The sequence below is a fragment of the Stenotrophomonas sp. YJH_SMC_8 genome (assembly GCF_059371315.1).
Map to the genome: position 1 here is coordinate 112,401 of NZ_JCAFUL010000011.1, position 43,655 is coordinate 156,055.

33 protein-coding genes (1 of these 33 only partly in view) are annotated in these 43,655 nt (G+C 68.1%); 27 read left to right on the forward strand and 6 right to left on the reverse strand.

All coding sequences use genetic code 11. The features are described 5' to 3' along the window. Positions 1-3,881 carry the 3' portion of an ATP-dependent RNA helicase HrpA gene (gene hrpA, locus AC5P88_RS15045; protein ID WP_495225414.1) on the forward strand. The gene continues 202 nt to the left of window position 1, outside the view, so the window shows 3,881 of its 4,083 coding nt (coding positions 203-4,083); its start codon lies off the left edge, out of view; its stop codon occupies positions 3,879-3,881. Positions 3,882-3,991: 110 nt separating this feature from the next. Here the strand turns inward: hrpA and AC5P88_RS15050 are convergent, their stop codons facing one another. Then, entirely contained in the window at positions 3,992-4,528 is a 537-nt protein-coding gene (locus tag AC5P88_RS15050) for a hypothetical protein (RefSeq protein WP_495225415.1), read from the reverse strand. Positions 4,529-4,658: 130 nt separating this feature from the next. On the opposite strand from AC5P88_RS15050, the gene AC5P88_RS15055 reads away from it, so the two are divergent. The 8 genes from AC5P88_RS15055 (at position 4,659) to tsaB (ending at position 16,885) form a co-directional block, all read left to right on the forward strand. Then, on the forward strand, positions 4,659-6,815 hold the full coding sequence (locus AC5P88_RS15055; RefSeq protein ID WP_495225416.1) for a bifunctional (p)ppGpp synthetase/guanosine-3',5'-bis(diphosphate) 3'-pyrophosphohydrolase: 2,157 nt from the start codon (positions 4,659-4,661) through the stop codon (positions 6,813-6,815). A 30-nt stretch (positions 6,816-6,845) separates the two neighbouring features. After that, positions 6,846-8,417 (forward strand): tetratricopeptide repeat protein, encoded by a 1,572-nt coding sequence (locus tag AC5P88_RS15060; protein ID WP_495225417.1) that lies wholly within the window; start codon positions 6,846-6,848, stop codon positions 8,415-8,417. 62 nt (positions 8,418-8,479) lie between these two features. Next, positions 8,480-9,370, forward strand: coding sequence for an NAD-dependent epimerase/dehydratase family protein (locus tag AC5P88_RS15065; RefSeq protein ID WP_111112263.1), 891 nt, complete (start codon positions 8,480-8,482; stop codon positions 9,368-9,370). Positions 9,371-9,442: 72 nt separating this feature from the next. Beyond that, on the forward strand, positions 9,443-10,495 hold the full coding sequence (locus AC5P88_RS15070; protein WP_106551224.1) for a glycosyltransferase family 2 protein: 1,053 nt from the start codon (positions 9,443-9,445) through the stop codon (positions 10,493-10,495). 84 nt (positions 10,496-10,579) lie between these two features. Next, complete coding sequence (gene mrcB / locus AC5P88_RS15075) at positions 10,580-13,021, forward strand: penicillin-binding protein 1B (RefSeq protein WP_312566654.1); 2,442 nt, start codon at positions 10,580-10,582, stop codon at positions 13,019-13,021. Further along, the gene (locus AC5P88_RS15080; protein WP_049430084.1) at positions 13,018-13,554 is read left to right on the forward strand and encodes a hypothetical protein; all 537 of its coding nucleotides are present in this window, start codon (positions 13,018-13,020) and stop codon (positions 13,552-13,554) included. The genes mrcB and AC5P88_RS15080 overlap by 4 nt, the downstream gene beginning before the upstream one ends. Before the next feature lie 559 nt (positions 13,555-14,113). Further along, positions 14,114-16,162, forward strand: coding sequence for a DNA repair helicase YoaA (gene yoaA / locus AC5P88_RS15085; RefSeq protein WP_495225418.1), 2,049 nt, complete (start codon positions 14,114-14,116; stop codon positions 16,160-16,162). A 9-nt stretch (positions 16,163-16,171) separates the two neighbouring features. Beyond that, positions 16,172-16,885 (forward strand): tRNA (adenosine(37)-N6)-threonylcarbamoyltransferase complex dimerization subunit type 1 TsaB, encoded by a 714-nt coding sequence (tsaB, locus tag AC5P88_RS15090; RefSeq protein WP_495225419.1) that lies wholly within the window; start codon positions 16,172-16,174, stop codon positions 16,883-16,885. A 515-nt stretch (positions 16,886-17,400) separates the two neighbouring features. Here tsaB and AC5P88_RS15095 read toward each other — a convergent pair. Next, the gene (locus AC5P88_RS15095; protein WP_106551028.1) at positions 17,401-18,285 is read right to left on the reverse strand and encodes an energy transducer TonB family protein; all 885 of its coding nucleotides are present in this window, start codon (positions 18,283-18,285) and stop codon (positions 17,401-17,403) included. Continuing rightward, positions 18,285-19,232, reverse strand: a complete 948-nt coding sequence (gshB, locus tag AC5P88_RS15100; RefSeq protein WP_495225420.1) for a glutathione synthase — start codon at positions 19,230-19,232, stop codon at positions 18,285-18,287. Before gshB ends, AC5P88_RS15095 begins: the two co-directional genes overlap by 1 nt. 240 nt (positions 19,233-19,472) lie before the next feature. On the opposite strand from gshB, the gene pilG reads away from it, so the two are divergent. From pilG to AC5P88_RS15135, 7 genes are all read left to right on the forward strand, one after another. Beyond that, a complete protein-coding gene (gene pilG, locus AC5P88_RS15105; protein WP_005418455.1) occupies positions 19,473-19,874 on the forward strand; it encodes a twitching motility response regulator PilG in 402 nt (133 codons plus the stop codon). A gap of 18 nt (positions 19,875-19,892) precedes the next feature. Then, positions 19,893-20,255: a response regulator gene (locus AC5P88_RS15110; protein WP_005410717.1), complete on the forward strand. Its 363-nt coding sequence runs from the start codon at positions 19,893-19,895 to the stop codon at positions 20,253-20,255. Continuing rightward, positions 20,255-20,785, forward strand: a complete 531-nt coding sequence (locus AC5P88_RS15115; protein ID WP_005410716.1) for a chemotaxis protein CheW — start codon at positions 20,255-20,257, stop codon at positions 20,783-20,785. The genes AC5P88_RS15110 and AC5P88_RS15115 overlap by 1 nt, the downstream gene beginning before the upstream one ends. A 41-nt stretch (positions 20,786-20,826) precedes the next feature. Next, a complete protein-coding gene (locus tag AC5P88_RS15120) occupies positions 20,827-22,863 on the forward strand; it encodes a methyl-accepting chemotaxis protein (RefSeq protein ID WP_111203647.1) in 2,037 nt (678 codons plus the stop codon). 100 nt (positions 22,864-22,963) lie between these two features. After that, positions 22,964-29,551, forward strand: a complete 6,588-nt coding sequence (locus tag AC5P88_RS15125) for an Hpt domain-containing protein (protein WP_495225421.1) — start codon at positions 22,964-22,966, stop codon at positions 29,549-29,551. Continuing rightward, positions 29,538-30,872 carry a chemotaxis protein CheB gene (locus AC5P88_RS15130; protein WP_495225422.1) on the forward strand — a complete coding sequence of 445 codons (1,335 nt, stop codon included), beginning with the start codon at positions 29,538-29,540 and terminating at the stop codon, positions 30,870-30,872. The genes AC5P88_RS15125 and AC5P88_RS15130 overlap by 14 nt, the downstream gene beginning before the upstream one ends. After that, on the forward strand, positions 30,869-31,333 hold the full coding sequence (locus AC5P88_RS15135) for a chemotaxis protein CheW (RefSeq protein WP_005410712.1): 465 nt from the start codon (positions 30,869-30,871) through the stop codon (positions 31,331-31,333). The genes AC5P88_RS15130 and AC5P88_RS15135 overlap by 4 nt, the downstream gene beginning before the upstream one ends. A gap of 88 nt (positions 31,334-31,421) precedes the next feature. On the opposite strand, the gene AC5P88_RS15140 is transcribed toward AC5P88_RS15135, so the two are convergent. Both AC5P88_RS15140 and bioA read right to left on the reverse strand, forming a co-directional pair. Continuing rightward, positions 31,422-32,159, reverse strand: a complete 738-nt coding sequence (locus AC5P88_RS15140; protein WP_106551033.1) for a 16S rRNA (uracil(1498)-N(3))-methyltransferase — start codon at positions 32,157-32,159, stop codon at positions 31,422-31,424. Then, positions 32,150-33,541, reverse strand: coding sequence for an adenosylmethionine--8-amino-7-oxononanoate transaminase (gene bioA, locus AC5P88_RS15145; protein ID WP_495225423.1), 1,392 nt, complete (start codon positions 33,539-33,541; stop codon positions 32,150-32,152). The genes AC5P88_RS15140 and bioA overlap by 10 nt, the downstream gene beginning before the upstream one ends. A gap of 77 nt (positions 33,542-33,618) precedes the next feature. Between bioA and nudE the strand changes: the two genes are divergently transcribed. The 10 genes from nudE to AC5P88_RS15195 all read left to right on the forward strand — a co-directional run bounded on the left by nudE (position 33,619) and on the right by AC5P88_RS15195 (position 41,548). Beyond that, positions 33,619-34,182 carry an ADP compounds hydrolase NudE gene (gene nudE, locus AC5P88_RS15150; RefSeq protein WP_111203652.1) on the forward strand — a complete coding sequence of 188 codons (564 nt, stop codon included), beginning with the start codon at positions 33,619-33,621 and terminating at the stop codon, positions 34,180-34,182. After that, a complete protein-coding gene (cysQ, locus tag AC5P88_RS15155; RefSeq protein WP_099552045.1) occupies positions 34,179-34,982 on the forward strand; it encodes a 3'(2'),5'-bisphosphate nucleotidase CysQ in 804 nt (267 codons plus the stop codon). The genes nudE and cysQ overlap by 4 nt, the downstream gene beginning before the upstream one ends. Before the next feature lie 13 nt (positions 34,983-34,995). Then, the gene (gene mazG / locus AC5P88_RS15160; protein ID WP_106551035.1) at positions 34,996-35,835 is read left to right on the forward strand and encodes a nucleoside triphosphate pyrophosphohydrolase; all 840 of its coding nucleotides are present in this window, start codon (positions 34,996-34,998) and stop codon (positions 35,833-35,835) included. Then, positions 35,832-36,161 (forward strand): YnfA family protein, encoded by a 330-nt coding sequence (locus tag AC5P88_RS15165; RefSeq protein WP_495225424.1) that lies wholly within the window; start codon positions 35,832-35,834, stop codon positions 36,159-36,161. The genes mazG and AC5P88_RS15165 overlap by 4 nt, the downstream gene beginning before the upstream one ends. 137 nt (positions 36,162-36,298) lie before the next feature. Next, complete coding sequence (locus AC5P88_RS15170; protein WP_049431766.1) at positions 36,299-36,601, forward strand: Mpo1-like protein; 303 nt, start codon at positions 36,299-36,301, stop codon at positions 36,599-36,601. Between the two features lie 67 nt (positions 36,602-36,668). After that, positions 36,669-37,628 carry an SPFH domain-containing protein gene (locus AC5P88_RS15175; RefSeq protein WP_106551036.1) on the forward strand — a complete coding sequence of 320 codons (960 nt, stop codon included), beginning with the start codon at positions 36,669-36,671 and terminating at the stop codon, positions 37,626-37,628. Position 37,629: 1 nt separating this feature from the next. Next, entirely contained in the window at positions 37,630-38,079 is a 450-nt protein-coding gene (locus tag AC5P88_RS15180; protein ID WP_495225425.1) for an NfeD family protein, read from the forward strand. Positions 38,080-38,653: 574 nt separating this feature from the next. Continuing rightward, positions 38,654-39,766 carry a glycine cleavage system aminomethyltransferase GcvT gene (gene gcvT / locus AC5P88_RS15185; protein ID WP_106551335.1) on the forward strand — a complete coding sequence of 371 codons (1,113 nt, stop codon included), beginning with the start codon at positions 38,654-38,656 and terminating at the stop codon, positions 39,764-39,766. A 93-nt stretch (positions 39,767-39,859) separates the two neighbouring features. Further along, entirely contained in the window at positions 39,860-40,255 is a 396-nt protein-coding gene (gene gcvH, locus AC5P88_RS15190) for a glycine cleavage system protein GcvH (protein WP_005410701.1), read from the forward strand. 774 nt (positions 40,256-41,029) lie between these two features. After that, positions 41,030-41,548 (forward strand): hypothetical protein, encoded by a 519-nt coding sequence (locus AC5P88_RS15195; RefSeq protein ID WP_032130057.1) that lies wholly within the window; start codon positions 41,030-41,032, stop codon positions 41,546-41,548. Between the two features lie 119 nt (positions 41,549-41,667). On the opposite strand, the gene AC5P88_RS15200 is transcribed toward AC5P88_RS15195, so the two are convergent. Continuing rightward, positions 41,668-42,561: a LysR substrate-binding domain-containing protein gene (locus AC5P88_RS15200; protein ID WP_495225426.1), complete on the reverse strand. Its 894-nt coding sequence runs from the start codon at positions 42,559-42,561 to the stop codon at positions 41,668-41,670. Positions 42,562-42,675: 114 nt separating this feature from the next. Between AC5P88_RS15200 and AC5P88_RS15205 the strand changes: the two genes are divergently transcribed. Next, entirely contained in the window at positions 42,676-43,434 is a 759-nt protein-coding gene (locus AC5P88_RS15205; RefSeq protein WP_478446267.1) for an SDR family NAD(P)-dependent oxidoreductase, read from the forward strand. The last annotated feature ends 221 nt before the right edge of the window (positions 43,435-43,655 follow it).

A 43,655-nucleotide genomic window follows, 5' to 3' on the forward strand; every position in this document is an offset into this window, starting at 1 on the left:
AGCCGTCCATTACTCTGGACCCGCAGCTGCCGATTGCGCGTGAAGCCGACGCGATCATCGAGCTGATCCGCGGTCATCAGGTGGTGGTGATCGCCGGTGAAACCGGCTCGGGCAAGACCACCCAGCTGCCGAAACTGTGCCTGGCCGCCGGTCGCGGCCAGGCCGGCATGATCGGCTGCACCCAGCCGCGACGGATTGCCGCACGCGCGGTGGCCAGCCGCGTGGCGCAGGAACTGCAGAGCGAACTGGGCCAGCTGGTCGGCTACCAGGTGCGCTTCAATGACAAGGTCAGCGAAGACAGCCGCATCAAGTTCATGACCGACGGCATCCTGCTGGCGGAGATCGCCAGCGACCGCTGGCTGTCGAACTACGACACGATCATCGTCGACGAGGCGCACGAACGCAGCCTCAACATCGACTTCCTGCTGGGCTACCTGAAGCAGCTGCTGCGCAAGCGCCCGGACCTGAAGCTGATCGTGACCTCGGCCACCATCGACACCGAGCGCTTCGCCCAGCATTTCGACAATGCGCCGGTGATCAGCGTCGAAGGCCGTACCTATCCGGTGGAAGTGCGCTACCGCGCGCTGGAAGGCGAAGGCGAAGACCAGGGCGAGCGCACGGTCAACGATGCCATCGTGTCGGCCATCGACGAGATCACCCGCCTGGATTCACGTGGTGACGTGCTGATCTTCCTGCCGGGCGAACGCGAGATCCGCGATGCGCACCAGTCGCTGGAACGGCGCAAGTACCGCAACACCGAAGTACTGCCGCTATACGCGCGCCTGTCCAACCAGGACCAGGACCGGGTGTTCAACCCGGGTCCGAACCGGCGCATCGTGCTGGCCACCAACGTGGCCGAAACCTCGCTGACGGTGCCGCGCATCCGCTACGTGGTCGATCCGGGCTTCGCCCGCGTCAAGCGCTACAGCCCGCGCAACAAGCTGGACCGCCTGCACATCGAGCCGATTTCGCAGGCCAGCGCCAACCAGCGCAAGGGTCGCTGTGGCCGTATCGCCGAGGGCATCTGCTACCGCCTGTACGCCGAGGCCGATTTCCAGGCGCGGCCGGAGTTCACCGATCCGGAAATCCGCCGCTCCAGCCTGGCCGGGGTGATCCTGCGCATGCTGCAGCTGGGCCTGGGCCGCATCGAAGAGTTCCCGTTCCTGGAAGCGCCGGACGAACGCGCCGTGGCCGATGGCTGGCAGCAGCTGACCGAGCTGGGCGCGATCGATGCCGAGCGGCGCATGACCACCATCGGCAAGCAGATGGCCCGCCTGCCGGTGGACGTGAAGCTGGCGCGCATGCTGGTGGCCGCGCAGGCCGCTGGCTGCCTGCGGCCGATGCTGGTGATCGCCTCGTTCCTGGGCATCCAGGACCCGCGCGAGCGTCCGCCCGAAGCACGCGGCGCAGCCGACAGCGCGCATGCGCAGTTCGCCGATGGCCGTTCCGAGTTCGTCGGCGTGCTGCGCCTGTGGGATGCCTATCGGCAGGCCCATGAAGACCTGACCCAGTCCAAGCTGCGCGACTGGTGTGGTCGCCACTTCCTCGGCTTCCTGCGCATGCGCGAGTGGCGCGAACTGCATCGCCAGCTGCGTCTGTTGTGCGAGGAACTGGGCTGGAAGGAAGAGGCTGTCGATGCGTCGATGGCACCATTGCTGGCCGGCAGCAGTGCGCCGGCCCCGGCGCGTGATGACGCAGCCGCAGTAAAGGCCACCCGCGGCCAGTTGCACCGCGCTGCACGCCTGGCCCGCGAAGGCAAAGCGGAGGCTGCACCCGCACCGGTAGCGGTGCGCGCACAGAAGGAACAGGCGCCTGCCGGCGGCGGCTTCAGCGAACGTGTACGCGCTGCCGCCTACCAGACCCTGCACCGGGCGCTGGTGGCAGGCCTGCCAACGCAGATCGGGCACCGCACCGAGAAGGGCGATTTCCAGGCACCACGCCAGCGTCGCTTCCTGCCATTCCCGGGGTCGGCGCTGTCCAAGCGCCCGCCGCCGTGGCTGCTGGTGGCCAATCTGCTGGATACGCAGAAGGTGTGGGGCATGACCCTGGCCGCGATCGAGCCGGACTGGGTGATCGCCGAACTGCCGCACCTGCTGCTGCGCAAGCACTTCGATCCGCACTGGTCGCGCGCGCAGGGACAGGTGCTGGCGTCCGAGCAGATCAGCCTGTTCGGCCTGGTGCTGGCGCCGAAGAAGCCGGTGCACTACGGCCGCATCGAACCCGTTGAAGCGCACGACATCTTCGTGCGCCAGGCGCTGGTGACCGGCGAGATCAACACCCGCGCCAGCTTCGTGGCCGACAACCAGAAGGTGCTGGAGGTCGCGCGTGAGGAAGAAGCGAAGTTGCGCCGCGCTGGAATCGTTGCCGACGAGGACTGGCAGGCACGCTGGTACCTGGACCGCGTGCCGCCGCAGATCCATTCGGCGGCGGGCCTGGATACCTGGTGGAAGGGACTGGCGCCGGAACAGCGCAAGACCCTGCACTGGTCGCTGGCGGACCTGCTGCCCGGCGAGGGCAGCGAGCAGGAGCGCTACCCGAAGTACCTGGCGCTGGGCCAGGCGCGGTTGCCGCTGCACTACCGCTTCGAGCCGGGTGCCGACGATGACGGCGTGACCCTGGACGTGCCGCTGCACCTGCTCAATGCACTGGACCCGGTGCAGCTGGGCTGGCTGGCGCCGGGCTTCGTGGCCGACAAGGCCTCGGCGTTGATCCGCAGCCTGCCCAAGGCAATGCGCCGCAACTATGTGCCGGCCCCGGATTTCGGACGCGCGTTCTTCGAGGCGTTCCCGCAGCCCGGCGCCGATGCCATCACCGGGGAGCTGGCGCGTTTCCTGTCACGCGCGACCGGCGCCACGGTGACCGCGCTCGATTTCGAGCCGGGTTCGATCGAACCGCACCTGCACATGAACCTGCGCCTGCGCGACGAACAGGGCAAGGTGCTGGCCACCTCGCGTGATCTGGACGCGCTGCGCGCGAAGTTTGGCGGCCGTGCCGGTGATGCCTTCGCGGCGCGTGCCGGGCGCGAGATGGCGGCTGACGGCCTGCGCACGTTCCCGGCCATGCCGATCCCGCTGCAGGTGCCCGGTGAAGCCGGCGTTCCGGCCTATCCGGCGCTGCTGGACGAGGGTGACAGCGTGGCGCTGCGCATCTTCGCCGATCGGCAGCAGGCACAGGAGGCCCATCCGCTGGGCGTGCGCCGGCTGCTGGAGATCGCCCTGGCCGAGAAGGTCAAGCAGGCGCGCAAGCAGCTGCCGGTGGGTGCCAAGACCGGCCTGCTGTATGCCGCGATCGAATCACAGGAACGCCTGCGCGGAGACCTGGTGGATGCGGCGATGAACGCGGTGCTGGCCGAAGGCCTGGAAGACATCCGCGATGCGGCCGCCTTCGAACAACGCCGCGAGCATGCGGCCAAGGCCCTGTTCGGCCAGGCGATGTCGCGGCTGAAGCTGGCCGAGTCCATCCTGGCGCTGGTGGCGGAACTGAAGCCGATGCTGGAGGCGCCGTTGATGGGTTGGGCGCGCGGCAACCTGGATGACATGGAAGCGCAGCTGGCCGGGCTGATCCACCCCGGCTTCCTGCGCGATACGCCGGCCGACGCGCTGGCGCAGTATCCGCGTTACCTGAAGGCGATGATCCTGCGCACCGAGCGTGCCAAGCGTGATCCGCCGCGTGACCAGGCGCGCATGCTGGAGCTGCACCCATTCCTGGAAGCGCTGGAGGTGGGCGAGCAGCAGGGCCTGCGCGATCGCCCGCAATGGCAGGCGCTGCGCTGGGATCTGGAAGAGCTGCGGGTGTCGCTGTTTGCGCAGGAGTTGGGCGCGCGCACTGGTATCTCGGCGAAGAAGCTGGCGCAGCGGGTGACCGCATTGCGCCAGGCGTAGCCCCCCTCCTGTAGAGCCGAGCCCATGCTCGGCTGCTTTTCCATGCGCTGTCATCATCCATCGCAGGAAGCAGCCGAGCATGGGCTCGGCTCTACAGGAAAGCGGCGGCGTTACTTGGAGCGGCGCACCTTGGGCTGGCTGTTCACGCCTTCCACCTTCATGTACCACACGCCCATCACGCCAGGCTTGATGCTGACCTTGGGCGATTGCTTGCGCACGCCGACCACGCTGGTGCTGTCGGTCTGTTCCCATTCCTGGCCGTTGTCCAGCACGTAGACGCGGCCCTTGCCGAAGCCACGGAACTCGCCCTGCAGTACGCCGGTGATCGGCTCGCTGCTGCCGAAATCGAAGAACCCGCGGTTCTTCACGATCACTTCCTGGCGGCCCTGTTCGCGGGCTTCTTCGCGCACCGCGGCCACGGCCTGGGTGGTGGCCGCTTCGACCTTGCCCTGCAGCCAGCGGTTGAGTGTGGCCAGTTCCTGCACGCTCAGCTTGTCCAGGCCGGCCGCCTTGAATTCGGCTGGCGACATCTGCTGCTGCAGGTCACCGTCCACCACGCGCTGGGCCAGCGCAGGCGCCGACAGGGACAGCAGCAGTGCGGCGCAGGCCAGCAGCCGTGGGCGGAAGCGCGGGGTGATCGAGGGCATGGCGGAACTCTCCTGGGTTTGCCCGCGAGTGTAGCGGCATGTCTTCATGCCGGGTGATGGTGGCCGCGGTGATTGTCCCTGAACGGCGCCGGCGCTAGTGTAGGAACCTCTGTCTTGCCTGCTCGATGCTGTGAACCGCGCTTCTGTCCCCGGCCTGGATGCCTTGTTGAACCGTCCCTCCGCAGCGGTGCTGCCCGCTCCGCTGCGCCAGGCCCTGCGCGAGCACTGGGAAGCACCGGACTGCGACCACCAGATGCGCGCCAGCTGGTCGGTGCTGGGCGATACCCTCGACGCGCTGTCGATGCTCTCGGCCGACGAAGGCGCGGTGGTCGCCGCGCTGTTGTTCGACCTGCCTGGCCTGCGTGCCAGCCTGGACCAGCTGCCGCTGGGCAACCACAAGGCGGCGGTGATCGGCCTGCTCGACGGCCAGGACGCCGCTGATCCGGTCTGGGCGCTGCATGCTGGCCGGGAGGCCGGGCGCAACAGCGAGGGCCTGCGCCGCCTGCTGCTGGCGATCATCCGCGACCTGCGCGTGGTGCCGATCTTGCTGGCCCGGCAGCTGGCGCGGATGCGCGCGGCCGACAAGCTGGACGACGAACAGCGCCGTGCGCTGGCCCAGCTGACCCGCGACATCCACGCGCCGCTGGCCAACCGGTTGGGCATCTGGCAGCTGAAGTGGGAGCTGGAGGATCTGGCGTTCCGCCACCTGGAGCCGGAAACCTACCGCCGCATCGCGCGTGAAGTGGACGAAACCCGCGTGGCGCGCGAGCGTTACGTGCAGAACGTGAAGAAGCAGCTGTCGCGCGAGCTGGCCGCACAGGGCATCCATGCCGAAGTGAGTGGCCGCCCGAAGCACATCTACAGCATCTGGCGGAAGATGCAGAAGAAGCGGCTGGCGTTCGACCAGCTGTACGACATCCGCGCGGTGCGGGTGATGGTCGACGACGTCGCCGCCTGCTACGCCGCGCTGGGCGTGGTGCATGCGCTGTGGGCGCCGGTGCCGAGCGAGTTCGACGATTACATCGCACGCCCGAAGGCCAACGACTACCGTTCGCTGCACACCGCCGTGGTCGGCCCGGAAGGGCGCACGATCGAAGTGCAGATCCGCACCCACGAGATGCATTCGCAGGCCGAGCTGGGCGTGGCCGCGCACTGGAAGTACAAGGAAGGCGGCAAGGGCGCGGAAAAGTCGTTCGATCGCAAGATCACCTGGATGCGCCAGCTGCTGGAGCAGGCACAGGACGGGCAGGGCAATGAGCTGGCCGGGGCGCTCGACGCCGAGCTTACCGAGGACCGGGTCTATGCGCTCAGCCCGAAGGACGAGGTGCTGGACCTGCCACAGGGAGCCACGCCGCTCGATTTCGCCTACCAGGTGCACACGATGGTGGGCCACCGCTGCCGTGGCGCCAAGGTCAATGGCCGCATCGTGCCGCTGACCTACCGCCTGCGCAGCGGCGATCGCGTCGAGATCCTCACCGGCAAGGAAGCCGACCCCCGCCGCGACTGGCTGATGCCGGCGCTGGGTTTCCTGGCCAGCAACCGCTCGCGCGAAAAGGTGCGCAGCTGGTTCCACAAGCTGGACCGCGCGCGCAACGTGCAGGCCGGGCGCGAACTGCTCGAGCGCGAGCTGAAGCGCCTGGGACTGCAGCATTCGGATCTGGCGGTGGCGGCGAAGAAGTTCCACGCCGACAGCGTTGATGACCTCTACATCCAGGTGGCGCTGGGCGATACCGGCCCGAACCAGGTCAGCCGAACCCTGCTGGAAGCAGAGCGCGCGGCCAGCCAGCCGGCCCCTGCGCCGACGCTTCCGCGCCCGACCGCCCGCCGCGAGAACCTGGGCAAGTCCAAGTTCACGGTGCAGGGCGTGGGCAACCTGCTGGTGCAGCTGGCGCGCTGCTGCCAGCCGGTGGCCGGCGAACCGATCGTCGGCTACCTCACCCGTAGCCGCGGTGTCACCGTGCACCGGGCAGACTGTGCCGCGCTGGCCCGGCTGGCGGCCACCAGCCCGCAGCGCATCCTGCCGGTGGAGTGGGGCCAGGCCGGGGGCGGCTACGAGGTGGACGTGGTGGTCGATGCGGTCGACCGCCGCTGGCTGCTGAAGGACATCACCAACCTGATCGCCCAGGAAGACGCCTACGTGCTGGACATCCACAGTGACAACGTGCGCAACAGTGGCCGTGCCCATCTGCGCCTGCGGCTGAAGGTCAGCGACTACGGCCAGTTGTCGAACCTGCTGGGCAAGCTGGACGCGCTTCCGGGCGTGAGCGAGGCGCGTCGCCTCGGCTGAGCTTCACGCTGCCCCGGCTACCCTGCACGCATGGAACGCGAGCCCCCGCATCGCCCGCATGGCGCTGAACATCCTGCGCTGGATCGCGTCCGCCGCGAGGGCCGCTGGTGGTGGCTGCAGGCACGCCATGCACGGCGGGTCTGGCGCTGGGCGCTGGTCGCGGCGCTGGCGGTGTTCGTGCTGCTGGTGCTGCTGCGCAAGCCGCTGGCCGACTGGTTCTGGGACGAGCCGCAGATCGAACAGCTGCTGGTCGAAGGTGATCGTGCGCTCGCCGCCGGCCGGCTGAGTGCGGCTGACGGCAGTGGGGCGCGCGAGCGCTACCAGGCGGTGCTGGCACTGGATGGTGATCGGCCGCAGGCCCGCCAGGGCCTTGCACGAACCGCAGCGGCGGCCCTGCAGCAGGCCCGCGACAAGCTGCAGAGCGACGATCTTGAGGGCAGCGCGCAGTCACTGGCGCTGGCCCGCGAGTTGCAGGTGCCGCAGGGCGACGCCGACGCCGTGGCCCGGCAACTGCAGGCGCGGCGTAGTGCCGGCGCCGGTATCGGCGCGTTGCTGGCCCAGGCCCGCAACGCGTTCGCAGCCGGCCGGCTGGACGATGGCGACAGCAGTGCGTTGCCGCTGTTCCAGCGCATCCTGGCACTGCAGCCGGACAACCTGCCTGCACTGGAGGGGCGCGAGGACGCACTGAGCGATCTGCTGCAGCACGCGCGCACGCTGGCCGGACGCGGGGAACTGGCTGAAGCCGCTGCGACGTTGCAGCGCGCGCGCCTGTTCGACGCAGGCCACGCCGATCTGCCCGCCAGCCAGGAGGCACTGGCACGGGCGGTCGACGAGCACTTGCTGCAGGCACAGCGCGCACTGAAGCGACAGCAGCTGGAAAGTGCCGCAAAGGGGTTCCTGGCCGTGCTGGCGGTGGCGCCGGATGATCCTACTGCCCAGCGCGGCCGTGAGCAGGTGCTGCAGGCGGTGCTGGCGCGAAGCCAGGTCCAGGCCGACGATTTCCAGTTCGAGGCCGCGCAGCGTGATGCCGTGCTGGCGGAAGCACTGGGCGCTTCGCAGGCGGCACGACAGCAACTGGCGCAGCGCCTGCAGCGTGCACGGCAGGCCCGGGAGGCACTGCAGCAGCCCGCGGTGAGCAACGCGCAGCGTGAACGCGAGCTGCGCGATCACCTGCGCCGGATCGAACGCGCCGAGCGCGCAGGGCAATGGATCAGCCCGCCGGGGCACAGCGCGTTCGATGCCCTGCGCGAAGCACAGGCGCTGGCACCGCGCGATGCACGGGTGAAGGCCGCTGCCGCGCGCCTGCTGCCTGCCAGCCGCAGTTGCTTCGACGACAACCTGCGGCAGAACCGGGTGCAGGCTGCAGGTGCCTGCCTGCAGGCCTGGCAGACGCTGGCTCCCACCGCTGGCGGCCTGCCTGCGGCCCGCCAGCGCCTTGCGCAGCGTTGGCTTGCGATTGGCAGCGAACGATTGGGCAACGGTGATGTCGCCTTTGCCGAACGTGCGCTCCAGCAGGCGGGCGAGCTTGGCGTTGGCACTTCCAGCAGCGAGTACCAGCAGTTGCGGCAGCGCCTGCGCGACATCGGGGTGTCGTCGCCCTGAGCCCGCCGCTGCCGGAGGGGCCGCTATAGTAGCCACCCCCGCAACATCCCCACGGAGTGCAGATGACCGTCCTTGTTTCCGGAGCCACCAGCCAGATCGGCCGGTTCCTGCTGCCGCGCCTGCTGCAGGTGCATGGGCGGGTACAGGCAGTGAGCCGGCGACCGCAACCGGCACAGGACGGCGTGCAGTGGTTGTGCGGGGACCTGGCGGCTGCGCTGGACAGCGTGCCGTCTCCGGACTGGCAGGCCATTGCCAGCTTCGGTCCCCTTGAAGCATTGGCGCAGTGGTTGTCGCGGCAGACGGCGGCCCCAGCGCGGCAGGTCATCGCCACCAGTTCGATGAGCGTGCTGAGCAAGCAGGATTCCGAGCAGGCCGACGAGCAGGACGTTGTGGCGATGCTGCAGCGGGGCGAAGCGGGCCTGATCGCGCAGGCCGAGCGTCTTGGCATGGCGTGGACGATCCTGCGCCCAACCCTGATCTATGGGGCCGGCATCGACCGCAGCATCACCCCGATCGTGCAGCGCGCGCTGCGCCTGCGCCTGTTCCCAATACCGCTGGTGGGAGGCCTGCGCCAACCGGTGCATGCCGACGATATCGCCCGCGCCGTGGTGGCCTGCATCGCCACCGGTGCAGCGTCGGCGCGGGTGCTGGAAATCGGCGGCGGCGAGCGCCTGCCGTACCACGCGATGTTCCGCCGCGTGCACGCCAGCCTGGCACAGCCAACATTGGCGCTGCCGTTGCCGGGCGGTGCACTGCGAGGCCTGGCTGCGGTGCTGCCGCGAGCGCGTGGTCCGGTGTCACGCCTGCAGCAGGATCTGATTGCGGACAACGGTCCGCTGCAGGCGCTGCTGGGCGTACATCCGCGGCCGTTCCAGCCTGACGCGGATACGTGGCGACCGATGAGCGCGGCCCAGGCCCTGCAGCGGATCGCTGCGTATCCCGGCAACGGCTAGCCAGCCGCCGCATCCATCCGCCAGGGGGGCTCTGCTACCATCCCCCGGCCCTTGTTTCCGCGAGTACGTTCGATGCCTGACGCGCCATCCCGATCGGCCCCTGCCGAGCGCATTGGCGTCGCGCTGTGCACCTACAACGGTGCGCGCTACCTGCAGGCGCAGCTGGACAGCATCCTCGACCAGGATCTTCCGGTGAACGAAGTCATGATCGGCGATGACGGTTCCAGCGACCAGACGCTGCCGCTGCTGCAGGCCTTCGTGCCGCGCGCACAGGCGCTGGGCATCCGTGTCGAGATCGTCCAGCACGCGCGCAATCTCGGCTATGTGCGCAATTTCGCCGACGCACTGATGCGTTGCCAGGCCGACATCCTGTTCCTGTGCGACCAGGATGATGTCTGGCATCCGGGGCGTGTCCGCAGCTACGTGGAGCGCTTCCACGCCGATCAGGGCCTGTTGCTGCTGCACAGCGATGCACGGCTGGTGGACGCGCAGGGCGCGCCGCTGGGCCAGCGGCTGCTGGAGGTACTGGTGGTCCATCCGGCCGAGGTCGAGCTGGAACGCTCGGGCCTTGCGATCGATGCGATCCTGCTGCGCAACTTCATCACCGGTGCCACCTGTGCGCTGCGCCGTGGGCTGCTGGCCGAATCGCTGCCGGTACCGCCGGGCTGGAGCCACGACGAATGGCTGGCAGTCCACGCATCGCTGCGTGGAGGATTGGACATGCTGGCCGAACCGACCATCGACTACCGGCAGCATGGCAACAACCAGATCGGCGCCAGTCGCCGCGGTTTCCTGCAACGCCTGCGCCATCTCGATCTGTTCGATTCGCAGGCGCGCCAGCGCACGGCCGGGCGCCTGCTTGCCCTAGCCGATCTGCTGGGGCAGCGCGGCGTGGTGGTGGCGCCGGAGCGCTTCCAGGGACTTCACGCGCTCGCCTGGCGCATGGCCTGGTCGCGACTGCAGCTGTATCGCCGCGCGGACGTGCCGGCAGGCTGGATCGCCCATGATGCGCCGCGGTTGATCGCACGCCTGGCCAACGTCTGCCTGGCGGGGGGCGGCTGGAAAGGGGGCTGGGCGGCGCTTGCGGGCGCCTGGGCCGGGTGGCGGGCGCCGCGCGCTGCTTGAACTGCAGTGAAACCGCGGGCCATCGCCTGCCAGCCACCGCGGCGCCTGCGTTAGACTCGCCAGACCCTACCTGCCTGCATCCCCGTGCCCCGACGCTACGATTCCGACGACATCGACGATTTCGACGACGACGACCAGCAGGACGACAGCCCGCTGTGGCGGCGTCGCCTGATCACCTGGAGCATGGCTGCGGTCGCGTTGGGATTGGGCTTCCTGATCCCTTATACGCTGTACCTGAACCAACAGGTGACCCAGCGCTTCGGCGAACTTCGGTGGCAGATTCCGACCCGGGTGTACGCCCGCCCGCTGGTGCTCACGCCGGGCAAGGCGATGGACGCGGCGACCCTGAAGACCGAGCTCGCCGCATCCGCCTACCGCGATGACGGGCAGGGCAAGGAGCCGGCCACCTATGCGGTGAACGGCGGGCGCTTCGTCATTTCCAGCCGTGGCTACAACGATGTGGATGGCCGCGTCGCACCGCGCCGGCTGGAACTGTCGCTGGCCGACGGTGCGGTCGCCTCGCTGCGTGACGCCGACAACCGCAAGGCGCTGAAGGCTGCGCGCCTGGACCCGGCACGTATTGCCACGCTGTACGGGCAGAAGCAGGAAGAACGCCGCCTGATCCGCATGGACGAGGCGCCGGACCTGCTGGTGACCGGCCTGCAGGCGGTGGAGGACAAGGACTTCAACCGCCACCACGGCATCGATCTGTCCGGCATTGCGCGCGCGGTGTGGGTGACGATCCGCTCCGGTGGCCAGAGTCGCCAGGGTGCTTCCACGCTGACCCAGCAGCTGGCTCGCAGCGGTCTGCTCGGGATCGGCAAGGAACAGACGGTCACCCGCAAATTCAACGAAGTGCTGTACGCGCTGATCATGGAAGCGCGCTACGACAAGCGCACCATCTTCGAGGCCTATCTCAACCAGGTGTACCTGGGCCAGCGTGGCAGCCAGGCCATCCACGGCATGTCTTCCGGCGCCGAATTCTGGTTCGGCCGTGACCTGCAGTCGCTGGAAACCGAGCAGATCGCGCTGCTGATCGGCCTGGTCAAGGGCCCGTCCTTCTACGACCCGCGGCGCAATCCGGAACGCGCGCTGGATCGCCGCAATTTCGTGCTGGGCAAGCTGCACGAGGCGACGCTGATCGACGATGCCGAGTACCAGCGCGCGCTGAAAGCGCCGCTGGGCGTGCCCAAGACGCCGGGCCTGGTGGCGGCCAACCGCTTCCCGGCCTATGTGGACCTGGTTCGCCGCCAGCTCGGCCATGACTATCCGGAATCGGCGCTGCAGGGCGCCGGCCTGAGCGTGATGACCGGCATGTCGCCGTCCGCGCAGGCCTATGCCGAAGGCGCGGTGACCCGCACCATCAAGTCGCTGGAAAGCAAGCGCCGTCCCGAACTGCAGGCCGGCATGGTGCTGACCGACGTGCACAACGGTGACGTGCTGGCGGTGATCGGCAGCCGTGAAGTGTCCGAGGTGGGCTTCAACCGCGCGATCGAAGCACAGCGCCCGGTCGGCTCGCTGCTGAAGCCGTTCGTCTACCTGCTGGCGCTGGCGCAGCCGGATCGTTACTCGCTGGCCAGCTGGGTCGATGATTCACCGGTGACCGTGCAGCTCGGCCGCGGCCGCAACTGGAACCCCGGCAACGCGGACAACCGCAGCCACGGTACGGTGCGCCTGATCGATGCGTTGGCGCATTCCTACAACCAGGCCACGGTGCGCGTGGGCATGCAGGTTGGTCCCGAGCGCGTGACCCAGCTGATCCATGTGCTGGCGGGCATCAAGGCTGAGGCCAACCCTGCAGTGATCCTCGGCTCGACCGACCAGAGCCCGTATGCGATGGCGCAGCTGTACCAGTTCCTGGCGTCCGGTGGCGAGATCCAGCCGCTGCATGCGGTGCGTGGCGTGCTCGATCCGCAGGGCAAGCTGCTCAAGCGTTACGACAAGACCCCGGCACCGGCGCAGGAGGGCGACTCGATTGCCGCCAACCTGATCAGTGTCGGCCTGCAGCAGGTGGTTGCCAGCGGCACCGCGCAGCGCTTGAACGCTGATGGCCTGGGCCGCCTGCAGCCCGCCGGCAAGACCGGTACCACCAACGATGGCCGCGACAGCTGGTATGCCGGTTACACCGGCGATCACCTGGCGGTGATCTGGATCGGCAACGACCAGAACGAGCAGGCCGGCCTGTACGGCGCCACTGGCGCGATGCGGGTCTGGTCGGGCATCTTCCAGCGCCTTCCCAGTGCGCCGCTGCGGGTCAGCAACAAGGGCCTGGATTGGCAGTCGGTGGCCGCCACCGGCCTCAACACGACCGATGAGGGCTGCCCGGGAGCGCGCCGCTTCCCGTTCGTGGTCGGCTATGCGCCGGCCTATGCGCCCTGCGCACCGGCGGTGTCGCCGGACGGGCAGGGCGAGGCCGAAGGCGAGGGTGGTGGTTGGCGCAGCTGGTTCGGCCTGGACCGCAAGCCGGACACCCCTGCCGAACCTGCCGCGGCGCCTGCCGCTGCCACTCCTCCTCCGAGCCGATGATGCCGATGAACATGCGATCCCTGCTGCAGCCCCTGGCCTTGACCGGCCTCAGCCTGGCCCTGGCCGCCTGCGTGACCAGTGCGCCGCCGGTGGTCAAGCCGGTCGATACCACGACGCCGGCGCAGCGCCTGGCCGCGGTGGACGCAGCCGCTGGCCCGGACGACAAGGAGCTTTCGGTGCAGCCGCTGCGTGATTCGCAGGTGGAAGACCTGCGGGTGACCGCGCAGGCGCAACGCCAGGCCAACGATCTGGCCGGTGCCGCCAGCAGCCTGGACCATGCGCTGGAGATCGTCGCTGGTGATCCGGCGGTGCTGCAGGAGCGTGCCGAGCTGGCGCTGCTGCAGGGGCAGTGGGCGCAGGCGGAGACGTTCGCACGCAAGGCGGTCGACCTGGGCTCGAAGACGGGGCCGCTGTGCCGACGGCACTGGGCGACGATCGAGCAGTCGCGCCTGGCACGGGGCGAGAAGGAGAATGCGGTGTCGGCGCATGCGCAGCTGGAAGGCTGCACTGTGCCTGGGATCAAGCGGTACTAGGTTTCCTGCCAACGGCGCAGCCCCTCGTGGCTGGCTGTTTGGCCGCGTGAAGCAAAAGCCGCGCTTGGCCGGGCGGGGTGGGTTCGCGGGGGACGCCGTGAACCCATCCATGGGGGCTTGGCCGCGGCATCCATGCCGCTGACACCCCCGCGAACCCACCCCGCCCGACCTCTGACAATTTCCGTGTGCGGCCAGCCACGGAAAAGAAAAAGAAAATCAAAAGCGGGTCGCGCGCTGCGCGCGCTCGCAGTAGTCCCTCTTCTTTTCCCGTTCCTGCCACAGCTTCTGAGCTGCCAGTCGAGCAAGCTCGACGCTACGAAGCGCGTCCCTCCGTCACCGGGAAACTGTCGAAGGCGGGGAACTGTGGGTTTGCGGGGTGTCCGCGGCATGGATGCCGCGGCCAAGCCCCCAGGGACGGGTTCACGGCGTCCCCGCAAACCCACAGTCCCCCGCCAACCCTCAGTACAACCCAGAGCCATGAACAACGCTCTTGCTCTTGCTGTTGCTCTGGCTTGAAACGGGTGCCGGGCAGCGCCCGGCCGGGTATCCTTTCCCTCTGATGTCCGACCTTGTCCATGCCAGCCGCGAAGCCCTCAGCGACGGCGGCGCGCTCGCCTCGCACCTGGACGCCTTCGTCCCGCGCCCGGCCCAGCTGCGCCTGACCGAAGCCATCGCCGACGCGATGCAGCAGCGTGATCTGCTGCTGGCCGAGGCCGGTACCGGCACCGGCAAGACCTTCGCCTACCTGGTGCCGGTGCTGCTGTCCGGGTTGCGCACCATCATCTCCACCGGTACCCGCGCGCTGCAGGACCAGCTCTACCACCGTGACCTGCCACGGGTGCGCCAGGCGCTCGGTGTCGGCCTGCGCAGCGCGCTGCTGAAAGGGCGTGCGAACTACCTGTGCCGCTATCGCCTGCAACAGGCGCGCGGCGAACCGCGTTTTTCCAGTCCCGAACAGGCCGCGCAGTTCCAGCGCATCCTGGCCTGGTCCGGTCGTTCGGAGTTCGGCGATGTCGCCGAACTCGACGGACTGGCCGACGATTCACCGCTGCTGCCGATGGTCACCTCCACCGTCGACAACTGCCTGGGCACCGATTGCCCGTTCTGGGACGACTGCTTCGTGGTGCGTGCGAGGCAACGCGCGCAGGCCGCGGACGTGGTGGTGGTCAACCATCACCTGCTGCTGGCCGACCTGGCATTGAAGCAGGATGGCTTTGGCGAGTTGTTGCCGGGGGCGCAGGCCTTCGTCATCGACGAAGCGCATCAGCTGCCCGAGTTGGCCGCGCAGTTCTTCGGCGAAGGTTTCGGCATGCGCCCGTGGCAGGAACTGGGCCGCGACTGCCTGGCCGAAGCGCGTGGCGTGGGAGGCGCGCAGTCGGCGCTGCAGGAACCGGTCGACCAGTTGCAGCAGGCGCTGTTGGCGCTGCGCTCGGCGATGGAAGGGCTGCCAGCGCGTGGCACGCAATGGCGTGCACTGGCGATGCCGCAGGTGCGTGATGGCTTCGACACGGTGATGGCCGGCCTGGTGACGCTGGAACAGGCGCTGCAGCCGCTGCGCGAAGCGGCTGCCGGCCTCGATGCCTGCCATGCGCGTGCGCGCGAAGCGGTTTCGCGGCTCGGCCGCTGGCTGGGCGATGACGAACCCAGCCTCGATTTCGATACCGATCCGGCGGAGACCGCCAGCGCCGCCGATGTGCTCTGGTACGAGCTAACGCCGCGTGGTTTCCGCTGCCAGCGCACGCCGATGGATGTGTCCGGCCCGTTGCGCGAGCATCGCGAACGCAGTCGCGCCGCATGGATCTTCACCTCGGCGACGCTGACCGTCGGCGGCGGATTCGATCACATCGCCACGCGCCTGGGCCTGGACGATCCGCACACGCTGGTCCAGCCAAGCCCCTTCAATTGGCCCGAGCAGGCGTTGTGCTACCTGCCCGAAGGCCTGCCCGATCCGGCCGCACGTGGTTTCGGAACCGCGCTGATCCAGACCCTGCGGCCGGTGCTGCAGGCTTCGCAGGGCAGGGCGTTCCTGCTGTTCGCCTCGCACCGTGCTCTGCGCGAGGCAGCCGAGGCGCTGCGCGACGGGCCGTGGCCGCTGTTCGTGCAGGGCGAGGCGCCGCGCGCGACCCTGCTGCAGCGCTTCCGCGAATCGGGCAATGGCGTGCTGCTGGGCTCGGCCAGTTTCCGTGAAGGCGTGGACGTGGTCGGTGAGGCGCTGAGCGTGGTGATGATCGACAAGCTGCCGTTTGCCGCCCCGGATGACCCGGTGTACGAGGCGCGGCTGGAGGCGATCCGCAGCCAGGGCGGCAACCCATTCCGCGATGAACAGCTGCCGCAGGCGGTGATCGCATTGAAGCAGGGCGTCGGCCGCCTGATCCGCAGCGAGAGCGACCGTGGCGTGCTGGTGCTGTGCGACCCGCGCCTGCTCAACCGGGGTTACGGCCGGGTGTTCCTCGATTCACTGCCACCGTTCCGCCGTACCCGCAGCCTGGCCGATGTGCAGGCCTTCTTTACGCCACAATGGGCGCCCGTGGCCGATGATGCCGTTCCGACCGCCGCCGCCGCGGCGGGCCCGGAGCCGGCGCCCGGTGCCACGTTCCCCCTGTTCTGACCTGATCCGATGAAACTGCTCGCCTTTGAAACCGCCACCGAAGCCTGTTCCGTTGCCCTGCATGTCGATGGGCAGGTACTGGAACGCTTCGAGATCGCCCCGCGCCGGCATGCCGAGCTGAGCCTGCCTTGGGCCGAGGCGCTGCTGGCCGAGGCCGGCATCAACCGTCGCCAGCTGGACGGCATCGCCCTCAGCCGTGGTCCTGGTGCTTTCACCGGCGTGCGCCTGGCGATCGCCATCGCGCAGGGCATCGCACTGGCGCTGGATCGTCCGTTGCTGCCGGTCTCGACGCTGCAGGTGCTGGCGCTGCGTGCTCCCGTTGAAGAAACGCAGATCCTGTCGGCGATCGATGCGCGGATGGGTGAACTGTATGTCGCCCGCTTCGAGCGTGTTGACGGCCTGCCGCTCGCGCGCGATGGCGAGCGTGTATGTTCACCGGCAGCGGTGGCGCTGCCGGACGGGCTGTCGGCCTACGGCGTCGGCACCGGCTTCGGCGCGGCCGACGGCGCGCTGGTCGCGCAGCTCGGTGCAGGCCTGCGCGGTTTCGATGCCATGGCATTGCCGCGTGCGTCGGACGTGCTCGCACTGGCGGTGCCGGCGTTCGCGCGTGGCGAGGCGATTGCGCCGGAGAAGGTCGAGCCCGCGTACCTGCGTGACAACGTGGCACTGACCCTGGTCGAGCAGCAGGCTGCGCGCGAGGCGAAGGCGAAGGCCAACGGCTGAGCCCCTCGTGGCGGGCGGTAGAGTCGACTGTTAGTCGACTGGCATCGTGAGAGGGCCGGGCGGGGTGGGTTCGCGGGGGACGCCGTGAACCCATCCCTGGGGGCTTGGCCGCGGCATCCATGCCGCGGACACCCCCGCGAACCCACCCCGCCCGGCCTTTGACAGTTTCCGTGTGCGTCCGCCACGGAAAATCAAAAAAAGAAAAGTCAAAGTCAGAAGCGGATCGCTTCGCTCGCATCCACGCGTTGCGTGGATGTGTGTCGACCAAGGTCGACACCCACCAACAGCGATGATGCGCCGTGATCTGTCGGAGGTGGGGCGGTGTGGGCTTGCAGGACCGTTGGCGCCATGGATGGCGCCATCGAGCCCCCATGGATGGGTTTACGGCGTGTCCTGCAAGCCCACACCGCCCCGCCAAGCCCAACATCCCGACCGCTGCTGTTGACGTTGATTTTGACGTTGATTTTGACGTTGCCTCCAGCGGGTCCCGGGCCGCAGGCCCGGGCAACAAATCCCTACCGGTCGTCGTGCAGGGTGCCGCCCGGCAGGAACACCCAGGTACGGGTCACCTGCAGGATGTCGATCTCGTCCTCGGTCTTCGGCAACGGCGGGAACGGCTGCGCCAGCTGCACCACCCGCAGGGCGGCCTCATCCAGCAACGGCGTACCGCTCGAACGCAGGATCCGGCTGCTCTCCACGCTGCCATCGCGGCGCACGCCCACGCTGATCACCACCTGGCCGCCGAGGCGGCGCTGCCTGGCCTCATCCGGGTAATTCAGGTTGCCTACCTTCTCCGCACGGTCGACCCAGGCGCGCAGGTAATTGGCATAGGCATATTCGCGCGTGCTGGCCGACACGAACTTGCGGTTCGGGCGCTTGGCGTACTGCGCCGAGCGCAGGTGCACTTCGGCAGCCAGCCGCGCCATCTCCACGTCGCGCTGTTCGCGTGCGCTCAAGGGCGCATCCGGTTCGGGCTGATCCGGCGTGGGTCGGGACTGTGCCTGCGCCACCACCTCTTCGCCATTGCGGCTGCTGACCACCCGCGCCTGTGGCGGCGGAACCGGCGCGGCCGATTGCTGCTGCTGTGGAACCGGGCTGATTCCGGACTGGGCCTGCGGCACGATGCCGGCCTGGTTGTCGCGCGGACGCTGCGCGCGGTCGTGCTCGCCACCACCTTCCTGGTTGGCTGCAGCCAGGAAGTCGGCCTGTTTCGGGGTCAGCGCCGTGCGGGTCTGGCTGAAGATCACTTCCAGCGTCGGCACCAGTGGCGCATCGCCCTTCACGGCGAAGCCCACGCCCAGGATCAGCAGGGCGTGGACCAGCACCGACAGCGCGATGGTCGCCCCCAGCCGTTGCGCTTCGCGCGGCGGCGGGGGCAGTACGGCAGGTGCGGCAGGCATCAGCGCAGGCCGGCCTCGAGTGCGTCGAACAGGGTGCCGGCAATGTTCAGGCCATACTGGGCGTCCAGTTCGCGCACGCAGGTCGGGCTGGTCACGTTGACCTCGGTCAGGTAATCGCCGATGACGTCCAGGCCGACGAAGCGCATGCCGCGGCGCTTCATCTCCGGGCCGACCTGGGCGGCGATCCAGCGGTCGCGCTCGCTTAGCGGGTGGCCTTCGCCACGGCCACCGGCGGCCAGGTTGCCGCGGAATTCATCACCCTGCGGGATGCGCGCCAGGCAGTAGTCGACGGGTTCGCCATCGACCAGCAGGATGCGCTTGTCGCCGGCGGTGATGTCAGGGATGAATTTCTGCGCCAGCGCCATCCTGCGGCCACCGTCGGTCAGCGTTTCCAGGATCACGTTCAGGTTCGGATCGCCCTGGCCGCTGCGGAAGATCGAGCGGCCGCCCATGCCGTCCAGCGGCTTCAGCACGGCCTGCCCATGCTCCAGTGCGAAGGCCTTCAACGCCTTGGCATCGCGGCTGACCAGGGTCGGCGGGCAGCATTGCGGGAACAGCAGGGCGGCCAGCTTCTCGTTGTAGTCGCGCAGGCCCTGCGGGTTGTTGACCACGCAGGCGCCGGCAGCTGCGGCCACGTCCAGCACCTGGGTGTCATAGATGTATTCGGCGTCGACCGGCGGGTCCTTGCGCATCAGTACGATCTGGCCGGGGCCGAATTCGGTGCGGCTGAATGCGCCCAGCTCATACCAGCCGGCCGGGTCGTCGCGCACCTGCAATGGCGCGGTCTGGGCCACCGCCACGCCGCCCTCCAGGGCCAGGCCACCCGGACGCACGTAGTGCAGGGCATGGCCGCGGCGCTGGGCTTCCAGCAGCATGGCGAAGGTGGTGTCCTTGGCGATCTTGATGTGGGCGATGGGGTCCATCACCACGATGACGTTCAACGGCATGGGCGCACCTGTCAGGCAAGGCGTTGATGGTAGCGGCAACGCCGGTCGCGCGCCTCCCCGCCGTACTGCAACGCTGCGTCCGCCCGGCGCTCGCGCAGTCATTGCGAAACCCGTCACGTTCAGGAGGCTGCCATGCCCCACGCCGTGGGGCGGCCTTGAAGCGGGCGCGGAAAGTGCGATATAGATACGCTTTCGTAGCGGCCCCCGCCAGAGATCGGGCCGTGCGCTTGGGGATAGGCAATGACTGAAAACACGACTGCGGGCGGGGAACTCGCAGGACTCCGGGTGATGGTCATCGATGATTCGAAGACCATCCGCAGGACTGCGGAAACGCTGCTCAAGCGCGAAGGCTGCGAGGTGGTCACCGCCACCGACGGCTTCGAAGCGCTTGCGAAGATCGCAGACCAGCAACCGCAGATCATCTTCGTCGACATCATGATGCCGCGCCTGGACGGGTACCAGACCTGTGCGCTGATCAAGGGCAACCAGCTGTTCAAGGCGACCCCGGTCATCATGCTCTCGTCCAAGGATGGCCTGTTCGACAAGGCGCGGGGACGCATCGTCGGCTCGGAGCAATACCTGACGAAGCCTTTCACGCGTGAAGAACTGCTGGGTGCCATCCGCACATACGTCAACGCCTGACCAGGGGGGAAAGGCACAATGGCTCGTATCGTTCTGATCGAGGATTCACCGACCGACCGCGCGGTGTTCACCCAGTGGCTGCGCCGTGCCGGCCACGAGGTGCTGGAAGCGGACAACGCCGAGGATGGACTGCAGCTGGTGCGCGACCAGGTGCCGCAGCTGGTGCTGATGGATGTGGTCCTGCCCGGCATGAGCGGCTTCCAGGCGACCCGGGCGATGGCCCGTGACGCAGCGATCAAGCACATCCCGGTGATCATCGTCAGCACCAAGGCGATGGAAACCGACAAGGCCTGGGGCCTGCGCCAGGGCGCGGCCGATTACATCGTCAAGCCGCCGCGCGAGGATGAACTGATCGCGCGGATCAACGAGCTGGTGGCCTGATGCGCTCGCCCTTCGACATTCTCGAAGCCTATGAACGGCGCAGCCTGGCCCACGCGGTGCAGCTGCCCGAACGGCAGTTCGCGCAGGATCTCTGGCGTGGCGTGGGGTACCGCGTCGGCCAGCGCCGGCTGGTGTCCGATTTCCGCGAAGTGGTGGAGATCGTGCCGATGCCGCCGGTCACCCCGGTGCCGTGCGCCCAGCCGTGGCTGCTGGGCGTGGGCAACCTGCGCGGCAACCTGTTCCCGGTGGTCGACCTGAAGTACTTCCTGGAAGGCACGCGTACCGTGCAGCAGGAAGGCCAGCGCGTGCTGATCATGCGCCAGGCCGGTGGCGACGTCGCGCTGACCATCGATGAACTGTTCGGCCAGCGCAGCTTTGAACTGGACCAGCAGATCGCGGCCGGCACGCTGGCCGAAGGGCGCTACGGCCATTTCGTCGATCGCGCCTTCCACGCCGACGGCCATGACTGGGGCGTGTTCTCGCTCTCGCTGCTGTCGCGCACCCCTGAATTCCGGCAAGCCGCGGCCTGAGGCCGGGCACCGCCCCCTGCATTGAAGATCGAGGTTGAACGATGAGTACTGCTTCGGACGCCACCAAATCCGGCAAGCTGCGGCTGGGCGGCAGCAACCTCTGGCTGTTCCTGCTGCTGGCATCGATGATCCTGTTCGGGGTCAACACCGGCGTCGCCACCTGGCAGGGCAGCCGCCTGGCCGACGCCGGCTCCAAGGCTGCCGACCTGCAGGTGCTGTCGCAGCAGCTGGCCAACCAGGGCCGTGATGCCGTCGGCGGCAACGCGCAGGCGTTCACCGCCTTCAAGGCGACCCGCAATGCGATCGAACAGAACGTGTCGACCCTGCAGGGACGCTATGGCAAGGAGCCGGGCGTATCCGGCGCGATCACCACGCTGGGTGAAACCTGGGCGCCGCTGGGCAAGCAGGCCGGGCAGCTGGTGGCCAGCGAGCCGGCGGTGCTGGCCCTGGCCGGCAACGCCAACAACTTCACCGGCGCGGTGCCGGGCCTGCAGGCCCAGCTGAACGAGCTGGTGCGCGCGATGTCAGCCTCGGGTGCGCCGTCGTCGCAGGTGTACAGCGCACTGCAGCAGGTCGTGGTGGCCGGCTCGATGGCTCGCCGCGTGACCGAAATGCGTGCCGGTGGCAGCGCCGCGGCGACCTCCGGCGACGCGCTGGCACGTGACATCACCGTGTTCTCGCAGGTGCTCGACGGCCTGCGCAACGGCAACGAAGAACTGGGCATCACCGCCGTGCGCGGTGCCGCCGCCGTCGCCGCGCTGGAGCAGTCGCAGCAGAAGTGGGAAGCGATGAAGCAGGACGCCGACGCGATCCTGGCCAGCTCGCGCCAGCTGTTCGCCGCGCAGTCGGCGGCCACCGCGCTGGGCCAGGGTTCGGCGCACATGCTGGACGACAGCCGCAAGCTGTTCGAGGCGTTCTCCTCGTTCGGTTCGGTGTCCGATACCCGCCTGTTCCCGAACTTCTGGATCGGCGTGGTGTCCGGTGCGCTGTCGCTGATCGCGATCATCGGTTTCGTCTCCACCAACGTGCGCAGCCGCTCGCGCGAGCAGGAACTGCGTTACCAGACCCAGGTGGAATTCAACAGCCGCAACCAGCAGGCGATCATGCGGCTGCTGGACGAAATTTCCTCGCTCGGTGAGGGTGACCTGACGGTGAAGGCCTCGGTGACCGAGGACATGACGGGCGCGATCGCGGACGCAATCAATTACGCGGTCGACGAGCTGCGCCACCTGGTGACCACCATCAACGACACCTCGGCCAAGGTCGCGCTGTCCACCCAGGAAACCCAGGCCACCGCCATGCAGCTGGCAGAGGCGGCGGGCCACCAGGCCAACCAGATCACCTCGGCGTCGGACCGCATCGGCGAAATCGCGGCGAGCATCGAGCAGGTGTCGCGCAACTCGGCCGAATCGGCCGACGTGGCACAGCGCTCGGTGGTGATCGCCGCCGAGGGTGCAGGCGTGGTGCGCGAGACCATCCAGGGTATGGACCAGATCCGCGACCAGATCCAGGAAACCTCCAAGCGCATCAAGCGCCTGGGCGAGTCGTCGCAGGAAATCGGCTCGATCGTGGAACTGATCAACGACATTTCCGAGCAGACCAACATCCTGGCGTTGAACGCGGCAGTGCAGGCTGCTTCGGCCGGTGAAGCCGGCCGCGGTTTCGCGGTCGTGGCCGACGAAGTGCAGCGCCTGGCAGAACGCACCTCGGGCGCGACCCGACGCATCGAAAACCTGGTGCAGGCCATTCAGGCCGATACCAACGAAGCGGTCACCTCGATGGAACAGACCACCGCCGAAGTGGTGTCCGGTGCACGCCTGGCCGAGGACGCCGGCACCGCGCTGACCGAAATCGAGCGCGTGTCCAATGCACTGAACACCCTCATCAAGAACATCTCCATCGCCGCCCAGCAGCAGTCGGCCGCGGCCTCGGACATCACCCGCACCATGGGCGTGATCCGGCAGATCACCGGCCAGACCTCGCAGGGTGCCGGGCAGACCGCCGAATCGATCGGCCACCTCGCGCAGCTGGCGGCGGACCTGCGTCGTTCGGTCGCCGACTTCAAGCTGCCGGCGTGACGCGGGCAGGGCGGCGAGCAAGGAACCAGTCGATGAAGCATTTCCATTCCCCACGCCAGAACTCGCGCGGCCTCCGCGCGGCGGCGAACGGAGCGCGTCCATGAGCAGTCTGCGCGATGCGATGAGCCACGCAGCGCTGGGCTGGGTCAAGCCCGAGCTGGACGAGACCCTGCGCCAGGTGCGCAACGAGGTCGAGTACTACGCGGAAGACCCGAGCGATGCCAGCCGCATGCGCATCTGCGCCGGCTACCTGCACCAGGTGCAGGGCACCCTGCGCATGGTCGAGCTGTACGCCCCGGCCATGGTGGCCGAGGAGCTGGAACAACTGGCCCATGCCATCGGTGCCGGTGGCGTGGCCGACCGAGATGAAGCCTGCGCAACCCTGATGCGCGGCAGCGTGCTGCTGCCCGACTACCTGGAGCGCCTGCAGAACGGTCATCGCGACATTCCGATCGTGTTGATGCCGTTGCTCAACGAGATCCGCGCCGCACGTGGCGAGGACGGCGTGCATGACAGCGTGCTGCTGGCGTTCGCGCCGGACAGCGTCACCGCCACCGAAGCCGAGCTGGACCATGCGCGTGGCAGCCTGAGCGGGCGCAACCGCGAACTGCTCGACACCGTTGGCAGCGCGGTGAAGGAAGAGCTGCTGCGCATCAAGGACGCACTGGACCTGCACCTGCGTACCGGTGGTGCGCCGGAACAGCTGCAGACCCAGGCCAATGAACTGGGCGCGGTGGCCGATACGCTGGGCATGATGGGCCTGGGCGTGGCCCGCGGCGTGGTCGTGCAGCAGCGTGATGCACTGCGTGGCGTGGTCGAAGGCCGCCAGCAGATCGACGAAAACCTGCTGCTTGATATCGCCGGTGCGTTGCTCTACGTGGATGCCTCGCTGGATGACCAGGTCGCTCATCTGGGCGCCGGCGGCAGTGGCGAGGACGATCCGAGCGCAGTGGAGAACCGGCGCACGGTAGAGGTGCTGGCCCATGAGGCCATCGCCAACTTCGCCGCCGCCCGCGAGCATTTCGTCGCGTTCATCGAAACCGGCTGGCACCATGCCGAGCTGCAGGACGTGCCGCGCCTGCTGGGCGATGTCTCCGGTGCGCTGCGCATGCTCGACCTGGGTACCGCTGCCGACTACCTGCGCGGTGTACAGCAGTACATCGAGGCCGAGCTGATTGGTCGCCAGCGCGTGCCGAGCGGCCGCCAGCTGGACACCCTGGCCGACGCCATGGCCAGCCTGGAGTACTACCTGGAAGCCCTGCGCGACCGCCGCCCGGGCCGCGAGGACATCCTCGACATTACCCGCAGCAGCCTTGAGGCGCTGCGCTACTGGCCGCTGCCGGAGCGCGATGCGGCCGAGCCGGCACCGTTTGCGCCGCAGCCCATCGAGCGCGAGCCGGTTTCGCTGCCGGCCACGGCACTGCAGCCGGAGCACATCGAGATCCCGGTACAGTCGGCCGCGCCAGCACCCGGTGAGGTGCCGGTACCGCTGCCGGACTTCACCTTCGATCCGCCACCGGCCACGCCTTCGCCGGTGGCGGTGGCGGTGGACAACAGCCTGATGTTCGGTGGGCTGGGTTCCGTCGCCTCCGCGCCGCTGTCGCTGCATGACGAGGCGGATGCACCGCTGGTCTTTGCCGCTTCCAGTGCACCGGCGCCCGAGGTCCCGCAATGGGATCTGGCACCGTTCCATCCGGAGGCCGATCCGCTCGCACCAGCGGACGATGAGCGCAGCCCGACATTTGCCAGCTTCGATCCGGTCAGTTTCGAACAGGTCGATGCAGGGCAGGGGGCCGCCACGCAGTGGACGCTGCCGGTGCAGTCCGGTGCGACGGCTGGCCTGGACGTCGAGGACGCCACCGACGCAACGCTGTCCATCGCGACCGACACGCACGCCGCACCGGTGTTCGACCCGGTGGCCGCCGAGCATGACGCGGTTTCTGCAAGCGACGACGTCGTGTTCCGTTTCGATGCAGATGCGCTGGACAATGCCGACGACGTGCTGTCGCTGCATGCGATGGAGACAGTGTCGCTGGAGGACGCTGCCGGGCTGCATCCGTCGCTGGAGAGCGTCGATGCCACCGCCCCTGCCGTGGTGGAAGAGAACGCTGTTGCTGCAGAACCGGACATCACCCCTGTGGATGTGCCGGTGGAAGCGCCCGCGCCGCTTGCCGATGCGCCGGCAGCGGCGGTGTCGGTGATCGACATCGACACCATCGCGCCGATTGATTTCAGCGAAGCCGACGCGCAGTTCTTTGCCGAGCTGAGCGCTGCCGCCGCGGACTTCAATCCGCAGGCGACCCCGACGCCGGCCGACGCGGAAGCGCCGGTCGCCGTGGGCGACGCGGAAGGTGCAGAAGCAGGCTTCGAGGCGGGTTTCGACGACGATGCCGAGAACATCGACGAGGACATCCGCGAGGTGTTCCTGGAAGAGTTCGACGACGAACTGGCCAACCTCGGTACGTTGCTGCCGGCTTGGCGCATGCAGCCGGACAACATGGACCGTCTGCGTCCTATCCGCCGCATCTTCCACACGCTCAAGGGCAGTGGCCGACTGGTCGGTGCACGCACCCTGGGTGAGTTCGCGTGGAAGATCGAGGGCATGCTCAACCGCGTGCTCGACGGCAGCCGCCCGGCGACGCCAGCCGTGCTGGCCATGGTCGACAACGCGCATGCCGCGCTGCCGCAGCTGAACGCCGCACTGCGCCATGGCCAGCGGATCAGCGTGGACCTGCAGGCGATGCAGGCCATTGCCGATCGCGTCGGCGCGGGTGAGGAAACCTATTACGTACCGCTGCCGGTCGCGGCGGCTCCCGCCGCACCGGTGGTCGAAGCCGATGGCGAGGACGAGATCAGCCGCATCCTCGAAGCCGAAGCAATGGCGTCGGTGCAGGCTGAAGCCGATGCGGACCCGGCGCCCGAAGCACTGGGCACGCCGGCCAACATCGACAGCGTGCTGCGCGAGATCCTGGAAGCCGAAGTGGAAGTCCACCAGGCGACCCTGCAGGACTGGCTGCGCTCGGCGCAGCAGGCACCGCAGCCGGTCAGCGATGCGCTGCTGCGCGCGGTGCACACCATGAACGGCGCCTTCGCGATGACCGAAGTGCCGGAAATCACTGCCGTTACCGGCGGTGCCGAGTCCTACATCAAGCGCGCGCTGGCCGCGGACGTGGTGCCGGGCGACGAGGGCGTGGCTGCGCTGGACGCGACCGCGCAGGCGATCACCGCGACCATGGAAGCGCTGCAGGCCGAACAGCCGCGCATCACTCCGCAGGAAGCGCTGGTGCAGCGCCTGCAGGCGCTGGCCGGTGAACTGCCGGAAGCGCGCTGGCCGATGGTCGGGCTGGAGGCCGACGACGAGGATCTGGCGCTGGAGGCCGGGGAGACTGGTCCTGCGTTCGAAGCTGCTGCGCCCGGGATCGAACCTGCCGGGCCCGAGCTGGAACCGCTTGCCGCCGATGTGCAGGCCGCCGGGACCGCGGGCGCGATCGACACAGGCCTCGATGTCGGCGAATTGACCGGCAGCGATGATCTGTCGCGATACTTCGATGCCGGATGGCCATCGGTACCGGGTGAAGGCGAAGCCATCGCCGAGGACATCGGATCGATTGAATCGATCCAGCCCGTCGACAGCGAGCCGGTTGGTGCGACGACCGACGTGGACGCCACAGCGACGCCGGTCGCGGAGGCCGATCTGACCGCCGCGGACGACCTGTCGCCCTACCTCGATGCCCGCGCGCTGCCGGTGGATGACCGCGACGCCGATGAGATGCCGGTGTCCGCGGAGGTTGACGCAATCGACCTGAATACGTCGATGTCTGCTGCGCTGGGTGATGCCGACGCCAGCCTCGACGACGACGCTGCTGCACTGCCACTCGACAGCGAGCTGTCGAGCCTGCAGGATGAAATGGCTGCGCCGGGTTTTGCAGAACCGGTCACGCTGGCAGCCGCGCTCGAGGCCGGCCTGCACGTGATCGACGAAGAGCAGACCCTGGACGACGACGGGCAATGGCCCGTGCTCGGCCTCCAGGCCAGCGAACTCGCGCCGGGCGAGGCGGAAGCCTTTGCCGAGGATGCGGACGTCGGCGGGGAGGCGGCGGTCGGCGAAGGAGAGAGCGCCGATCAGCCGTCCCCGGCGACGGTGAACGAGGTGAGCGCTGCCGAAGCACTGCAGGCCTCCGCCGAGCCGGTGCGGTTCTTCGAACTGGAAGATGCACCGGGGCAGGGCACGGCCGATGCCGATGCCGAACCTGCCGGGGCCGATGCTGTGGAGCGTGCCCCGCTCCACGATGAAGCTTCCACTCCGGAAGACTCCGCGGATGGCGCCGATGCGCTCGACTTCAGTGTGTACGACCGCGAGCTGGTCGACATCTTCGTCGAGGAAGGCAAGGATCTGCTTGACCACTGCGATGGCCTGATCAGCGAACTGCGCGATGCGCCGCAGGATCGGGAGGTACTGGCCGGCCTGCAGCGTGACCTGCACACCCTGAAGGGTGGCGCACGCATGGCCGGCATCAATGCCATCGGCGACCTTGGCCACAGCATCGAATCCCTGCTGGAAGCCGTGGCGGCAGGCCGCACCGAGATCGAACGCCGCGACGTGCAGCTGCTGGAGCGTGGCTTCGACCGCCTGCACCAGCTGCTCACGCGGACCGGTGCCCACCGCGTGGTGGAGCCTGCACAGGATCTGGTGGAGGCCTTCGAGGTCCGCACCACCACCGATATCGCGGCGACCGCTGCGGCCGCGCGTGCGGCCAGCGAGGCCGAGGCTGTGCCGGCACAGGCTGCGGGCCCGCTGACGACGCCGGCCGATGCCCCGCTGTCGGCACCGCTGCCGGCCGAAGGCGTGGCCGACGAAGACCCGTCCGCCCGTCCGCAGCAGGAACAGGTGCGCGTGCGCGCCGACCTGCTCGACCGACTGGTCAACCACGCCGGTGAAGTGGCGATCTACCGTTCGCGCCTGGAGCAGCAGCTCGGCGCCTTCCGTGGCGCCATGGGCGAACTGGAGCGCACCAATGCGCGTCTCCGCGACCAGCTGCGCCGCCTCGATCTGGAAACCGAGGCGCAGATCGTCGCCCGCTACCAGCGCGAACAGGACCAGGCCGACCAGAAGTTCGATCCGCTGGAACTGGACCGCTTCTCCACCCTGCAGCAGCTCAGCCGTGCGCTGAACGAGTCCGCCGCCGACCTTGGCGGCCTGCAGGGCGTGCTGGACGATCTGTCGCGCCAGTACGATTCGCTGCTGCAGCAGCAGTCGCGCGTCAGCTCCGAGCTGCAGGATGGCCTGATGCGCGCGCGCATGGTGCCGTTCGACGGCCTGGTGCCGCGCCTGCGCCGCGTGGTCCGCCAGTCCGGCATGGATACCGGCAAGCAGGTCCACCTGACCCTGGAAGGCACTCACGGCGAACTGGACCGCAACGTCCTCGACCGCATGGTCGCGCCGCTGGAACACATGCTGCGCAACTCCGTGGCCCATGGCCTGGAAGCGCCGGAACAGCGCCGCGCCGCCGGCAAGCCGGAGGAGGGCGAGATCGCCATCCGCCTGCACCGCGAAGGTTCGGAAATCGTGCTGGAAGTGGCCGACGACGGCGCCGGCCTGGACCGCGAAGCGATCCGACGCCGCGCCATCGACCGTGGACTGCTGGCCGCCGATGCGCAGCCGAACGAGCAGGAACTGGACAACCTGATCTTCGCCTCCGGTTTCACCACCGCCGATCAGGTCAGCCAGCTGGCAGGACGCGGCGTGGGCATGGACGTGGTGCGCAACGAAGTGCGCCAGCTGGGTGGTTCGGTGGACATCCAGTCGGTGCGTGGCCAGGGCGTGCGCTTCACCCTGCGCCTGCCGCAGACGCTGGCCGTCACCCAGGCGGTGTTCGTGCAGATCGGCGAAACCACCTTTGCGGTGCCGGTCGCCTCGGTCAGTGGCATCGGCCGCCTGTCGCGCGAGCGTTTCGAAGCGGCCGACAGCAGCTATCGCTACAGCGGCGAGGACTATCCGCTGTACGACCTCGGCAGCCTGGTCGGGCAGGCTCCGGCGCGTGCCGACGGCCAGGACCAGGTGCCGCTGCTGCTGGTCCGTGCCGGTGACCTGCGTGCCGCCGTGGCGATCGACCAGGTGCTGGGCAACCGCGAAATCGTGGTCAAGCCGGTCGGCCTGCAGATCGCTTCGGTGCCGGGCATCTACGGCGCCACCATCACCGGCGATGGCCGCGTGGTGGTGATCCTGGACGTGGCGCCGCTGGTGCGCCGCTTCCTCGCCAACCCGACGCTGCCGGTGCTGGCCAACGCCCCGCGCCAGGAGCGCCAGGTGCCGCTGGTGATGGTGGTGGACGACTCGCTGACCATGCGCAAGGTCACCGGGCGCATTCTCGAACGCCACAACTTCGAGGTCAGTGTCGCCCGCGACGGCGTGGAAGCACTGGAGCGCCTGGAAGAACGCGTGCCCGACCTGATGCTGCTGGACATCGAGATGCCGCGCATGGATGGCTACGAGCTCGCCACTGCGATGCGCGCCGACCCGCGCTACAAGGACGTGCCGATCGTGATGATCACCTCGCGCAGCGGCGACAAGCACCGCCAGCGCGCCTTCGAAATCGGCGTGCAGCGCTACCTGGGCAAGCCGTACCAGGAGCTGGACCTGATGCGTAACGTGTACGACCTGCTGGGGATCGCCCGTGTCCGTGAGTGAAGCCCAGGCGGCTCCGGCCGTCGCCCTGCTGGCCCGCCCTGGCGCGGCGCGCGAGCGCCTGCGCGAGGCGTTGTCGCACGCCGATGTGCAGCTGGTGCTGGAAGACGACCCGAACGGCCTGGAGCCGCAGCTCCTGCAGGACGCGCGTCCACAGTTCGTGGTGATCGCGCTGGAGGCGGCCATCGAGGATGCTCTGGAACGGCTTGAAGCGGTGCTGTCCGCACCGGGCCTGACCCTGGTCTTCGACGAGGCCGAACTCGCGGCGCGCCGTGATGGTTGGGAGGCACAGCGCTGGGGCCGCCACCTGGCCGCCAAGCTGCACGGTCACCAGCAGGTGCTGCCGCCGGGTGCGGAAGACGAACCCGCCCTGCAGCTGGAACCGGGTCACCCGGCACCGCCGCCGGCACCACGGGAAGAAGCGCTTCAGCCGCATCTGGACCAGGCATTGAGCTGGGCGGACGAAGTGCCGGCGGACAGCCTGTATGCGCCACCGGCGCACCTGCACGAACCGATCGCACTGGAGCAGGCACTGGCCGCGCTGCAGCCGGTCGTGCCGGCGCCGCTGGAGGCAGCGCCGATGCAGCCGGTCGCCACGCCGGCCGCACCGGTTACGCCGCCGGTTTCCTTCGACCACACCGCGTGGTCGCTGGTCGAGGACGTGGCAGACGTACCCGCGGCCACCGGCCACAGCGCCGCGGTGGAAGCGCCGCTGCCATCCTTCGATACCAATCACCTCAGCCTGGTGGACCTGGACGCTGCGGCGCCTACGGGCGCACGTGCCGGTTCGCTGCTGGTGCTGGCCGGCATTGGTGGCCCGGATGCGCTGCGCCGCCTGCTCGGTGCGTTGCCGTCGTCGCTGAGCGTACCGGTGCTGGTGCACATGCGCCTGGATGGCGGCCGCTACGGCAACCTGGTCAAGCAGATGGCACGCGTGTCGCCGTTGCCGGTGCAGCTGGCCGAAGCCGGCCAGCGGGCCGTTCCCGGTGAAGTGCACGTGCTGGCCGATGACATCGGCGTAAGCGTGACCGCCGACGGCCTGCATTTCCTCAGCGATGCACAGGGTATCTCGCTGGCCGCGCTGCCGGCGGAGCACACTGCGCTGGTGCTGCTCAGCGGCGCCGACCTGGCCCATGTCGGGCCGGCGCTGGACCTTGCCGCAGCCGGTGCCTGGGTAGCCGGCCAGGTGGGCGAGGGCTGCTACGACCCTGCCGCGGCGACGGCCGTGGTGGCTGCCGGCATGGTGGCCGGCGAACCGCAGGACCTGGCGCAGGCGATTGCCGCGCGCTGGGGCGAGCAGGACGACAACGGAGACGCACCATGAGCTATGCCAGCAATGACGAAATCCGCGGCGTCCTGATCCAGGCCGGCAACGAGCGCGTGCTGCTGCCCAATGCCACCGTGGCCGAAATGATGTCGCGGGTGCCGGTACAGCCGGTCTCCGATGCACCGCGCTGGCTGGTCGGCGAGATCGGCTGGCACGGCTGGCAGGTGCCGCTGGTGTCGTTCGCGCGGCTTTCCGGGCTGGGCGAGGAAGCGGTGGGTGGCCACAACAAGGTGGTGGTGCTGAAGGCCCTGAGCGGCAACGCGCAGCGCCCGTACTACGCGCTGCTGACGCAGAATTTCCCGCAGTTGATCTCGGTGCCGCGCGATGGCCTGCTGGCCGATGCTTCCGAGGAAACCCTGCCGCAGATTGTGCACATGCGCGTGTTGCTGGGTGAGCAGAGCGCATTGCTGCCAAACCTGGACGCGCTGGAAGCCGCGCTGGATTCACTGGCGGCCTGATCCACCAGACCGGTAGTGCCGGCCGCTGGCCGGCAACCTCATGATCCCGTGGATGCCGGCCAGCGGCCGGCACTACCACGAACCAGCCTTACCCAAGATCCCCCAACCGCGCCTGCAATGCCGCGATCGCGGCCAGACCGGCCGTTTCCGTGCGCAGGATGCGCGGGCCCAGCTGCAGCCCCTGGAAGCCGGCCGCCGCCAGTTGATCGCGGTCGCGCGGCGACCAGCCACCTTCCGGGCCGATCGCGATCACGATGCCGCCCGCCGGCGCCGCGTCCAGCGTCGACAGGCGATGGGCACCCAGCGGGTCCAGCGTCAGCCGCAGCGTATCGGCCGGCAGCGTTGCCGCAGCCTGCGCCAGTGACAGCGGCGAACCCACCTGCGGAATGCGCGCGCGCCCGGATTGGCCGCAGGCCGAGGTCACCACGTTGTTCCAGTGCGCCACGCGCTTCTCTGCGCGCGTGGCATCCAGCTTCACCTCGGTGCGCTCGGCATTCACCGGAACGATGGCGCTCACGCCCAACTCGGTGGCCTTCTGCAGGATCAGGTCCATCTTCTCGCCTCGGGCAATGCCCTGCAGCAGAGTGATCGCCAGCGGCGATTCGTTGTCCACCGCCTGCACCGCATCGATGCGCACCTGCACCTCGCGCTTGCCGGCCGCGGTCAGCGTGGCGCTGTAGTCGTGGCCATCGCCGTTGAACAGCACGCAGGTATCACCCTCGCGCAGGCGCATCACCCGCACCAGATGGTTGGCCGTCTCTTCCGGCAGGGTCACGGTCTGGCCGCTGTGCAGCGCCAGGTCGATGGGGCAGCGGGTCACGCGCATGCAATCGCCTCGTCAATCGCCGCCAGCGTGGTATGTGCCAGCAGCTCCAGTTGTTCGTCATCCACGCAGTAGGGTGGCATCCAGTACAGCACGTCGCCCAACGGACGCAGCACCACGCCACGCTTCAGCGCGGCCTTGTAGGCGTGCAGTCCCAGTCGCAGCGCCGGGTCGAACGGGGTGCGCCTGTTGCCATCACGCGACAGCTCGAAGGCCACCACCATGCCGGCCTGGCGGACGTCGGCCACGTGCGGATGGTCGCTGAATGGCGCAGCCAGCGTGCCCATCACCGAGGCGATGCCACGGTTGCGGGCGATCACATCGTCGTCGCGGAAGATGTCCAGCGTCGCCAGCGCGGCCGCACAGGCCAGCGGGTTGCCGGTGTAGCTGTGCGAATGCAGGAAGGCGCGCTCGCGCGAGTCATCAAGGAAGGCGTCGTACAGTGCCTGCGTGGCCAGTACCGCGGCCAGCGGCAGGAAGCCGCCGGTCAGGCCCTTGGACAGGCACATCAGGTCCGGCATCACGCCGGCCTGCTCGCAGGCGAACAGCGTGCCGGTGCGGCCGAAACCGGTGGCGATCTCGTCGGCGATCATGAATGCGCCGTGCGCATCACACAGTTCGCGCACACGCTGCAGGTAGACCGGGTCATGCATGCGCATGCCGCCGGCGCACTGCAGGCGTGGCTCCAGGATCACTGCGCAGATCTCGCCGGGATGCTGGTCGAACAGGGTGGCCAGGCCATCGGCGGCCTGGCGTGCACGATCAGCGGCACTCTGGCCCGGCTCGGCCAGGTAGGCATCGGGCGAGGGCGCGAACAGGCCTTCGGCCAGCAGCGGTGCGTAGACGCGGCGGTACAACGGGATGTCCGCCATCGCCAGTGCTCCAAGGGTCTCGCCGTGGTAGCCGTTCTCCAGCGCGATGAAACGCGTGCGCCGTGGCTCGCCGCGGTTCTGGAAATACTGGAACGCCATCTTCAGCGCGACTTCCACGCCGGCCGAGCCGTTGTCGGCGTAGAACACCTTGGCCAACGGCTCGCGGCCGGGCTGGCGTGGCGCCAGCGCCAGCAGGCGCTCGGCCAGGGTGATCGCCGGCTCGTGGCCGAAGCCCGCCAGCATCACCTGTTCCAGCCGCCCGGCCTGCGCCGCGATGGCGCTGCCGATGCGCGGCTCGGCATGGCCGAACAGATTGGTCCACCAGCTGCTGACGGCGTCCAGGTAGCGGTTGCCGTCGTGGTCGATCAGCCATGCGCCTTCACCACGGGCGATCGGCACCAGCGGCAGGGTATGCGGGTGCTCACGCATCTGCGTGCACGGGTGCCACAGCACCTGCAGGTCGCGTTGCCGCCAGTGCTGGGCCAGCGGGGAGGGGGTTGGGTCTGCTAGCATTTCGGGCTCATGAACATGTTGCTGCCTGCACATTCTATCGGCCCCGGCGCTGGCGCCGGCCGCCGCGGAGATTCCGCATGAACGATGACCGTGCCGGCCGTCGCTTGCCGATCATCCATCGGATCACCGATGAGGAGAACGGCCCCTTCCAGCGCCAGCACCTGGACCTGGAGTTCTCCAACGGCGAACGCCGCCGCTTCGAGCGCCTGGTCAGCCGTGGCCACGGCGCGGTGGTGGTGGTGCCGATGCTGGATGACGAGACCGTGCTGCTGGTACGTGAATACGCCGCCGGCATGCACCGCTACGAACTGGGCCTGGTCAAGGGCCGGATCGACGGCGGCGAAACCCCCGAGCAGGCCGCCGACCGCGAGCTGAAGGAAGAAGCCGGTTACGGTGCGCGCCGGGTCGACGTGCTGCGCGCAATGACCCTTGCCCCGACCTATATGAGCCACCAGTCGTGGCTGGTGGTGGCACGTGACCTGTATCCGGAAAAGCTGGCCGGTGACGAGCCGGAAGAACTGGAAGTGGTGCCGTGGAAGCTGGCCGAACTGGACCAGCTGATGCTGCGCGAGGACTTCTCCGAGGGACGCTCGCTGGCGGCGCTGTTCATCGCGCGCCAGTGGCTGCAGGGAACGCGATGATCAAACTGACCACGGACCTGCGCGAGACCGCCATCGCCATCGCCCAGGAAGCCGGACAAGCCATCATGCAGGTGTATGCCGATGGCTTCGAGGTGCAGATCAAGGATGACAACAGCCCGGTTACCGCCGCCGACCTGGCCGCCAACCTCGTGATCGAGCAGGGCCTGCAGCAGCTGACTCCGGACCTGCCGATCCTGTCCGAGGAATCGGCGCAGGTGGGGTGGGAGCAGCGGCGCCACTGGGGCGCGTACTGGCTGGTCGATCCGCTCGACGGGACCCGCGAGTTCGTCAAGCGCAATGGCGAGTTCAGCGTCAACATTGCCCTGATCTACCAGGGCGCACCTGCCTTCGGCGTGGTGCTGGCCCCGGTCACCGGCATCGTCTGGCATGCCATGCGTGGCGAGCTGGCCTATCGCCGGCAGGGCCTGCACGACACCGTGCTGCGCACCCGCACGCCGGCCACCGCACCGCTGCGCGTCGCCGCCAGCCGCTCGCACCGTTCGCCGGAAACCGAGGCGCTGCTGGCGCGCATGGGCCGCATCGAGACCATCGCGCAGGGCTCGTCGCTGAAATTCTGCCGGATCGCCGAAGGCGGCCTGGATGTCTACCCGCGGCTGGGCCCGACCTCCGAATGGGATACCGCTGCCGGCCAGTGCGTGCTGCATGCCGCCGGCGGCGCGGTGCTGTCGGCCGCGACCGGCAAGCCGTTCCGTTACAACCGCCGCGAAACCCTGTTGAACGGCGATTTCATTGCCCTTGGTGATACCAGCCTGCCGTGGCGCGACTGGTTGTCCGACTGACCCTGGAGGCCGCATGAGCGCGCACGACACCCCCACCACCGGCAGCGCCGCCACCCATGAGCTGGAGCGCCTGCTGGCGATCATGGCGCGCCTGCGCGACCCGCAGGGCGGCTGCCCCTGGGACCTGGAGCAGAACTTCGCGACCATCGCGCCGTACACCATCGAGGAAGCCTACGAGGTGGCCGATGCGATCGATCGCGGCGATCTCGATGATCTTTGCGATGAACTGGGCGATCTGCTGCTGCAGGTGGTGTTCCATGCGCGCATGGCCGAAGAGCAGGGCAGCTTCGCCTTCGCAGACGTGGCCCGCGCGATCAGCGACAAGATGCAGCGCCGCCACCCGCACGTGTTCGCCGAGGTCAGCGTCGATGATGCCGACGGGGTGATGCGTAACTGGGAGGCGATCAAGCGCGCCGAGCGCGCCGCCAAGGGTGAGCAGGACACCTCCGCGCTGGCCGGCATCTCGCGCGGGCTGCCGGAATGGCAGCGGGCAGTGAAGCTGCAGTCGCGGGCGGCCAAGGTCGGCTTCGACTGGCCAGGCCCGCTGCCGGTGCTGGACAAGGCGGCCGAGGAACTGCAGGAACTGCGCGAAGAGTTCGAGCGTGGCGACATCGCCGGCAACAAGGCGCGCCTGCAGGAAGAGCTGGGTGACCTGCTGTTCGTCTGCGCCAACCTGGCCCGCCACGCCGATATCGACCTGGGTGCCGCGCTGCGCGGGGCCAACCACAAGTTCGAACGTCGCTTCCGTGCGATGGAAACGCAGGCCGACGCGCAGGGGGAAGCGCTGGCCGCGATGGACCTGGATGCGCAGGAAGCGCTGTGGCAGCACGCCAAGGCAGCGGAGAAAGCGTGAAGACACTAGCCCTGTTCCTGCTGACCGCGCTGGCCGAGATCGTCGGCTGCTACCTGCCGTGGCTGTGGCTGCGCAAGGGCGGCAGCATCTGGCTGCTGCTGCCGGCGGCCGCCAGCCTGGCGCTGTTCGCCTGGCTGCTGACCCTGCACCCGACCGCCAGCGGCCGGGTCTATGCGGCCTACGGTGGCGTCTACATCGGCACCGCGCTGTTCTGGCTGTGGCTGGTCGATGGCATCCGTCCCAGCCGCTGGGACCTGTTCGGCGCCGCCTTGTGTCTGGCCGGCATGGCGGTGATCATGTTCGGGCCGCGCACCTCATCAGTGTAGAGCCGAGCCATGCTCGGCTGCTCTTCCTTCCGGCCGCACTGGCATGCGCAAGCCGAGCATGGCTCGGCTCTACAAGGGCAGCGATCCCTTCCCGGAAGGTGCATGATGGGGGCGCCCCTGGTCCCCGGAGCACGCGCATGTCCCGCTTCGCCAGCTTCCGCGAGTTCTATCCGTTCTACCTCAGCGAGCACCGCCACCCGGTGTCGCGCCGCCTGCACTTCATCGGCAGCTGCGGGGTGCTGCTGCTGGTTGCGGCGGCGATCCTGCGCGGGCAAGCCATCCTGGTGCTTGCCGCCCTGTTCTGTGGTTACGGCTTCGCCTGGGTCGGTCATTTCTTTTTCGAGAAGAACCGTCCGGCGACATTCCAGCATCCGCTGTACTCGTTCATGGGCGACTGGGTGATGTTCGCCGACATCCTGCGCCGGCGCGTGCCCTGGTAGCGGCCGCTGTGTAGGCCGCCCTCGCGCGCTATGCTGGGGCCTGGACGCCATAGATAAGGAAAGCGCGATGTTCCCGACCATGTTCTTTACCGTGGTACTGGCCTTCGTGGCCGTGGTGATCCTGTTCAAGGCGGTGCGGATGGTGCCGCAGGGGTACGAATGGACCGTCGAGCGCTTCGGGCGCTACACGCACACCATGACCCCCGGCCTGCACTTCCTGATCCCGATCGTGTACGGGGTCGGGCGCAAGGTGAACATGATGGAGCAGGTGCTGGACGTGCCCAGCCAGGAAGTGATCACCAAGGACAACGCTGCCGTACGCGTGGACGGCGTGGTGTTCTTCCAGGTGCTGGACGCGGCCAAGGCGGCCTATGAGGTAGCCAATCTGGAAGTGGCGATGATCGCCCTGGTGCAGACCAACATCCGTACCGTGATCGGTTCGATGGACCTGGATGAATCGCTCAGCCAGCGCGAGGTGATCAACGCCCAGCTGCTGAGCGTGGTCGACCATGCCACCAACCCTTGGGGCGTGAAGGTCAACCGCATCGAGATCCGCGACATCCAGCCACCGCGCGACCTGCTGGATGCGATGGCGCGGCAGATGAAGGCCGAGCGCGAGAAGCGCGCGCAGATCCTCGAAGCCGAAGGCTCGCGGCAGTCGGAAATCCTGCGTGCCGATGGCGAGAAGCAGGCCACCGTGCTCGAGGCCGAAGGCCGGCGCGAAGCTGCGTTCCGCGACGCCGAGGCGCGCGAGCGCCTGGCCGAAGCCGAAGCGATGGCGACCAAGGTGGTGTCGGCGGCGATCGCAGAGGGGGACGTGCAGGCGATCAACTACTTCGTTGCCCAGAAGTACGTGGAAGCGTTCAAGGAGCTGGCCAGCTCGCCGAACCAGAAGCTGGTGCTGATGCCGATGGAGGCCAGCGGTGTGATCGGTTCGATCGCCGGCGTGGCCGAGCTGGCCAAGCAGGCACTGGGCGACCAGAACACCAAGGCCGCGGGCAAGCGGCCGCCGCCGATCGGAGGCTGACATGCGCTGGGAAGTCGTAGGCTGGGGCGCGTTGGCATTGCTGCTGTTCGCCGCCGAGGCACTGGCGCCGGGCGCGTTCATGCTTTGGATCGGCATCGGCGCGGCCGCCGTGTTCGTGCTGGTGGCCGTGTTCAGCGGCATTCCATTGCTGTGGCAGGTCGTTGCCTTCGTCGTGCTGAGCGTGGTCTCGATCCAGTGCTACCGGCGCTGGGGCAAGGCAAGGGCGCGACCCAGCGATGCACCGTTGCTCAACCGCCGCGCCGAGCAGCTGGTCGGACGGGTGGTGCCATTGCAGCAGGGCATCATCGGCGGGCAGGGCCGGGTCAGCATCGATGATGCGTACTGGCAGGTCAGTGGGCCGGAACTGCAGGCCGGCAGCCTGGTGCGGGTGGTGGCGGTGCAGGGCAGCACGCTGGTAGTCGAGTCTGCCGCGGGTAGAGTCGACTGTTAGTCGACTGGCATTGTGTGGTGGGTCGGACAGGTTGGGTTCGCGGGACACGCCGTAAACCCATCCCTGGGGGCTCGATGGCGCCATCCATGGCGCCAACGGTCCCGCGAACCCAACCCGCCCGACCCCCGACAGTTTCCGTGCGCGTACAGCCCACGGAGAAGAAATCAAAAGCGAGAAGCAAAAGCCGGTCGCTACGCTCTGTGAACTCGGGGTCGGATCCCATTCCGCAGGAATGGGATCCGACATCTCTCTATATTTGTATCGACACCCAAATCTGCTCTTGCTCCTGCATTTGACTTCCGTTCCGTCACTGGGAACGTTGAAAGGCTGGAGCGGTATGGGCGACCGAGCCCCCAGGGATGGGTTCACGGCGTGTCCCGATCGCCCATACCGCTCCGGCCAAGCCGTCGACTTCGCCGAGCCGATACGCTTTGGCTGTTGCCGTTGCCTGGCTTGTGGAAGGCGCCCGCCGGCCGCAGGCCGGCCAAACACCCCCGCTGCGCTGCGGCGCGACCTGCGGGCGACCGATCTGGGATAATGGGGATTCTTGTTTCCTCTGCTGCCGGACCCGGTCATGACCCAGAAGACGCTGCTCAACGATACCCACCGCGCCCTTGGCGCCAAGATGGTCGATTTCGGGGGTTGGGACATGCCCATCCACTACGGCTCGCAGCTGGACGAGCACCACCTGGTGCGTCGCGAGTCGGGTGTGTTCGACGTCAGCCACATGACCGTGGTCGACCTGCGCGGTGACCAGGTCAAGCCGTTCCTGCGCCGCCTGCTGGCCAACTCGGTCGACAAGCTGAAGGTGCCGGGCAAGGCGCTGTACTCGTGCATGCTGAATCCGCGCGGCGGCGTCATCGACGACCTGATCGTCTACTACCTGGGCGACGATTTCTTCCGCATGGTGGTAAATGCCTCCACCCGCGAGAAGGATCTGGCCTGGCTGCGCGAGCAGGCCGCGCCGTTCGGTGTCAGCGTCGAGCAGCGCCCGGACCTGGCCATCCTGGCCGTGCAGGGCCCGCAGGCGCGCGGGATCGTGATCGGCCTGGCCCGCGAATCCGAGCGCGAGGCGCTGACCAAGCTGGGCCGCTTCGCCGCCCTGCAGGTGCAGTCCGACGACGGCGTCGAGCTGTTCGTCGCCCGCACCGGTTACACCGGCGAAGACGGCTTCGAAATCCTGCTGCCCCAGGATGCCGTGGTCGCGTTCTGGAACCGCCTGCTGGCAGCGGGCGTGAAGCCGGCCGGCCTCGGCGCGCGCGACACGCTGCGCCTGGAAGCGGGCATGAACCTGTACGGCCAGGACATGGACGAAGAGATCAGCCCGTACGAAGCGGCGCTGGCCTGGACGGTGTCGCTGGACGAAGGCCGCGACTTCATCGGCCGCGACGTGCTGGAAGCGCAGAAGGCTGCCGGCACCGCACGCCAGATGATCGGCCTGGTGATGGACGAGAAGGGCGTGCTGCGCCACGGCCAGGCGGTGACCACCGCGGGCGGCCAGGGCGAGATCCTGTCCGGCACCTTCTCGCCGACCCTGGCCAAGGGCATCGCCTTCGCCCGCGTACCGGCTGGTGAGCTCGGCGAAGTCACCGTCGACATCCGCGGCCGGCAGGTGCCGGTGCGCGTGGTCAAGTTCCCGTTCGTGCGCGAAGGCCAGGCCCAGCCCGGCGTGCTCGCCGACGCCTGATCCGAACATGCCGGTCGTCACTGACAGCAGTGGCGGCCGGTTGGTTACACTAGCCCCGTTTTTTCCACCCCTGCATATCTCTGGAGCAGTCCCATGAGCGAGATCCCCGGCGACCTCAAGTTCCTCAAGTCCCATGAGTGGGCCCGTGTCGAAGGCAATGGCCGCGTCACCGTCGGTATTTCCGACCACGCCCAGGGCCTGCTGGGTGACCTGGTCTACGTCGAACTGCCGGAAGTCGGCGCCGACGCCAAGGCCGGCGAACAGATCGCCGTCGTCGAGTCGGTGAAGGCCGCCTCGGACGTCTACAGCCCGATCAGCGGCAAGGTTGTCGAGGTCAACTCGGCCCTGTCCGACAAGCCGGAAACCATCAACGAAGATGCCTACGGCGAAGGCTGGATGTTCGTGGTCGAACTGACCAACGCTGAAGAGGTCAACGAGCTGCTGGACCCGGACGCGTACGCCGAAGCCCTGGAGAACGACGACCACTGAGTCGTCGTTTCCGGGTTCTGCAACGGCCACCTTCGGGTGGCCGTTTTTGTTTTGGCGAGTACGTCGGCTCATGACGCAGGGTTTGCTGCGCGCCCTCGGCGCGGCATCAGCAGACCCGCGAACGGTACCGAGGGGCGTGCGCAGTTTTGCGCAAATCCGCGTTTCCACCCCGCGCCGGCGCGTCCGGATGTGAAAACTTTTCGCCCCCCGTTGCGGTGCCGTTGTGCTGGCGTTGGTGCGGGCGGCGGCCGCTGCTGGCGATGCGTGCATGCAGTGGCCGCCAACATGCATGCATCTGCGCAGAGTGCTTATTTCAAGTGCTTTTTGTTCAAGGCTTGCGTTGTTGTCGTTGCAGGCAACGTGCGTGCGTGGCGCTTTGATGGTCGTCGAAGGCGGAGCGTGGCGACCGTGCAGGCAACACCGTGGATGGCGCGGATGTGAAAATTTTTCGCGGGGGTTGTTGACAGTAAAAAAAACCGTGATTAGGTTTCGCCTCAGCAGACCTTGCCTGCCCAACCGAGTGCGCAGAATCAATCGTCCGATGCGAAGCAGCCCCTTCAAGACCACCGCGACCCAGATGACGGTGGACATGGCCCCGCTTCCCCCGGAGAAATGCAAGGCACCTCCCGTTCCGATGCCCGCTCCGCCGATCGAGGCGGGCATTGCCGTATCCGTAACGGCGCGCCTGACGCGCCGGCGGTCCCCGCACGCAGCATCCGCGGGTTTGATCCACCTGGGCGTTTCAACTCCCTATCACTGACGAGGAGCCATCCCATGGCAACCAAGAAAGCTGCGAAGAAGAAGCCCGCCGCCAAGAAAGCGGTGAAGAAGGTCGCGAAGAAGGCCGCTGCCAAGAAGGCAGTGAAGAAGGTCGCGAAGAAGGCGACCGCCAAGAAGGCAGTGAAGAAGGCTGCGAAGAAGGTCGCCAAGAAGACCACTGCGAAGAAGGCAGTGAAGAAGGCGGCAAAGAAGGTAGCCAAGAAGTCCACTGCCAAGAAGGCCGTCAAGAAGACCGCGAAGAAGGCCGTCAAGAAGGTAGCCAAGAAGGCCACCAAGAAGACTGCCAAGAAGGCAACGGCCCGCAAGCCTGCCAAGAAGGTCGCGAAGAAGGCGACTGCCAAGAAGGCCGTCAAGAAGACTGCCAAGAAGGCAGTAAAGAAGACCGCGAAGAAGGCCACCAAGAAGGCTGCCCCGAAGAAGGCAGCGAAGAAGGTTGCCAAGCGCAAGCCGGCCGCCCGCAAGAAGAAGGCCGCTCCGGTCGCTCTGCCGGCAACCCCGGCGCCGCTGATCTAAGTACTTCCCGATAGCCGCATCCTGAAACCCCTTCCCTGGCTGCCCAGCGGGGAGGGGGTTTTTTTATGGGGCCATTGGTAGCGTCGAGCCATGCTCGACCGCCTTGCTGACGGTCGATGCTAGCGGTGCGGCGCCGGTGGAAAGCGCTCCACCAGGAAATCGATGAAGCTGCGCAGGCGGGTCGAGTGGTAGCGGTCGTGGGCATAGACCACGTGCATCGGCCGGCCGGTCTGGCCATGCTCCGGGAACAGCTGCACCAGGCGCCCGGCTTCGACGTCGGCAGCCAGCAGCAGTGCCGATTGCAGCACGATGCCCAGCCCATGCAGCGCCGCCGTACGCAGCGCTTCGCCGTTGTTGATCTGCAGGCGACCTGTGGGCACATGGTCGAGCCCGCCAACATCGGCCTGCAGCCACTGCGCCAGTGCGCTGGGTTCGAAGGACAGGCATTGGTGCCGGGAAAGTGCCTGCAGGTCGGAAGGCGTACCGTGCCGGGCGAGGTATCCGGGCGAGGCGCACATCATCAATCGATAGGGTGTCAGCGCACGGGCGACCAGCGCGCTGCTGTCAGCCAGCGTACCGATTCGCAGGGCGGCTTCGAAACCTTCTTCGGGGAGATTGACGACGCGGTCGGTCAGCACCGCGTCGACACGCACGTCGGGGTAGTACGCCATGTAATCGGCCAACGCCGGCAGCAGTGCATGCGTGCCGAAGATCACCGGCGCGCTGATGCGCAGCGTGCCTGCCGGTGCCAGGTGCTGGTGCTGGGCCTGCGCATCGGTTTCCTCCACCAGCCGCAGGATCTCCCTGCAGCGGGCGTAGTAGTCCTCGCCGAACGGCGTCATGTGCTGGCGCCGGGTGGTACGACTGAGCAACTGCATGCCGAGCCGCGCCTCCAATGCACGCAGGTGCTTGCCGGCCATCGTTGCGGAGATGTCCAGTGCTGCCGCCGCAGCGCTGAGGCTACCCTTGTCCACGATCAGCACGTAGACCTGCATGCTTTCCAGCAGGTTCATCTGACACTCCGGGTGTTGAATGCTGAAACCTGTGCGGAGTTTATCAATCAGGGGTGATCAAACAGCATGCACCGCACGGGCCGGATCCACCGGCCGCGCTGACAGGAGAACACCATGGATTTGAACCTTGAGGGACGCACCGCGCTGGTCACCGGGGCGGGCAGTGGCATCGGTGCCGCTGTCGCCAGGCAACTGGCCGCGCAGGGCGTGCGTGTCGCCATCTCGTCACGACGGCAGGCACCGCTGCAGGCGCTGGCGGCGGAGATCGAAGCGGCGGGCGCACCCGCGCCGGTCATCCTGCTGGGCGATGTCACCGACGCTGGGGACGTGCGCCGCATCGCCGACGCCGCACTGGCGGCGTTGCAGCGGGTGGACATCCTGGTCAATGCGGCTGGGGGCTCGCGGCCAACGACCGTTGATGCAGCCGACACGATCTGGGAGGAAGCATTGGCCCTGAACTTCTCTGCCGCACGACGGCTGACCCAGGCACTGCTGCCGGCGATGCAGGCGCAGGGATGGGGGCGGGTGATCAACTTCAGCGGTTCGATGGAGCCGCGCGCGGTGAACGCGGCCACGGCGGCGAAGGCGGCGCTGCATCTGTGGAGCAAGGGCCTGTCGTCCGAAGTGGCCGGGCAGGGCATCACGGTGAATGCAATCGCGCCGGGACGGATCAACAGCCCGCAGATCCTCGACCGCCTGCATCCCACCGAAGAAAGCCGACACGAATTCATTGCGCGCAACATTCCGATCGGGCGCTTCGGCGAGCCGGAGGAGGTGGCGCCGCTGGTGGCCTTCCTGGCTTCGCCGCTGGCCGGCTACATCACCGGCGCGGTGATTCCAGTGGACGGCGGCATGCACTACTTCGCGCACTAGCGCTGCGGAGCTGTAGAGCCGAGCCCATGCTCGGCTGCTTTTCGCATCGGTAGAGTCGGGCCATGCTCGACTGCTTGAATCAGCCGAGCATGGCTCGGCTCTTATCTCTTCCGACTCTGGCACCTTAGGTGCCGAGAGCCCGGCGCGGACGACCGTTCGGCTCTAGGTCTTTTCGATCGCTCTGTAGCAAGGATCTCCGCGCCGGTTTCTCCCTGATCCGC

What these genes read in the sequence shown, in the direction of transcription:
- AC5P88_RS15205 (WP_478446267.1), top strand. Translation starts at nt 42,676, where the DNA reads ATGGATTTGAACCTTGAGGGACGCACCGCGCTGGTCACCGGGGCGGGC.
- AC5P88_RS15140 (WP_106551033.1), bottom strand. Translation starts at nt 32,159, where the DNA reads ATGCGCGTGACCCGCTGCCCCATCGACCTGGCGCTGCACAGCGGCCAG.
- AC5P88_RS15095 (WP_106551028.1), bottom strand. Translation starts at nt 18,285, where the DNA reads ATGCCTGCCGCACCTGCCGTACTGCCCCCGCCGCCGCGCGAAGCGCAA.
- AC5P88_RS15110 (WP_005410717.1), top strand. Translation starts at nt 19,893, where the DNA reads ATGGCTCGTATCGTTCTGATCGAGGATTCACCGACCGACCGCGCGGTG.
- AC5P88_RS15080 (WP_049430084.1), top strand. Translation starts at nt 13,018, where the DNA reads ATGATGCCGATGAACATGCGATCCCTGCTGCAGCCCCTGGCCTTGACC.
- AC5P88_RS15200 (WP_495225426.1), bottom strand. Translation starts at nt 42,561, where the DNA reads ATGAACCTGCTGGAAAGCATGCAGGTCTACGTGCTGATCGTGGACAAG.
- AC5P88_RS15135 (WP_005410712.1), top strand. Translation starts at nt 30,869, where the DNA reads ATGAGCTATGCCAGCAATGACGAAATCCGCGGCGTCCTGATCCAGGCC.
- AC5P88_RS15170 (WP_049431766.1), top strand. Translation starts at nt 36,299, where the DNA reads ATGTCCCGCTTCGCCAGCTTCCGCGAGTTCTATCCGTTCTACCTCAGC.
- bioA (WP_495225423.1), bottom strand. Translation starts at nt 33,541, where the DNA reads ATGCTAGCAGACCCAACCCCCTCCCCGCTGGCCCAGCACTGGCGGCAA.
- AC5P88_RS15070 (WP_106551224.1), top strand. Translation starts at nt 9,443, where the DNA reads ATGCCTGACGCGCCATCCCGATCGGCCCCTGCCGAGCGCATTGGCGTC.
- AC5P88_RS15060 (WP_495225417.1), top strand. Translation starts at nt 6,846, where the DNA reads ATGGAACGCGAGCCCCCGCATCGCCCGCATGGCGCTGAACATCCTGCG.
- yoaA (WP_495225418.1), top strand. Translation starts at nt 14,114, where the DNA reads ATGTCCGACCTTGTCCATGCCAGCCGCGAAGCCCTCAGCGACGGCGGC.
- AC5P88_RS15125 (WP_495225421.1), top strand. Translation starts at nt 22,964, where the DNA reads ATGAGCAGTCTGCGCGATGCGATGAGCCACGCAGCGCTGGGCTGGGTC.
- gcvT (WP_106551335.1), top strand. Translation starts at nt 38,654, where the DNA reads ATGACCCAGAAGACGCTGCTCAACGATACCCACCGCGCCCTTGGCGCC.
- cysQ (WP_099552045.1), top strand. Translation starts at nt 34,179, where the DNA reads ATGATCAAACTGACCACGGACCTGCGCGAGACCGCCATCGCCATCGCC.
- AC5P88_RS15065 (WP_111112263.1), top strand. Translation starts at nt 8,480, where the DNA reads ATGACCGTCCTTGTTTCCGGAGCCACCAGCCAGATCGGCCGGTTCCTG.
- pilG (WP_005418455.1), top strand. Translation starts at nt 19,473, where the DNA reads ATGACTGAAAACACGACTGCGGGCGGGGAACTCGCAGGACTCCGGGTG.
- gcvH (WP_005410701.1), top strand. Translation starts at nt 39,860, where the DNA reads ATGAGCGAGATCCCCGGCGACCTCAAGTTCCTCAAGTCCCATGAGTGG.
- mazG (WP_106551035.1), top strand. Translation starts at nt 34,996, where the DNA reads ATGAGCGCGCACGACACCCCCACCACCGGCAGCGCCGCCACCCATGAG.
- AC5P88_RS15120 (WP_111203647.1), top strand. Translation starts at nt 20,827, where the DNA reads ATGAGTACTGCTTCGGACGCCACCAAATCCGGCAAGCTGCGGCTGGGC.
- AC5P88_RS15115 (WP_005410716.1), top strand. Translation starts at nt 20,255, where the DNA reads ATGCGCTCGCCCTTCGACATTCTCGAAGCCTATGAACGGCGCAGCCTG.
- AC5P88_RS15175 (WP_106551036.1), top strand. Translation starts at nt 36,669, where the DNA reads ATGTTCCCGACCATGTTCTTTACCGTGGTACTGGCCTTCGTGGCCGTG.
- AC5P88_RS15180 (WP_495225425.1), top strand. Translation starts at nt 37,630, where the DNA reads ATGCGCTGGGAAGTCGTAGGCTGGGGCGCGTTGGCATTGCTGCTGTTC.
- AC5P88_RS15050 (WP_495225415.1), bottom strand. Translation starts at nt 4,528, where the DNA reads ATGCCCTCGATCACCCCGCGCTTCCGCCCACGGCTGCTGGCCTGCGCC.
- gshB (WP_495225420.1), bottom strand. Translation starts at nt 19,232, where the DNA reads ATGCCGTTGAACGTCATCGTGGTGATGGACCCCATCGCCCACATCAAG.
- nudE (WP_111203652.1), top strand. Translation starts at nt 33,619, where the DNA reads ATGAACGATGACCGTGCCGGCCGTCGCTTGCCGATCATCCATCGGATC.
- tsaB (WP_495225419.1), top strand. Translation starts at nt 16,172, where the DNA reads ATGAAACTGCTCGCCTTTGAAACCGCCACCGAAGCCTGTTCCGTTGCC.
- AC5P88_RS15195 (WP_032130057.1), top strand. Translation starts at nt 41,030, where the DNA reads ATGGCAACCAAGAAAGCTGCGAAGAAGAAGCCCGCCGCCAAGAAAGCG.